The sequence below is a fragment of the Candidatus Schmidhempelia bombi str. Bimp genome (genome assembly GCF_000471645.3).
In the GTDB taxonomy this organism is placed as follows: Bacteria; Pseudomonadota; Gammaproteobacteria; order Enterobacterales; family Orbaceae; genus Utexia; species Utexia bombi.
In genome coordinates, this window is sequence record NZ_AWGA01000011.1 from 1 (window position 1) to 57,671 (window position 57,671).

Annotated in this window: 51 protein-coding genes, 1 other RNA gene and 2 pseudogenes (1 of these 54 running past the window's edge); 36 read left to right on the forward strand and 18 right to left on the reverse strand. The window is 34.7% G+C overall.

The genetic code is table 11. The features are described 5' to 3' along the window. Positions 1–365: 365 nt before the first annotated feature. On the reverse strand, positions 366–533 hold the full coding sequence (locus O970_RS10235) for a tail fiber assembly protein (RefSeq protein ID WP_081685217.1): 168 nt from the start codon (positions 531–533) through the stop codon (positions 366–368). A 322-nt stretch (positions 534–855) separates the two neighbouring features. Here O970_RS10235 and O970_RS00735 point away from each other — a divergent pair, with 322 nt between their 5' ends. Next, positions 856–1,476, forward strand: a complete 621-nt coding sequence (locus tag O970_RS00735; protein ID WP_024495278.1) for a TfoX/Sxy family DNA transformation protein — start codon at positions 856–858, stop codon at positions 1,474–1,476. A 71-nt stretch (positions 1,477–1,547) separates the two neighbouring features. Here the strand turns inward: O970_RS00735 and rhlB are convergent, their stop codons facing one another. Then, complete coding sequence (gene rhlB / locus O970_RS00740) at positions 1,548–2,783, reverse strand: ATP-dependent RNA helicase RhlB (RefSeq protein WP_024495279.1); 1,236 nt, start codon at positions 2,781–2,783, stop codon at positions 1,548–1,550. Between the two features lie 161 nt (positions 2,784–2,944). Here rhlB and trxA point away from each other — a divergent pair, with 161 nt between their 5' ends. The 5 genes from trxA (at position 2,945) to nrdG (ending at position 9,522) form a co-directional block, all read left to right on the forward strand. After that, positions 2,945–3,271, forward strand: a complete 327-nt coding sequence (trxA, locus tag O970_RS00745) for a thioredoxin TrxA (protein ID WP_024495280.1) — start codon at positions 2,945–2,947, stop codon at positions 3,269–3,271. A gap of 289 nt (positions 3,272–3,560) precedes the next feature. After that, complete coding sequence (rho, locus tag O970_RS00750) at positions 3,561–4,823, forward strand: transcription termination factor Rho (protein ID WP_024495281.1); 1,263 nt, start codon at positions 3,561–3,563, stop codon at positions 4,821–4,823. A 340-nt stretch (positions 4,824–5,163) separates the two neighbouring features. After that, positions 5,164–6,570, forward strand: coding sequence for an NADP-dependent phosphogluconate dehydrogenase (gene gndA / locus O970_RS00755; RefSeq protein WP_024495282.1), 1,407 nt, complete (start codon positions 5,164–5,166; stop codon positions 6,568–6,570). Positions 6,571–6,887: 317 nt separating this feature from the next. Next, positions 6,888–9,023 carry an anaerobic ribonucleoside-triphosphate reductase gene (gene nrdD / locus O970_RS00760; protein WP_024495283.1) on the forward strand — a complete coding sequence of 712 codons (2,136 nt, stop codon included), beginning with the start codon at positions 6,888–6,890 and terminating at the stop codon, positions 9,021–9,023. 34 nt (positions 9,024–9,057) lie between these two features. Beyond that, positions 9,058–9,522: an anaerobic ribonucleoside-triphosphate reductase-activating protein gene (gene nrdG / locus O970_RS00765; protein WP_024495284.1), complete on the forward strand. Its 465-nt coding sequence runs from the start codon at positions 9,058–9,060 to the stop codon at positions 9,520–9,522. 137 nt (positions 9,523–9,659) lie between these two features. Here nrdG and can read toward each other — a convergent pair whose 3' ends face one another. After that, positions 9,660–10,352, reverse strand: coding sequence for a carbonate dehydratase (gene can / locus O970_RS00770; RefSeq protein WP_024495285.1), 693 nt, complete (start codon positions 10,350–10,352; stop codon positions 9,660–9,662). Between the two features lie 36 nt (positions 10,353–10,388). Further along, on the reverse strand, positions 10,389–10,817 hold the full coding sequence (locus O970_RS00775) for an NUDIX hydrolase (RefSeq protein WP_024495286.1): 429 nt from the start codon (positions 10,815–10,817) through the stop codon (positions 10,389–10,391). 105 nt (positions 10,818–10,922) lie between these two features. On the opposite strand from O970_RS00775, the gene O970_RS00780 reads away from it, so the two are divergent. Both O970_RS00780 and O970_RS00785 read left to right on the forward strand, forming a co-directional pair. Further along, positions 10,923–11,855: an ABC transporter ATP-binding protein gene (locus O970_RS00780; protein ID WP_024495287.1), complete on the forward strand. Its 933-nt coding sequence runs from the start codon at positions 10,923–10,925 to the stop codon at positions 11,853–11,855. Next, the gene (locus O970_RS00785; RefSeq protein ID WP_024495288.1) at positions 11,848–12,618 is read left to right on the forward strand and encodes an ABC transporter permease; all 771 of its coding nucleotides are present in this window, start codon (positions 11,848–11,850) and stop codon (positions 12,616–12,618) included. The genes O970_RS00780 and O970_RS00785 overlap by 8 nt, the downstream gene beginning before the upstream one ends. A 261-nt stretch (positions 12,619–12,879) precedes the next feature. On the opposite strand, the gene pth is transcribed toward O970_RS00785, so the two are convergent. From pth to mnmC2, 3 genes are all read right to left on the reverse strand, one after another. Further along, the gene (pth, locus tag O970_RS00790) at positions 12,880–13,464 is read right to left on the reverse strand and encodes an aminoacyl-tRNA hydrolase (protein WP_024495289.1); all 585 of its coding nucleotides are present in this window, start codon (positions 13,462–13,464) and stop codon (positions 12,880–12,882) included. A gap of 54 nt (positions 13,465–13,518) precedes the next feature. Then, positions 13,519–14,466, reverse strand: coding sequence for a ribose-phosphate pyrophosphokinase (locus O970_RS00795; protein WP_105291825.1), 948 nt, complete (start codon positions 14,464–14,466; stop codon positions 13,519–13,521). A gap of 135 nt (positions 14,467–14,601) precedes the next feature. Further along, the gene (mnmC2, locus tag O970_RS00800) at positions 14,602–15,330 is read right to left on the reverse strand and encodes a tRNA (5-methylaminomethyl-2-thiouridine)(34)-methyltransferase MnmC2 (RefSeq protein ID WP_024495291.1); all 729 of its coding nucleotides are present in this window, start codon (positions 15,328–15,330) and stop codon (positions 14,602–14,604) included. A 201-nt stretch (positions 15,331–15,531) separates the two neighbouring features. On the opposite strand from mnmC2, the gene O970_RS00805 reads away from it, so the two are divergent. Together O970_RS00805 and cmoM are read left to right on the forward strand one after the other, a co-directional pair. After that, positions 15,532–16,269, forward strand: a complete 738-nt coding sequence (locus O970_RS00805; protein ID WP_024495292.1) for a 1-acylglycerol-3-phosphate O-acyltransferase — start codon at positions 15,532–15,534, stop codon at positions 16,267–16,269. A 2-nt stretch (positions 16,270–16,271) separates the two neighbouring features. Beyond that, complete coding sequence (cmoM, locus tag O970_RS00810) at positions 16,272–17,069, forward strand: tRNA uridine 5-oxyacetic acid(34) methyltransferase CmoM (protein ID WP_024495293.1); 798 nt, start codon at positions 16,272–16,274, stop codon at positions 17,067–17,069. Between the two features lie 130 nt (positions 17,070–17,199). On the opposite strand, the gene sstT is transcribed toward cmoM, so the two are convergent. Then, positions 17,200–18,447, reverse strand: coding sequence for a serine/threonine transporter SstT (sstT, locus tag O970_RS00815; protein ID WP_024495294.1), 1,248 nt, complete (start codon positions 18,445–18,447; stop codon positions 17,200–17,202). Positions 18,448–18,628: 181 nt separating this feature from the next. Between sstT and rfaD the strand changes: the two genes are divergently transcribed. From rfaD to rfaC, 3 genes are read left to right on the forward strand one after another with little or no spacing between them, the layout of a single operon-like run. Further along, complete coding sequence (rfaD, locus tag O970_RS00820) at positions 18,629–19,555, forward strand: ADP-glyceromanno-heptose 6-epimerase (RefSeq protein WP_024495295.1); 927 nt, start codon at positions 18,629–18,631, stop codon at positions 19,553–19,555. 56 nt (positions 19,556–19,611) lie between these two features. Beyond that, complete coding sequence (gene rfaF / locus O970_RS00825) at positions 19,612–20,679, forward strand: ADP-heptose--LPS heptosyltransferase RfaF (protein WP_024495296.1); 1,068 nt, start codon at positions 19,612–19,614, stop codon at positions 20,677–20,679. Continuing rightward, the gene (rfaC, locus tag O970_RS00830; protein WP_024495297.1) at positions 20,672–21,643 is read left to right on the forward strand and encodes a lipopolysaccharide heptosyltransferase RfaC; all 972 of its coding nucleotides are present in this window, start codon (positions 20,672–20,674) and stop codon (positions 21,641–21,643) included. Before rfaF ends, rfaC begins: the two co-directional genes overlap by 8 nt. A 62-nt stretch (positions 21,644–21,705) precedes the next feature. Here rfaC and O970_RS00835 read toward each other — a convergent pair whose 3' ends face one another. Beyond that, positions 21,706–22,299 carry a Maf family protein gene (locus tag O970_RS00835; protein WP_036562135.1) on the reverse strand — a complete coding sequence of 198 codons (594 nt, stop codon included), beginning with the start codon at positions 22,297–22,299 and terminating at the stop codon, positions 21,706–21,708. A gap of 134 nt (positions 22,300–22,433) precedes the next feature. Further along, a complete protein-coding gene (gene galE / locus O970_RS00840; RefSeq protein WP_024495299.1) occupies positions 22,434–23,453 on the reverse strand; it encodes a UDP-glucose 4-epimerase GalE in 1,020 nt (339 codons plus the stop codon). Positions 23,454–23,711: 258 nt separating this feature from the next. Here galE and ffs point away from each other — a divergent pair. Beyond that, an RNA gene (gene ffs / locus O970_RS00845) (signal recognition particle sRNA small type) lies at positions 23,712–23,807 on the forward strand. 211 nt (positions 23,808–24,018) lie between these two features. Here ffs and infA read toward each other — a convergent pair. The 6 genes from infA to O970_RS00875 all read right to left on the reverse strand — a co-directional run bounded on the left by infA (position 24,019) and on the right by O970_RS00875 (position 30,859). After that, positions 24,019–24,237, reverse strand: coding sequence for a translation initiation factor IF-1 (gene infA, locus O970_RS00850; protein ID WP_024495300.1), 219 nt, complete (start codon positions 24,235–24,237; stop codon positions 24,019–24,021). A 221-nt stretch (positions 24,238–24,458) separates the two neighbouring features. Further along, positions 24,459–25,106 carry a nicotinate-nucleotide adenylyltransferase gene (nadD, locus tag O970_RS00855; protein ID WP_024495301.1) on the reverse strand — a complete coding sequence of 216 codons (648 nt, stop codon included), beginning with the start codon at positions 25,104–25,106 and terminating at the stop codon, positions 24,459–24,461. A gap of 5 nt (positions 25,107–25,111) precedes the next feature. Next, positions 25,112–26,143, reverse strand: coding sequence for a DNA polymerase III subunit delta (holA, locus tag O970_RS00860; RefSeq protein WP_024495302.1), 1,032 nt, complete (start codon positions 26,141–26,143; stop codon positions 25,112–25,114). Positions 26,144–26,146: 3 nt separating this feature from the next. Next, entirely contained in the window at positions 26,147–26,662 is a 516-nt protein-coding gene (lptE, locus tag O970_RS00865; protein WP_051318567.1) for an LPS assembly lipoprotein LptE, read from the reverse strand. Positions 26,663–26,724: 62 nt separating this feature from the next. After that, complete coding sequence (gene leuS, locus O970_RS00870; RefSeq protein ID WP_024495304.1) at positions 26,725–29,307, reverse strand: leucine--tRNA ligase; 2,583 nt, start codon at positions 29,305–29,307, stop codon at positions 26,725–26,727. A 238-nt stretch (positions 29,308–29,545) separates the two neighbouring features. Further along, on the reverse strand, positions 29,546–30,859 hold the full coding sequence (locus tag O970_RS00875; protein ID WP_024495305.1) for an RCC1 domain-containing protein: 1,314 nt from the start codon (positions 30,857–30,859) through the stop codon (positions 29,546–29,548). 124 nt (positions 30,860–30,983) lie between these two features. Between O970_RS00875 and O970_RS00880 the strand changes: the two genes are divergently transcribed. The 15 genes from O970_RS00880 to mukB all read left to right on the forward strand — a co-directional run bounded on the left by O970_RS00880 (position 30,984) and on the right by mukB (position 50,303). Next, positions 30,984–31,430: an A24 family peptidase gene (locus O970_RS00880; RefSeq protein ID WP_130575703.1), complete on the forward strand. Its 447-nt coding sequence runs from the start codon at positions 30,984–30,986 to the stop codon at positions 31,428–31,430. A 161-nt stretch (positions 31,431–31,591) separates the two neighbouring features. Beyond that, positions 31,592–32,500 (forward strand): CpaB family protein, encoded by a 909-nt coding sequence (locus O970_RS00885; protein WP_024495307.1) that lies wholly within the window; start codon positions 31,592–31,594, stop codon positions 32,498–32,500. A 1-nt stretch (position 32,501) separates the two neighbouring features. Beyond that, positions 32,502–33,956, forward strand: coding sequence for a type II and III secretion system protein family protein (locus O970_RS00890; protein ID WP_105291826.1), 1,455 nt, complete (start codon positions 32,502–32,504; stop codon positions 33,954–33,956). A 19-nt stretch (positions 33,957–33,975) separates the two neighbouring features. Continuing rightward, positions 33,976–35,169: a CpaE/TadZ family protein gene (locus tag O970_RS00895; RefSeq protein ID WP_024495309.1), complete on the forward strand. Its 1,194-nt coding sequence runs from the start codon at positions 33,976–33,978 to the stop codon at positions 35,167–35,169. Between the two features lie 98 nt (positions 35,170–35,267). Continuing rightward, the gene (locus O970_RS00900; RefSeq protein WP_024495310.1) at positions 35,268–35,468 is read left to right on the forward strand and encodes a Flp family type IVb pilin; all 201 of its coding nucleotides are present in this window, start codon (positions 35,268–35,270) and stop codon (positions 35,466–35,468) included. Positions 35,469–35,586: 118 nt separating this feature from the next. After that, positions 35,587–36,072, forward strand: coding sequence for a TadE/TadG family type IV pilus assembly protein (locus tag O970_RS00905; protein WP_024495311.1), 486 nt, complete (start codon positions 35,587–35,589; stop codon positions 36,070–36,072). Positions 36,073–36,109: 37 nt separating this feature from the next. Next, positions 36,110–36,718 (forward strand): tight adherence pilus pseudopilin TadF, encoded by a 609-nt coding sequence (tadF, locus tag O970_RS00910; protein ID WP_238610563.1) that lies wholly within the window; start codon positions 36,110–36,112, stop codon positions 36,716–36,718. Positions 36,719–36,732: 14 nt separating this feature from the next. Continuing rightward, positions 36,733–38,652 carry a TadE/TadG family type IV pilus assembly protein gene (locus O970_RS00915; protein WP_081685221.1) on the forward strand — a complete coding sequence of 640 codons (1,920 nt, stop codon included), beginning with the start codon at positions 36,733–36,735 and terminating at the stop codon, positions 38,650–38,652. A 16-nt stretch (positions 38,653–38,668) separates the two neighbouring features. Next, a complete protein-coding gene (locus tag O970_RS00920; RefSeq protein WP_024495314.1) occupies positions 38,669–39,970 on the forward strand; it encodes a TadA family conjugal transfer-associated ATPase in 1,302 nt (433 codons plus the stop codon). A 7-nt stretch (positions 39,971–39,977) separates the two neighbouring features. After that, on the forward strand, positions 39,978–40,922 hold the full coding sequence (locus O970_RS00925; protein WP_081685222.1) for a type II secretion system F family protein: 945 nt from the start codon (positions 39,978–39,980) through the stop codon (positions 40,920–40,922). A gap of 10 nt (positions 40,923–40,932) precedes the next feature. After that, positions 40,933–41,796, forward strand: coding sequence for a type II secretion system F family protein (locus tag O970_RS00930; RefSeq protein ID WP_024495316.1), 864 nt, complete (start codon positions 40,933–40,935; stop codon positions 41,794–41,796). Between the two features lie 30 nt (positions 41,797–41,826). Continuing rightward, a complete protein-coding gene (locus O970_RS00935) occupies positions 41,827–43,293 on the forward strand; it encodes a tetratricopeptide repeat protein (protein WP_024495317.1) in 1,467 nt (488 codons plus the stop codon). A gap of 489 nt (positions 43,294–43,782) precedes the next feature. Further along, positions 43,783–45,105, forward strand: a complete 1,323-nt coding sequence (gene mukF / locus O970_RS00940) for a chromosome partition protein MukF (protein WP_024495318.1) — start codon at positions 43,783–43,785, stop codon at positions 45,103–45,105. 69 nt (positions 45,106–45,174) lie between these two features. Continuing rightward, positions 45,175–45,894 carry a chromosome partition protein MukE gene (gene mukE / locus O970_RS00945; protein ID WP_024495319.1) on the forward strand — a complete coding sequence of 240 codons (720 nt, stop codon included), beginning with the start codon at positions 45,175–45,177 and terminating at the stop codon, positions 45,892–45,894. A 2-nt stretch (positions 45,895–45,896) separates the two neighbouring features. Next, positions 45,897–50,303, forward strand: a complete 4,407-nt coding sequence (mukB, locus tag O970_RS00950; RefSeq protein WP_024495320.1) for a chromosome partition protein MukB — start codon at positions 45,897–45,899, stop codon at positions 50,301–50,303. 445 nt (positions 50,304–50,748) lie between these two features. On the opposite strand, the gene O970_RS00955 is transcribed toward mukB, so the two are convergent. Further along, positions 50,749–51,744, reverse strand: a complete 996-nt coding sequence (locus tag O970_RS00955; RefSeq protein ID WP_024495321.1) for a hypothetical protein — start codon at positions 51,742–51,744, stop codon at positions 50,749–50,751. Between the two features lie 402 nt (positions 51,745–52,146). Further along, positions 52,147–53,502, reverse strand: a complete 1,356-nt coding sequence (gene pssA / locus O970_RS00960) for a CDP-diacylglycerol--serine O-phosphatidyltransferase (protein WP_024495322.1) — start codon at positions 53,500–53,502, stop codon at positions 52,147–52,149. Positions 53,503–53,755: 253 nt separating this feature from the next. On the opposite strand from pssA, the gene O970_RS00965 reads away from it, so the two are divergent. The 7 genes and pseudogenes from O970_RS00965 to O970_RS00990 form a co-directional block, all read left to right on the forward strand. Beyond that, positions 53,756–54,193, forward strand: a complete 438-nt coding sequence (locus tag O970_RS00965; protein ID WP_024495323.1) for a GNAT family N-acetyltransferase — start codon at positions 53,756–53,758, stop codon at positions 54,191–54,193. Between the two features lie 15 nt (positions 54,194–54,208). Further along, positions 54,209–54,331: pseudogene (locus O970_RS10240) on the forward strand (helix-turn-helix domain-containing protein); the annotation flags it as partial. A 69-nt stretch (positions 54,332–54,400) separates the two neighbouring features. Further along, positions 54,401–54,475: pseudogene (locus O970_RS10245) on the forward strand (SHOCT domain-containing protein); the annotation flags it as partial. 405 nt (positions 54,476–54,880) lie between these two features. Next, positions 54,881–55,300 carry a hypothetical protein gene (locus tag O970_RS00975; RefSeq protein WP_024495325.1) on the forward strand — a complete coding sequence of 140 codons (420 nt, stop codon included), beginning with the start codon at positions 54,881–54,883 and terminating at the stop codon, positions 55,298–55,300. 78 nt (positions 55,301–55,378) lie between these two features. Further along, positions 55,379–55,897, forward strand: a complete 519-nt coding sequence (locus O970_RS00980) for a BRCT domain-containing protein (RefSeq protein ID WP_024495326.1) — start codon at positions 55,379–55,381, stop codon at positions 55,895–55,897. Between the two features lie 139 nt (positions 55,898–56,036). Further along, complete coding sequence (locus tag O970_RS00985) at positions 56,037–56,639, forward strand: hypothetical protein (RefSeq protein WP_024495327.1); 603 nt, start codon at positions 56,037–56,039, stop codon at positions 56,637–56,639. Positions 56,640–56,653: 14 nt separating this feature from the next. After that, a protein-coding gene (locus O970_RS00990; RefSeq protein ID WP_024495328.1) for a DUF262 domain-containing protein crosses the window boundary here: on the forward strand, positions 56,654–57,671 show its 5' portion. Its footprint extends 62 nt past the window's final position; the window shows 1,018 of its 1,080 coding nt (coding positions 1–1,018); it begins with the start codon at positions 56,654–56,656; its stop codon lies off the right edge, out of view.

Consider the following 57,671-nt stretch of genomic DNA (forward strand, 5'->3'; position numbering starts at 1 on the left):
ATGATATAGATGATTATTTTTTGGGTTTTTCAGGATTTCTTATCTCAATGTATTATGTACTTGTTATTGCTTATCGTCTTGAACATCCAAAACAATACCACAAACCTAAAAAGCGCAAACTTAAGTATAAAAAAAACCGGTTATAAACTCGTTTAAAATTTACGCAAAAAATCAAATTGTTATAAATTAGTAATTTAAATTTATAATCATAAGTTGATAGTCTGGAAAAAGAAAATAAAAGGCCTTTTGTGGTCCATTTTATTTTTAACTTACTTATTCAATGCCATGCAGAAAAGCTAAAATAAAATCATCATATAAATAACGGGTACAAAAATAGAAACAAAAAAGGGGAGGGTTCCCCTTTTTTACGGGTTATCAGAAAACACAATATTTTCACGATTTACGTCAACGCTTGTTAACAAGATTCTATGCTTCTTCCAGTTTTTTAGCTGTTGATCTTCATTTGATTCTTGCAGGTCAAGAACAATAATATATTGTAATATTGCTATTTTCTTATCAGCTTCATCTATCAATTATCATATTAAAATTACTATATTTCATTTGATAGGGATGGCTAGTTAGCTAAGTAATAACGCATTTATAATTTTATAATGCTTTGGTCATTGAGCATTGAAAAGCCACTTTTTTACCCGCGGACTATAAATAAACGACGTCTTTTAGTTGATTTTACTGATATAAAAACTTGTTATTCAAATTACTTATTTGGACTTACCTCGAAATTTTTCTATTTAAAGTCATGTAACCATTTTTTTATATTATATTTTAAGGTAAATTCTTATCTTTATACTTTTAAATTAGTCCTATGGTTAATATAATTCAGAGGAGTGACATAAGATGAGTATTATCGAGACAAAACAATTAACAAAAATCTTAATGGACAGGTATACCTTTTTAGGCGCGCTTACTTACCGTTCAATGTTTGGTGGTTTTGGATTGTTACTGGATAATGTTATGTTCGCATGGGTTTTTGATAGCAAACTTTATTTACGTGCAAATCAAACTTGTCTATCTGAATTTATCGCCTTGGAAATGCATCCTCTTAGCTTGCCGACAGGTGTGAGCTCAAAATTATTACACTATTATTGTGTGACTGAAGCGATCTGGGAAAATGAATCATTGCTCAATAGGTTAATCCAACTGGCTATTACCAATGCGATGAGTGATAAACAAAATAAATTACGACTAAAAGAAAGTCGTCTTAAGGATTTACCCAACATGACTTTATCACTTGAGCGATTATTAATGCAAATTGGGATTGCAAATATAAATCAATTATGTCAATTGGGGGCTGCCGAAGCTTTTTATCGACTTAAGCAGTATAATAAACACTTATCTATTAATGTGCTGTATATCCTAGCTTCTGCAATTAATGGTCATCATGTTGCGATATTATCAAGAGAGGAAAAAAATAAATTAAAGGAACAATTTACAAAAATAAGCCAGAACAATAATTAACCAACTATTTTAATTAAACACCAAAAGATGATTTCATATGCTGATGAAATCATCTTGATGGACTAACACGATTAACTAACTGTTTTCCGACGACGATGGTAAGAACGACGGTAAGTTCTGACGGCTGGTAGATTTTTTAATAAGGCATCCTTATCATACTGACTAACTGGGATGGTATGTCCTATATAGGTTTCAATTGCGGGTAAATTCATTGAGTATTGTTCACAAGCAAGGGAAAGCGAATGACCCTGTGTGCCGGCACGACCGGTACGACCAATACGGTGCACATAATCTTTATAATCATCAGGCAAATCATAATTAAATACATGGGTGACATCGGGGATATGAAGACCTCGTGCGGCAACATCGGTTGCAACCAAAATATCTAAATGACCCTGAGTAAACTCATCTAAAATTTGTAGTCGTTTTTTCTGTGCAATATCGCCTGTTAATAAACCAACACGATGATTATCGACCTTTAAATTCTGCCAGATTGCTTCACAAGTCACTTTAGTATTGGCAAAAATGATACAACGTTCTGGCCACTCTTCTTCAATCAATGTCTGTAGTAGTACCATCTTATCTTCGTTAGATGGGAAAAATAGTTCTTCTTTAATTTGATGACCCGTTTTCTGCTCAGGTTCAATTTCAATGTAAACGGGATCATTCATATGTTCAAACGCTAATTCTCGCACATTATGCGATAATGTCGCAGAAAACAGCATCGTTAAGCGTTGCGCTGGTGGTGTCATATGTTTGAAAATCCAACGTATATCGCGAATAAAACCTAAGTCAAACATGCGATCTGCTTCGTCAAGAACCGCCACCTGAATCGCGCCAAGATTGATATAGTTCTGTTTGGCATAATCAATTAATCGCCCTGTTGTTGCGATTAAAATATCCACGCCTGCTGATAACACCTTAAGCTGTTTGTCATAGCCATCACCGCCATATGCGACGCCCAATTTTAGACCCGTAGCCGCCGCCAAAGATTCCGCATCATTATAGATCTGGACCACTAATTCACGCGTTGGCGCAATAATAATCGCGCGTGGCTGATTAATTTGATGACTTGGTGATATAGGATGATTAAGTAAAAAATTAAATGTTGCCGTTAAAAATGCAATGGTTTTTCCTGTTCCTGTCTGCCCTTGGCCAGCAATATCTCTATTATTTAATGTATGGGGTAACGTTTGAGCTTGAATCGGTGTACATTGAGTAAAACCACGCATTTTAAGCGCTTGTATAATCGATGGATGCAGAGCAAGTTCAGAAAATTTTTTCTCAGTTAAATAGGCTTGTGTCATAAAGTTAATTACTATTCCATAGGGTTAACGCGCGTTTATTCTAAATTGGCAATTATCATAATTATTACTACACTCTATCAGAATAATTGATGGCGATGTACAAAAAATTCATTTAATATGAGCTCATATTAGCATGAAAGAGTAATCTTATGGGAGATTTTATGAGTAACTATATCGTTTCATTGACGGATCAAAGTTTCGATCAAGCAATTTCATCAGCAAAACAGCCTATCTTAGTCGATTTCTGGGCTGATTGGTGTGGTCCATGTAAAATGGTTGCGCCAATTTTGGACGAGTTAGCGCAGGAATATGCCGACAAAGTGATCATTGCCAAGTTAAACATTGATCAAAACCCACAAACCGCTCCTAAATTTGGTATCCGTGGCATTCCAACACTCTTGTTATTTAAACAAGGCAGCGTCGTCGCGACTCAAGTAGGTGCCTTATCAAAGTCTCAATTGAAAGCGTTCATTGATAGTCATTTATAATGGTGGTGTAGTATAACATGATGGAAATAACGATTATTTTTCATCATGTTATATGATTTAATTAATTTATTCATGATGGCTATTGTTTAGATGTGAATTATCCTACTAGACAATCGGTTTAAAAATAACTATACTAGTTATACCTTGTACAAGGCACCCTTTCTAATCATTTCATTCACTATCTGTATCGTTGTTAATGAAAATAACGCCTATTGTATAAGATATTGTATCTAACTTATTTGCAATCTAAATAATAACATTTCGAATTTATCCTCAAGAATCTTTAATTATGAATCTTACTGAATTAAAAAATAAGCCTGTCTCAGAATTAGTCATCTTAGGCGAAAAAACGATGGGGCTGGAAAACTTAGCCCGACTTAGAAAGCAAGATATTATTTTTTCTATTTTAAAGCAGCATGCGAAAAGTGGAGAAGATATTTTTGGTGATGGAGTATTAGAAATTCTGCAAGACGGATTTGGTTTTTTACGTTCATCTGATAGTTCATATCTTGCAGGTCCAGACGATATTTATGTTTCACCAAGCCAAATTCGTCGATTTAATCTACGTACTGGTGATACGATTGCTGGAAAAATTAGACCGCCAAAAGAAGGTGAACGTTATTTTGCGCTTCTTAAAGTCAATGAAGTAAATCATGACAAACCAGAAGATGCACGTAATAAAATTCTATTTGAAAACTTAACCCCATTGCACGCTAATTCACGACTAAGAATGGAACGGGGTAACGGTTCAACCGAAGATTTAACTGCTCGTGTCTTAGATCTTGCTTCACCGATAGGTAAAGGTCAGCGTGGATTAATTGTCGCGCCACCAAAAGCGGGTAAAACGATGCTATTGCAAAATATTGCCCAAAGTATTGCTTTTAACTATCCCGAATGTGAATTAATGGTATTGCTGATTGATGAACGTCCGGAAGAAGTGACCGAAATGCAACGTTTAGTCAAAGGGGAGGTAATTGCTTCCACATTTGATGAGCCTGCTTCTCGTCATGTTCAGGTCGCTGAAATGGTTATTGAGAAAGCAAAACGTCTGGTTGAGCATAAAAAAGACGTTATCATACTACTCGATTCCATTACTCGTTTAGCGCGTGCTTATAATACCGTGGTACCAGCTTCAGGTAAAATTTTAACGGGTGGTGTGGATGCCAATGCATTACATAGACCAAAACGTTTCTTTGGTGCGGCGCGTAATGTCGAAGAAGGGGGAAGCTTAACTATTATCGCAACGGCGTTAGTGGATACCGGTTCTAAAATGGATGAAGTGATCTATGAAGAATTTAAAGGTACCGGTAATATGGAACTTCAGTTATCACGTAAAATTGCTGAGAAACGAGTATTCCCAGCGATTGACTTTAATCGTTCAGGTACGCGTAAAGAAGAGTTAATGACGTCACCTGATGAATTACAAAAAATGTGGATTCTACGTAAGATTTTACATCCAATGGGTGAAATTGAAGCGATGGAATTCTTAATTAATAAATTAGCAATGACTAAAACGAATGAAGAATTTTTCGAAATGATGAAACGGTCTTAGTTAAGTTAAATTTAAAAATCCGGCTGAGTCCGGATTTTTTATTTCGGGTATATTTATCAAATACAATAAGCGCTTTAGTCAATGGGGGTTCGTATAACGATGTTGTTATCACTCAAATGAGCAACATGGCGCCAAGCTAAACGTCTTTTTCATCAACAGGTCATAAAAATTAACTATTGTTATAATAATGACATCTAACCATCTGAATTTATTATATTTATTTCTACTTGCTTGATTTTCCACTTTTTTTACATTTGAAGATGTAATATGATGAAAGCAGTTGTGTATTTTCGCCCAACACTTGAATAGCGCATAATGATTATATTAAGGAGCTTTTTTTATGTCGAAACAACAAATTGGTGTCATTGGTATGGCGGTTATGGGGCGCAACTTAGCCCTAAATATTGAAAGTCGTGGTTATACGGTCTCTATTTATAATAGATCAAAAGATAAAACCGATGATGTAATAGCTGAGCATCCAGATAAAAAATTAGTTCCTTATTATTCTATTAAAGATTTTGTTGATTCACTTGAAAAACCGCGTCGTGTATTAATCATGGTACAAGCGGGTAAAGGTACGGATGCCGTTATTGATGAACTTAAACCACTATTGGATAAAGGCGATATTATTATTGATGGTGGCAATGCTTATTTCCCTGATACTATTCGTCGTAATACAGCGTTATCTAATGAAGGTTATAACTTTATTGGTGCTGGGGTCTCAGGTGGTGAAGAGGGGGCGTTAAAAGGACCTTCCATCATGCCTGGAGGGCAAAAGGAAGCCTATGACTTAGTGGCGCCTATTTTTGAAAAAATTGCCGCCAACGTTGATGGTGAGCCTTGTGTGACTTATATCGGATCAGATGGTGCTGGGCATTATGTGAAAATGGTCCATAATGGGATTGAATACGGCGATATGCAACTCATTGCGGAAAGCTATTCGGTATTAAAACATATTGGTGGTTTAAACAATGATGAATTAGCACAAGTCTTTACTGAATGGAATAAAGGTGAGCTTGATAGTTATTTAATCGAAATTACCGCGGATATTTTCCGTAAAAAAGATCAAGAGACGGGGGGATACCTTGTCGATGTGATTTTAGATGCTGCGGGTAATAAAGGCACTGGAAAATGGACCAGTCAGAATGCATTAGATCTTGGCGAGCCATTGTCATTAATTACAGAATCCGTTTTTGCACGTTATATTTCAGCCATAAAGACACAACGTGTAGCCGCCTCCCATGTTCTAACGGGACCTAAGATTGAGTTTACTGGTGATAAAGCTGAATTAATCGAAAAAGTCCGTAAAGCACTTTATATGGGTAAAATTATTTCTTATGCACAAGGATTTGCACAATTAAAATCAGCCTCAGATCACTATAATTGGAAATTAAATTACGGTGAAATCGCCAAAATTTTCCGTGCGGGTTGTATTATTCGTGCCCAATTCTTACAGAAAATTATGGATGCTTATGAGCAAAATGATGAAGTGGTCAATTTACTCTTAACGCCTTATTTCAAACAGACGGTCGAAGCATATCAAGGTTCGTTACGTGATATCGTTACGTTAGCCGTCCAACATGGTATACCGGTACCAACTTTCTCGGCGGCAATTGCTTATTATGACAGCTATCGTGCTGCGGTGTTGCCAGCAAACCTAATTCAGGCCCAACGTGATTATTTTGGCGCACATACTTATCAACGTACCGATAAAGAAGGGGTATTCCATACTGATTGGATGGAATAAGATTTATTTGTCTACTATCTAATTTTTAAGCAAACGAATCAATATCACTTAAAATAATTAACCATGTTGATCTATTTTAGGTGATATTTTTTTGATCTGCTTTTTCCTTATAACACTATAAATAATAAACGTATTAGCAGTTTTTATATCCAATCTTTTCCTCTATTTTTAAATTTTTTGATTATTTTAGAAAAAATAAATAGATGAAATCTTAGTTAAAATTCTATATATTGTGCTCAAGCAAACTTATGACACTATATATAGTGTGTTATTGGTTTTTATCGATTTACTCATATTTTGTAATTAAAGGATCCGTTATGCCTGTTGTAATTAAAAGAGATGGATGTCAAACTGCCTTCGATCAAAATCGAATTCGAGATGCGGTGTTAAAAGCGGCGGTAGCAGCCAATGTCAACGATTCGGATTATTGTTCTTTAGTTGCAAACATAGTGGCGAAGCAGATTGCAGATTGTGAACGTGTCGATATCCATCAAATCCAAAATGCGGTTGAAAATCAGCTTATGATGGGACCTTATAAGGCATTAGCGCGTGCCTATATTGAGTATCGTCATGATCGTGATCGTATTCGTGAACAAAGTAGCCGTTTAAATCAGGAGATTAAAGGGTTAATTGAACAAAGTAATATGGCAATTTTGAACGAAAATGCTAATAAAGATAGTAAAGTTATTCCTACTCAGCGCGATTTATTAGCAGGTATCGTTGCTAAACATTATGCTAAGCAATATATCTTACCTAAAGAAATTTCTATTGCGCATGATCGTGGTGAAATTCATTATCATGATCTGGATTATGCTCCCTTTTTCCCTATGTTTAACTGCATGCTAATTGATTTAGATGGAATGCTAACCAAGGGTTTTAAAATGGGAAATGCTGAAATTGAACCGCCTAAATCAATTTCAACTGCCACCGCTGTAACCGCACAGATTATAGCCCAAGTAGCCAGCCATATTTATGGTGGCACCACCATTAATCGTATTGATGAAGTTCTGGCTAAATTTGTATCGAAAAGTTATGAAAAACATCGTCGTATAGCCGAAGAGTGGCAAATTCCTGATATCGAAAACTACGCTAAGTCACGTACTGAAAAAGAGTGTTATGATGCATTTCAATCGTTAGAATATGAAGTCAATACGCTACATACTGCGAATGGACAGACCCCTTTTGTTACATTTGGATTTGGTTTAGGCACCAGTTGGGAATCACGCTTAATTCAAGAATCGATCTTACGTGTGCGTATTGTTGGTTTAGGAAAAAATCATAAAACGGCAGTTTTTCCTAAATTAGTCTTTGCGATCAAAGATGGGGTTAATCATAAGCCAACAGATCAAAATTATACGATTAAACAATTAGCATTAGAGTGTGCCGCTAAACGAATGTATCCTGATATCCTTAATTATGATCAAGTGGTCAAGGTAACAGGATCATTTAAAACCCCAATGGGCTGTCGTAGTTTCTTAGGTGTTTATGAAGAAGATGGGCAGCAAATTCATGATGGGCGTAATAATTTAGGGGTAATTAGTTTAAATATTCCTCGTATTGCCATTGAAGCAAAAGGTGATGAGTCACGATTCTGGAAAATATTGGATCAACGTTTGGTCTTAGCGCGTAAAGCATTAATGACACGTATTGCGCGTCTAGAAAATGTTAAAGCACGAGTTGCACCTATCTTATATATGGAAGGCGCATGTGGCGTTCGATTAAACGAAGATGATAGTGTGGCACAAATTTTCAAAGATGGTCGAGCCTCTATTTCATTAGGTTATATTGGTATCCATGAAGCATTGCAAGCTCTTTATAGCGATAAGATTCATCCTTTCGATAGTGAGACATTGCGGGAAAAAGGCCTAGCTATTGTACAACGATTACGTGATGCGGTAGAACAATGGAAAGCGGAAACAGGTTACGGATTTAGTTTATATAGTACGCCAAGTGAAAATCTATGTGATCGTTTTTGCCGTTTAGATGTGCAGGAATTTGGGATTATTTCAGGTGTGAATGATAAAGGTTACTATACGAATAGTTTCCATCTGGATGTGGAGAAAAAAGTTGACCCTTATCAAAAATTAGAGTTTGAAAAAGCCTATCCTATGATCGCAAATGGTGGCTTCATCTGTTATGGTGAATACCCTAATATGCAGCATAATCTTAAAGCGTTAGAAGATGTATGGGATTATAGCTATAGCCGCGTTCCTTATTATGGGACGAATACCCCTATTGATGAGTGTTATGAATGTGGTTATAGTGGTGAATTTTCTTGTACTAGTAAAGGGTTCACTTGTCCAAGTTGTGGTAATCACGATTCCAGTAAAGTGTCGGTTACTCGTCGTGTATGTGGCTATTTGGGGAGCCCCGATGCTAGACCATTTAATGCGGGTAAACAGGAAGAAGTAAAACGTCGTGTTAAACACCTAGCTAGTGGCGAATTAGGCTAATGAACACACTGTGCTTTAATATAGGGATAATAAATTGAATTATCATAAATATTATCCTGTCGATGTGGTCAATGGACCAGGTACGCGTTGTACTCTATTTGTTGCTGGTTGTGAACATCAGTGCCGAGGCTGTTACAATAAAAGTACTTGGCCAGTTGATTCTGGTTTTCTTTTTACCCAAGCATTAGAAGATCAAATTATTGCTGATTTGCAAGATAAAGCGATCCGACGTCAAGGTTTATCCTTGTCTGGTGGTGATCCCTTACATCCAAGGAATATTGAGGCGATTTTAAAATTAGTCAAACGTGTTAAAGCAGAGTGTAATGATAAAGATATTTGGCTGTGGACGGGGTATGAATTAACGGACTTAAATGATGCACAGCGGGCGATTTTACCCTATATTGATGTGCTCATTGATGGTAAATTTGTTCAGGAGCTGGCTAATCCTAGTTTAGTTTGGCGAGGTAGCAGTAATCAAATTATCCATCGTTTTAAATAATCATAATCAACGCGATGTTTATTATTCTTTCTAGGAATAAAGGGTAATAAAGTGCTAACAATACATGGTATGTATTTTAAAATATCAGCATAAAAATAGAGTAAGGGAGAGACGTTTCCCCTTACTCTACTTATCTATCAAGCTTCCGTCATGACATTATTAACTGACTCATCTAACGAATTATAGGACTGTAATAGTGATGAAATCGCTTCTCGATAATGAATTTCTAAACTTTCCCGACTGCTTGAGCTAATTTTAAGATCGGTAATGCGGCCATTATTAATACCATAAACCCAACCATGTAAGTTTACATTTTGTCCACGTTTCCACGCGGATTGAATAATGGTGGAATGACCTAAATTATAAACCTGCTCAATGACATTAATTTCACATAAAAGATCCATCCGTTGTTCGGCTGGAAATTTACCTAAAATTGAACTATAACGAAACCATAAATCACGGATATGTAATAACCAATTATTAATTAGTCCTAAATCTGGATTTTCAACCGCAGCACGAATACCACCGCAACCAAGGTGACCACAAACAATAATATCTTCTACCCCTAATACATCGACTGCATACTGGACGACAGATAAACAGTTTAGATCAGTGTGAATCACTAAATTAGCCACGTTACGATGGACAAATAGTTCGCCTGGTTCTAAAAAGGTTAAGGTTTCCGCAGGTACTCGACTATCTGAGCAGCCAATCCATAAAAATTTGGGTTTTTGTGATTTTGCTAGGTCATTAAAGAAATTAGGATTCTCTAAACTAACTCGGTCAGACCAAGCGTGATTACTTTTAATAAGATCATAGATTTTTTTCATAATAATTATTTTTATATCCAGATAAATAAGTCTAAGCTAACAAACCTGATTAAAAAGCGTCTTTTTAATCAATGGAATAATAATCTCCGCTGTAAGAGGCGCAAGTTGCAACTGCTGTGACTGTTCAATTGTTATCCAGCATACTTCTTCTAGTTCGGCATTGGGCCTTATGTCGCTGGTTATAAGCGACAAGTGATAAAGGGAGGCAGAAACAAGATGATCGATTTCATTAGCAGCGGGGGCGGAATAATCGCCAAGATAATGTAACTGATTAGGCATGACTGTTACCTTTAATTCTTCTTTTAATTCACGGATCAAAGCCTCTAATGCTGTTTCATTGGCTTCTATTTTTCCACCTGCTTGCATAAAATACCTTGATCCTTTTTTACGCACCAATAAAAATTGCTGTTTATCATTGGTAATCACCGCAGCGGATACATGAATAGTTGCAATGGGTAAATTCATAAGTTATAGATACCTAATATTATAGGAATAAATAATGTGATAGCATATTATCTTAAATTAGCTTAAGGTTATAATGATTGCCATTACATATCAAGGATTATTTATATGTCTAATTCTGCGTTGCAAATAACTGATCTTTATAAACGCTATCCGAATGGTGTTGAAGCGTTAAAAGGCTTAAATCTAACAGTAGAACAAGGGGATTTTTATGCATTGTTAGGTCCTAATGGAGCGGGAAAATCGACCAGTATCGGAATTATTAGCTCATTAGTGACTAAAACATCGGGAAAAGTGACTATTTTTGGTTATGATTTGGATACGCAGCTTGTCCATGCTAAGCGGCAAATTGGCTTAGTTCCCCAAGAGTTTAATTTCAATCCTTTTGAAACTGTATTGCAGATTGTGGTTAATCAAGCCGGTTATTATGGTATTACTCGTCGTGAAGCTACGCATAGAGCAGAAAAATACCTAAGACGATTAGATCTTTGGGAAAAGCGTGATAGTCGTGCCAGAATGTTATCTGGCGGTATGAAACGCCGTTTAATGATCGCCAGAGCCCTTATTCATGAACCAAAATTACTTATTTTGGACGAGCCAACCGCAGGGGTAGATATTGAACTACGTCGTTCTATGTGGGATTTTTTACGTGATCTTAATCAACAAGGTATTACCATCATTTTAACCACCCATTATTTAGAAGAAGCGGAAATGCTTTGTCGACATATTGGTATTATTAACCATGGTGAGTTGATTGAAAACACATCAATGCGCAATTTACTCGCCAAAATGCAATCAGAAACCTTTATTTTTGATTTTATTCCCACTGATGAAAAACCACAATTAACGGGCTATAACGCCACTTTAGTTGATGTGGGGGTATTAGAGGTGGACGTAAAGCGTAACCAAGGCTTAAACCAATTATTCGAATTATTTGCCCAGCAAGGAATAAAAATATTGAGTATGCGTAATAAGGCTAATCGTTTAGAAGAGTTATTTGTTCATTTAGTTACCGATAATCAAGGAGCGACAAATGAATAATTTATATTGGGTTGCATTATGTAGTATTTGGCGTAAAGAAGTAACACGATTTCTGCGGATCTGGGTACAAACCTTAGTTCCACCTGTTATTACCATGTCACTCTACTTTATTATTTTTGGTAGTATGATGGGAAATCGAATTGGGCAGATGAATGGGGTAAGCTATATGCAATTCATTGTACCTGGGCTGATAATGATGTCAGTGATTACTAATGCCTATTCGAATGTTTGTTCATCATTTTTTAGCGCGAAATTTCAGCATAATATTGAAGAACTATTAGTTGCACCTGTCCCTACCCATATTATCATTCTCGGCTATGTGGGGGGCGGTATTGCTCGGGGGATTTTGATTGGTTGTATTGTGACGATAGTATCGTTATTTTTTGTTTCGTTTACGGTTCATTCTTGGTGGGTAATACTTTGTACTTTACTTATGACCGCAACGCTATTCTCTTTAGCTGGTTTACTTAATGCCCTATTTGCTAAAACATTTGATGATATAAGTTTAATTCCAACCTTTGTCTTAACCCCTTTAACTTATTTAGGCGGGGTATTTTACTCATTATCGCTATTACCGCCAGTTTGGCAATTAGTTTCAACTTTCAATCCGATTGTATATATGATTAGTGGGTTTAGGTACGGTTTTTTAGGTATTTATGATGTGTCGTTATGGATGACATACTTAATTTTGGCAATCTTTATTACACTATTTTACGCTTTTGCTTGGTATTTAATTGAGAAAGGTAAAGGATTACGTAACTAATGGTGTAGCGTGAGTAAGCACTAAAATAGAAATGATTTTGACCTCTATTTTTAATGGGATAGTATTCAATTAAAATCATTTATCCCGTTAACTTGTAAAGGATTAAGTGCATATAATCATTCGCTTATAGCTATGATATATGCGCTTAATTTTGTCTCTGATGGTAAGTGAATTAAGTATGATCAACACTTTTATAATGGAAAAACAACTATCAAATATCGGTACTATCGTATAAATCAATTAAACAAAATATAAGTCTATCTATCCTTTGAAGGCATGTAACTGATTCATAGCGGCATTCATATCTTGTTTCATTAACGTATAGGTACTGCGCACCGCTTCATCAATCACCGCGTCAATCTTTTGTTGTTCATTTTTAGGTGGTTTACCTAATACATACCCAGTAACTTTATTTTTATCACCAGGATGACCAATCCCAATTCTTAACCGATGAAAATTGGCATTATTACCTAGTTTACTTATGATATCTTTCAATCCATTATGTCCACCATGACTGCCAGCAAACTTAAATTTTGCTACCCCAGGAAGCAAATCAAGTTCATCATGGGCAACTAACATTTCTTCTGGTTTGATTTGATAGAAATTAGCCAGACTACTCACTGCTTTACCGCTTAGATTCATAAATGTGGTTGGAATTAATAAGCGGATATCTTGCCCTTCAATAGTGACTCGTGCCGTATAACCAAAAAATTTTGGCTCGTTTTTTAATGGCTGATTGAGACGCTGAGCGAGTAAATCAATATACCATGCCCCAGCATTATGTCGAGTAGCAGCATATTCACTGCCTGGGTTTGCCAGCCCTACAATTAATTTGATTGTTGTCATATGAAGTTCTATATAAAAATCAACGGTCTTATTAACCGTTGATTTTGTACTCGATTAATGTTCAAACATCGCTGAAATGGATTCTTCATTGCTAATGCGACGAATAGCCTCAGCTAACATACCTGAAAGAGTCAATGTTCTGACATTTTTTAATGCTTTCACTTGATCCGATAAAGGAATGGTATCACACACAACGATTTCATCAATTTGTGAGTTTTTAATATTTTCTACTGCTTTACCTGAAAAGATAGGGTGAGTTGCGTAGGCAAAAACACGTTTTGCTCCGCGTACTTTTAACGCGTCAGCGGCTTTACATAATGTGCCCGCAGTATCAATCATATCATCAACTAAAATACAATCACGATCAGCGACATCGCCAATAATATTCATGACTTCGGTTTCATTAGCACGAGGACGACGTTTATCTATAATTGCCATATCCGCATCATTGAGTAATTTGGCAATAGCGCGCGCTCGAACCACACCACCAATATCAGGGGATACGACAATAGGGCGCTCAAAGTTTCTGCGTAGCATATCTTCTAATAAGATAGGGCTACCAAAAACATTATCTACGGGTACATCAAAAAAGCCCTGAATTTGTTCTGCATGCAGGTCAACCGTTAATACGCGGTCTACACCTACTGTCGATAGAAAATCAGCAATAACCTTAGCAGTGATAGGTACACGCGCAGATCGAACACGACGATCTTGTCTTGCATAGCCAAAATAAGGAATGACGGCAGTGATACGACCGGCAGATGCCCGACGCATAGCATCGATCATAACGAGCAATTCCATCAAATTATCATTAGTAGGAGAACAGGTTGACTGGATGATAAAAACGTCTTCACCACGTACGTTTTCATTGATTTGTACACTTACTTCTCCGTCGCTAAAACGACCTACGGAAATATCACCGAGTGAAGTGTATAATCGGTTTGCGATATGTTTTGCCAGTTCAGGTGTTGCATTACCAGCAAAAAGCTTCATGTCAGGCACGAGATAAACCTCAAGCTTTGTTTAGTGGAAGATTACCGTAAAGTAATCGGTTAAATAAAGAGGAGATAATTATATAATCAAAATACTCAAATCCTCAATAAAATTATAGAAAAATGTTAATCATTCATCAACAAATTACATTTTATTTCCAATTAACATTTCACGTTTACGACCAAAACCTTTCTGTTTATTGACATTAAATCCCGCCGCTTGCAAATTGCGTCTAACGAAACCCGCAGCGGTGAAGGTGGCAAATGTCCCCATGGGTTGTGTTTGTTGAAAAAGTTGTTTAAATAGCGTTTCAGACCACATCGCCTGATTTTTTGCTGGAGCAAAACCATCAAAGAACCAACAATCAACCTTAAGATTCGCTTGTTGTAAAAATTGGCTATATTCACTGATATCGCCTAACCAGAGAGTTAATTTGCTGTTTTCAAATGTTAAATTGACGTTGCCTGCAATAGGAGCAGGCCATTGTTGTTGTAATTGGCGAGCTAACGCAGCTAATTCATGATAATAGGCGTGAATTTTCTCTACATCATTCGGGGTTAAAAGATAGTTTTCAACGCTAATAAAATGTAGCTGTTTAAGAGGATGATGGGGGTATTGTTGGCGAAATTGGTTAAAAAGTTGCCATGCTAATAAAAAATTGAGCCCTGACCCAAAACCCGTTTCACCAATAACAAATTGTGAATGTTGATGTTGTATAAACCGTTCAGGTAAATGATTGCTATCAATAAAGACAAAACGTGTTTCAGCACACGGATCTTCATTAGAAAAATAGACATCATCGAAAAGGGAAGATACAGGGGTCTGTTTATCATTCCAATTAATAATCGCAGTATTGATTAATTTATTTTGCATATTTGAACATATACCTATGGCTTTATACATTGAATAACAAGAAGCGATGCGTTATAGCATTAATTATAGCTATTTTCATTGTGTTAAAAATACTATTTATACTTTAGATTATTGACTAACACCGATATTAACAATAAGTATAGCATTTCTGTTCGCTTTATTCCTTGTTATAATAATGTTCTGTATACAGTGAGGTAAATTATGATTTTTATATTGCGTTTTATAGCGGTTATGTTATTCGGGGTTTTTATCTGCGTTTTTGGCGTTATATTTTGTCTATTTAATCCCCGTAATCCAAAAAATGTGGCAAGATTTTCTCACGTGTTTACATCTTTTTTATCGCCGTTATTTGGTATAAAAGTGATAACACGCGTTTACCCAGAGATTGAACAGGATAAAAATAGAAGTTGTATCTATATTGCTAATCATCAAGATAATTTTGATTTAGTCGTCGCTGGACATGTGGTTCAGCCAAATACGGTGACCGTAGGTAAAAAAAGTTTAGCGTGGATCCCTTTCTTTGGGCAACTTTATTATTTAAGCGGTAATATCTTAATTGATCGCGATAATAAAGCCAAAGCGCGCGATACTATCTCTCAGGTTGTTAATGTCATTAAGGAAAAACAGATCTCGATTTGGATGTTTCCTGAAGGGACACGAAGCCGTGGACGTGGATTATTACCCTTTAAAACCGGAGCATTTCGTGCGGCTATTGCTGCTGGCGTACCCATTGTGCCTATTTGTATATCGAGTACCCAGCATATTAAAATTAACCGTTGGAATAACGGTTATATGATTGTTGAAATGTTAGCACCTATTGAAACAACAGGTATGTCTAAGGATAATGCTCGTCAATTAATGGAACATTGTTACAGCTTGATGTCAGAAAAAATTAATGCACTGAATAGTGAAGTCGATGTGCTAAATCGGAAAAAGTGAGAATGATAGCTAAGTCACAAGCGATAAAAGCAGATCGTAATTTTGATGATATTGCGGGTAAATTTGCTAAAAATATTTATGGTACGACCAAAGGAAAAATTCGCGAAGCAATTGTATGGCAAGATTTGGAACAACTGTTAGCGACATTTCCTGTAGATAAAAAATTAACTATTTTAGATGCGGGAGGGGGACAAGGACAGCTGGCTTGTCGGTTAGCTGCACTTGGTCATCAAGTCACATTATGTGATATTTCTGGTGAAATGCTGGAGATTGCTCGTGAAAATGCTAGACAAAAGCAGATCAATTTACAGTTAGTGCAATGTCGAGTACAAGATCTCGAACAGCATATTGATAAACAACAATCCTTTGATGTGATTCTTTTTCATGCGGTATTGGAGTGGATTAATGAACCGATTACCGCATTATCCCTACTTAAGCAGTATTTATCCGTCAATGGTATATTGTCACTGATGTTCTATAACTATCACGCATTATTATTTAGGACCGTGACATTAGGTAATTTTGGTTATCTTCAAGCAGGCATGAACAAACGCAAAAAGAAAACATTATCCCCCGATTATCCACGTAAACCTGAAGAGGTCTATCAATGGTTAGATGAGCTGAATTTTACTATTATTGGTAAAACGGGGGTACGTGTATTTCATGATTTTATGGTCAATAAACAAAAACAGCAAACTGCGGTAGATGAGTTACTTGAGTTAGAGAAAACCTACTGCCGTCAAGAGCCGTATATCCATTTAGGACGATATATTCATGTAACAGCGCGCAATAATAGTTAAATGTTGAATGAAAAGAAACCATAATAAAATAAATTAATAATTATGGTTTCTTTGAACGATGAATAAATTATTTTAGCCTAGTAATAAAAATAACGTTTATTATTTAATCTATAATAAAAAATAATTCCCTTTAATGTTTTTCAGTGAAAAGAATAGAATAGCCTTCTTTCCTCGCTTGACCTTCACAGACGGCTGCGGTAAATACGACATCAGTGGATGAATTAACTGCAGTTTCTACAGAATCTTGAATAACACTGATGATAAACCCGATCCCCACCACAGACATTGAAATATGATCAGGAATACCAAACATACTACAAGCAACAGGAATTAACAGCAATGAACCTCCCGCCACGCCAGACGCACCACAAGCACAAATCGCCGCAACAAAGCAAAGTAATATAGTGGTTGGTAAATCAATTGGTATATTTAGCGTATGCACGGTAGCTAATGTTAAAATAGTAATCGTGATCGCTGCGCCACCTAGATTAACATTCGCTCCTAACGGTATTGATATTGAGTAAGTGCTTTCTGGAAGATTTAATTTCTTACACAGCGCTAAGTTAACGGGAATATTTGCCGCAGAGCTACGTGTAAAAAAGGCGGTAACCGCACTTTCGCGGATTGTTGCCCAGACTAATGGAAATGGATTAGCTCGCATTTTCCAATAGGCAAGTAAAGGATTAAAAACAAATAGAACAATTAGCATACAACTAATTAATACTATAATTAAATGACCATAGCGCCAAAGTTGTTCAAACCCAGTCTCAGCGATCGTTGATGCCACCAATCCTAAAATACCTAATGGTGCAAAACGAATAACGATACGCACAATAAAAGTCACACTGTCAGAGAAGTCATTGACGACTTTTTTTGTGGTATCAGTAGCATGACGTAAAGCGATACCAAAGCCAATACCCCAAACAATTAAACTAATATAGTTTGCTTCAACTAAGGCATTAATTGGATTATCAATCATTTTGAAGATGATAGTTGTAATTACCGCCAAAATACTTTTAGGCGGTTCAATTTCGAGTTGAGTGGTATCTAATAGTAACGTGGAAGGGAATAGAAAACTAGCAATAACAGCAATTAATGCCGCACCAAAAGTACTAATAAAATAGAGGGCAATGATCGGGCGCATATGACTGGTTTGCCCGTGACGATGATTGGAGATGGCCGCGACCACTAAAATAAATACTAGTATAGGTGCAACAGATTGTAGTGCTTTAATAAATAATTTCCCTAAAAACTCGGTAGAGAGTGCGATATTTGGAAAACTATATGCTAATAGTAACCCAAGTAATAGCGCGATCATGATCTGTGGAACCAGACCAATACGCGATAGTACCGAAATAAAACGTTTATATGTAGTCATGATATCGATTAAATAAAAGAGTAAAGGGAACAAAAGATATTAGTATCTGTTGTATCAAAGTTCAATATTTTTCTTTATTTAATCTTTACTTAATTGGGATATCGATAAACTAGACTCGAAAAATAAGTGGGAAACCGTTATTATACGAGTATAGAAATTTATTTTAACATAGGATGACAATATGATTGTTGTAACAGGTGGCGCGGGTTTTATTGGTAGCAATATTGTTAAAGGATTAAACGATAAAGGTTATAAAAATATTTTAGTTGTCGATGATATGACTGATGGGACTAAATTTGCCAATTTGGCGGATCTCGATATCGCTGATTATATGGATAAAGATGAGTTCATTAGTTATATCATTGCTGGCGATAATCTGGATATTGAAGTAATTTTTCATGAAGGTGCCTGTTCATCAACTACTGAGTGGGATGGTAAGTTTATGATGGAAAATAATTATCAGTATTCAAAAGATTTGCTGAATTATTGCCTTGAATTTACTATTCCGTTTTTATATGCGTCATCGGCTGCTACTTATGGTGGGCGTAGCGATAATTTTATTGAAGAAAGAGAATATGAAAAACCACTAAATGTTTATGGATATTCTAAATTTTTGTTCGATCAATATGTAAGACAAATTTTACCAGAAGCAAAATCTCAAGTGTGTGGATTCCGTTATTTTAATGTTTATGGGCCACGAGAAAATCATAAAGGCAGTATGGCAAGTGTTGCTTTTCATCTGGATGCAAAAATTAAACAAGGTCAACACCCAGAATTATTTGTAGGTAGCGATGAGTTTAAACGCGACTTTATTTATGTCAGCGATGTGGTTGATATGAACTTTTGGTTTTGGGAACAAGGTATCTCGGGCATTTTTAACTGTGGTACTGGACGCGCTGAATCTTTTCAAGCCGTCGCCAATGCCGTCGTCGAGTTTCACCCAGAGGCTCAGATCAGTTATATTCCTTTCCCAGAACACTTGAAAGGGCGTTATCAGACATATACACAAGCGGATTTAACCAAAGTTCGTTCAGTGGGTTGTCCAATTCATTTTAAAACGGTAAAAGAGGGGACAACGGAATATATGAAATGGCTAAATAAAAAGTAATTCATCGACACCATCATGACATGTTTAATTCAATCATTTAATTAAGGCAATAAAATATGAAAGTACTTGTGATTGGACCTTCATGGGTGGGGGATATGATGATGTCCCAGAGTTTGTATAGAACGCTAAAACAGCGTCAACCCGATATCGAGATAGATGTGATGGCGCCCGTTTGGTGTCGCCCACTGTTAAATAAGATGCCTGAGGTAAGTCATGCCATTGATATGCCTATTGGGCATGGTCAATTGGCCTTAGGGCAGCGCTATGCGATTGGTCAACAACTAAGAACGCAGGGGTATGATCAGGCAATTATCTTGCCTAACTCATTAAAATCAGCATTGATTCCCTTCTTTGCTCATATTCCTAAACGAACGGGATGGCTTGGGGAAATGCGCTATGGTTTGCTAAATGATTGGCGTAAATTGGATAAAAAAGGGTTTCCATTGATGGTTGAGCGTTATGTTGCCTTAGCTTATGAGTCGGTAGCCATCAGTCAAGCTAGTCAATTACCGCGTCCATTATTGTGGCCAAAATTGCAAGTATCAGAATGGGAAAGCTCGCAAACAGTCGCACAATTTAACTTACCAGCTAATTTGCCGATCATCGGCTTTTGTCCAGGTGCTGAATTTGGACCGGCTAAAAGGTGGCCAGACTATCATTATGCGGCATTGGCCGATAAGCTAATTGAGCAAGGGGCTTATATCGTTTTATTTGGCTCAGTAAAAGATCAGGCTGTAGGTGCAGCGATAATGGCTAAAATGCAACATCAAACGCAATGCACTAATTTGGCTGGATCAACGACACTGGAACAAGCAGTAAATTTGTTAGCCGCATGCCAAGCCGTAGTATCTAATGATTCTGGGTTAATGCATATTGCTGCTGCACTATCAACGCCTTTAGTTGCATTATATGGTCCAAGTAGCCCTGACTTTACTCCGCCACTATCAGATCGCGCGGAAATTATTCGGCTAATCACAGGATATTATAAAATTCGTAAAGGCGATAGTGAGGCTGGTTATCATCAAAGTCTTATTGATATTACACCTAATCAAGTGTTAGCGGTGTTGACATCATTGCTGGAACGATGTAAATCAGAATCCAATAAAGGATGTCACGATGAGTAAACGTGTATTAATCGTCAAAACGTCCTCAATGGGCGATGTATTACACACTTTGCCCGCATTGACCGATGCGAAACGAGCGATAGCAGATATAAAATTTGATTGGGTGGTAGAAGAGGCATTTGCTCAGATACCACAGTGGCATGATGCTGTTGATCAAGTGATTCCTGTTGCTATTCGACGTTGGCGAAAAAATTGGTTTAGGCGAGATATCCGCTGTGAGCGGCAACAATTTTATACTAAGTTACGTGAACGATCGTATGATTATGTGATTGACGCACAAGGCCTCATTAAGAGTGCTTTTTTAGTAACACGCAAAGCGCGTGGGATTAAGCATGGTTTTGATAGACATAGTATTAGAGAACCCATAGCGAGTCTCTTTTACGATGTAACCCATGCGGTGGCAAAACAGCAACATGCAGTGGAACGTATTCGGCAGTTGTTAGCTGCGGCATTGGGCTATCAATATACTGGTTATGGTGATTATCAGATTGCTGATCATTTTTTATCTCAATTAGCTAGTAATAACGATCAATATTTGGTTTTTTTGCATGCAACGACACGCGATAATAAACATTGGTCTGAGGCCTATTGGCGACAATTAATTCAATGTGTTGGTGAGCATGGTTTAACGATAAAATTACCATGGGGAGCACCACATGAACATGAACGCGCCATGCGATTAGCCCACGGGTTTAAACATGTTGAGGTATTACCTAAGCTAACCTTGTCAGAAGTTGCCGTCGTATTAGCTGGGTCAAAAGCGGTCATTTCGGTTGATACTGGTCTAAGCCATCTAACTGCGGCACTTGATCGTCCAAATATAACGCTCTATGGGCCAACCGATCCAGGATTAATTGGTGGCTATGGTCAGCATCAATATGTGTTAAAATCGGTGGATAATCAAATGAATTCAATTACTGCACAGGATGTACTAATACAATTGCAGCAACAGCAATTACTTTGATTTAGCGGCTTACTTAACCGAATAAAAGTGATAATGCTTAATCGTACATTATCACTTTTTATTTAGGTATGATTCGATTGTAATAATGGGTTGTATCCCATCTCAATCAATATTTTATTAAGACGGATAAGCGGTAAACCAATTAAGGTATTAATGTCTTCACCCGTTAATTTATCGAATAATGTAATCCCTAATTCGTCACATTTAAAACTACCGGCACAATATAATGGTTGTTCTTTCTCAATATAAGCGCAGATTTCTGCCAAACTTAAGTGACGAAAAGTAACTGAAAAAGGTTCATAAACGGTGATACTTTGCTGATTGCCTGTATGCATAACAGTTAGACCGGTATAAAAATGGATCGTCTTACCACTACAGGCTTGTAGCTGTTTAATCGCGTTCTCAACCGTATGAGGTTTACCTATAATCTGCTTATTGAGCACGCCAACTTGATCCGATCCAATAATAATACGATTGGCATACTGTTTAGCAACCGATTCCGCTTTAATGCGTGACAGACGTTGAACCAAGTTGATCGCCTCTTCATTTGGATATGGAGTTTCATCGCAATCAGGTGCTACGCAGTCAAAAGCGAGATTAAATTTTTTTAGGATCTTCTGTCGTGACACAGAAGTCGATGCAAGAATCAATTTCATTATCTAACTCTAGTTAATTATTTATTGGGTCAAGATATCACTAATAGGGTATCATAAATAATTCATTATCACCCTATGGCGAGCAAAGCAACGCGATTAGTAAAGGTGGATGATAACACTTAAAATTTCTATCCTTATTCTTCATCTGGATAGCCATGCGGATTTTTTTGCTGCCAGTTCCAACTATCTTGTACCATATCAGATAAAGTATGATGAGCTTGCCAATTCAGTTCCTGTTTTGCCTTCGTTACATCAGCCCAAAAAGCAGGTAAATCGCCTGGCCGTCGCGCTTCAATTTTATAAGGTATTACTCGCTGGCAAGCTTGATGGTAAGCCTGAATGACATCTAATACGCTTTTAGCAACGCCATTACCAAGATTATAAATATGTACGCCAGCTTGATCGTGTTTTTTTAAAGCGGCGACATGTCCAAGAGCTAAATCTTCTACATGTACATAATCACGGACACCTGTACCATCTTTGGTAGGATAATCATCACCAAAAACCGACACATATTCCCGTTTACCAATGGCTACTTGAGAAATATAAGGCATAAGATTATTAGGAATGCCTTGAGGATCCTCGCCAATTAATCCTGAAGGATGCGCGCCAACGGGGTTAAAATAACGCAATAAAACAACACTCCACTCAGGATCAGCTTTTTGCATATCGATCAAACATTGTTCTACCATAAATTTGCTCCAACCGTAGGGATTGGTAATATTCCCCGTTGGATAATGTTCGAAATATGGAACGGGATTTTTTTCGCCATAAACCGTTGCCGATGAGCTAAAAATAATAGTTTTTACTTGATGTTGCCGCATAATTTGGGCCAGCGCGATTGAACCTTGAACATTTACTTCATAATAATCAAGGGGGTTTTTGACAGATTCGCCAACGGCTTTTAAACCAGCAAAATGAATAACTGCTTGGATAGGATGTTGACTAAACAAGGTAGTTAAATAGACCGTATCTCGAATATCACCTTGATAGAATATTGGCATTTTTCCAGTGATAGTTGCGATACGATTTAATACTGATTTCTTACTGTTGTAAAGATTATCCAAAATAATGGGTGTGTAGCCTGCTTCAATAAGTTTTATGCAAGTATGGCTACCAATATAACCTAATCCGCCCGTTACTAAAATATTCATACTTAAACCTTATATAATCACTAATCTTTAGCGTAGTATAAAATGTTAACTGATGGGCGACAAGCTATGGAGATGAGTCTTAATAATAAACAAGCTAGTTTTAGTCAATCATTATTTTAATCTTTATTGTGCAATTATCTGGGTCTGTAAATATTTTTTTAATTAAAAATAGATAGTTAACTTGCATTTTATTGGTGTTTAGTGAATAATAGGCACTTCAATCAATATTATTGTTTGATTCCCTTTCAATGGGAACTCTATGGGTCCTCTTGCAACATTAGCTTGCGAACTCGGTCAGGTCCGGAAGGAAGCAGCCGTAGTAAGTGTCATGTGTGTAGGATGTGGCTGATAGAGTTTCCCGCCAAAATCGTTCCATACTAAAAATTTAACTCAGTTATAATTAATCAATGGTTTAAAAACAATATTACAGCATGAATAGCAAGTAATATAAAACGTCTACGCTAACATGGTATTATTGGTTATGATTAAAAATCGAAAAAGAAACGGTGGCGAAACTTAGTTTCCTAAATTTCGCCTATAGCGAGTTACACTATCTTAGATGTTATTATCGGCTGCGGAATATAATTCTTGCTTTAGATAAATCATAAGGTGTCATTTCAACGGTAACTTTGTCACCAGTCAGGATGCGGATGTAGTTTTTACGCATTTTACCTGAAATGTGAGCCGTAACTACGTGTCCATTTTCTAGTTCAACACGGAACATTGTGTTAGGTAAAGTTTCTAAAATGGTACCTTGCATTTCAATATTGTCTTCTTTAGCCATTGAGTCCTCTAAAGTGTAATGTTAAATAAAGGGATAACAGCGCGAATAATGCCCAAAAAAACAACTGATGTAAAGGGCTTTATTGCCTATTGCGTGAAAAAAACCAATAAACAATGAAAGTTGTTAACTTTTTAATCATTTGTAGCCTTGTTACAAAATCTGGGATAGTTATCTCCTAAGCTTATTTATGGATGATCTATAAATCGATTACGAATATCCCTTTAACGATAAAGATTATGCTGTTCAATATATTGCCACACCAATTCTGGCAATAGTGACGCACAATTTTTTCCTTGTGCTATTTTACTTCTGATCTCAGTAGAAGAACAATCTGTAATTGGCGTATTGGACAGATAAATATAACCTGATGGTTTAGCGTGAATATGGGTGATATCATCGGTTATATGTTGTTGTAACCACCATTTCACGCTTTCAGGATAAGGTATATTGGAGGGAGATGAACGTCGACAAATTAATAAGTGGCAATAGTTCAATATCTCTTGCCAGCGGTGCCATTTATTTAATGTATATAATGCATCTTCACCAATGATAAATACTAGCGTATTGGTCTGTTTATGTTCCGCTCGCCACTCAATTAATGTATCAATCGTGTAAGAAGAAGTGGTTCGAGCTAATTCTCGGGTATCAATGCTAAACAGTGGTAAGTGTTGTATAGCAAGTTTTAACATTTCCAGGCGTTGTAAAGCAGTAGCCCGCGGTTGTGGTTTATGTGGTGGAATGTTATTGGGAAGCAGTTGTATGCTATCTAATCCTACTTCTGTGGCTAATGCGGTTGCAACCTGTAAATGTCCGCAGTGAATAGGATCGAATGTTCCCCCAAATAATGCAGTTATTTTGGATTGGTTCATCGTTATCAATAAGGTAAAGGTTTATTAAGCAGTAATAGCGAAAGTGATTCCAGCTTTAGCCAACTATTCGTGCCGTAATCCTGTTTTAAACTTATTTCGATTTGTGCTAGTTCATATAACGCGGTATAAAACTGTTCAAGTGTTAAACGATTTAATATTTGGGTAAAAAAAGGGCGGCGATTTTGCCATACCTTATAGTCATCAAATGCGTGTTTTAAGGCATTAATTTGCTGTTGTTTTTTTAAATTGATTAATAAAATAAGTTCTTTTTGTAACGTTCTTAATAAAATTAAAGGTTCCATATCATTTGCTTTTAATTGTTGTAAGATATGAATGGTACGTTTTACTTTACCCGTTAGAATAGCATCTACCCAATGATAAGGTGAGAATATGGCAACATCATTAATGATATGTTCAATTTGATTAAATGAAATATCGCCATTTGGGTACAGTAATTTTATTTGTTCTAAAATTTGTGATAAAGCGAGTAGATTACCTTCATAATAATAACCTAATCTTTCTATAACTGACTGGCTAAGCTCAATGCTTAGTTGTTTCGCTTGCTGCTTAAGCCAATGAAGTAATGATTCACTATTGAGTGGTTGACAGTTTACCCATAACGTTTGATCACTGATCGCCTTTAACCAAGCACTATTTTCTTGTGCTTTGGTTACTTTATTGATAGAAATAATTAATGCAATATCTTGATGAAGCTGTGATGTTAATCCAACCAGCTTACTCGCAATATTGCTAGACATACTATTATCACCAAATTGTAATATTAATAATGTTTTAGATGAAAAAAGGCTCAATGATTGGCTATGGTCATAGATGATGTTCCAATCCGTTTGGGCATCAATAGAAAATATAAATTGCTGTTCAAAGCCTAAATCAGTCAGATAGAGTTGTATTTGTTTTTGTACTTGATATTGTTGGTAACTTTCAGTGCCCACCAATAAATAGTAGGGGATAAACTTCTGTTGTTTAATCAGATCATTTAACCGATAGGTAAATTGTTGGGCACTAATTTTTATCACTTACTATTTTCTCTTATTAACGATATCAACGGCTTTAAGTTTACGAACAAGTTGTGCAGCAGCTTGCTGATACATCTCTTTGGTTAACAGATTTTGCTCAGTATCTTTGGCTAGTGCTGCTGATGGGTTATCAAAGAAAGAACGGAAGATCTTAACCGTAATAGGATAGATATCCTGATTAGCAATGATCACTTGTGCATTCACATTTAAAATTAATTGATATTCAGCGGCTTTACCATCTTGATAAATGGAGACGGTATCTTTACTAAGATTGTAATCCATCAAGCGTAATGAGGGGACGGATTGCTCATCTTGATGTTCAAGTAGTGTTACTCCGTTACTAAGTAAAGTATTTTTAACCTCTCTAGATAAAAAACTATACGGTTCCATACTGTAAAAAGTCATCTTTTTGAACTTTTCTGGCATTTCGGTTTTATTTTGTAGATGAAAACCACAGCCAGTTAACATAAATGCCATAAATAGAAGTAAGCACTGACATTTTTTAATGAAGAAAGCCATTTTATTCCTACTTAATTTTAATAAAAATGAGGGATAATATCTTAATTATCCCTATAAATAGATTAACTAACCACAATATTTAATAGTTTACCAGCAACATAAATAACTTTACGGATAGTCACTCCTTCTAAGTATTTTCTTACCATCGATTCCTGTTTAGCTAATGCGACGACAGTATCTTGATTGGCATCTGCTGCAACGGTTAATTTTGTTCTGACTTTGCCATTAATTTGGACAACGATTAGTTTTTCATCTTCAACCATTGCCGATTCATCAGCAATAGGCCAGCTTGCATTATCAATATCATCTTGATGACCTAATGCTTTCCACATGCTAAAACACGCGTGTGGAATAATCGGATAAAGTAAACGAACAAGACTTTGTAATGCCTCATCCATTAAAGCACGATCTTGCTCTGAATCTTGAGGTGCTTTCTGTAGACGATTCATAAATTCCATTACTGCAGCGATTGCGGTATTAAATGTTTGGCGGCGACCAATATCATCGGTAACTTTAGCAATCGTTTTATGCAATTCTCGACGTAATATTTTTTGCTGATTATCTAATTGGTTAAGATCAAGCTGAGTTATTTTTCCTTTCTGTGTATGTTCATACACTAGACGCCATAAACGTTTAATAAAGCGATTCGCGCCCTCAACGCCTGACTCTTGCCATTCTAATGTCATTTCGGCTGGAGAAGCGAACATCATAAACAGTCTTACTGTATCAGCGCCGTATTTCTCTACCATCTCTTGCGGATCAATACCGTTGTTTTTGGACTTAGACATTTTACTCATGCCAGCATAAACAAGTTCTCTACCTGTTTTATCAAATGCTTTGATTATTCGACCTTTATCATCTCTTTCTACTGAGACATCGGTTGGGGAGACCCAAATACGACCGCCTGTTTCATTAGTATAATAAAAGGCATCAGCCAGCACCATACCTTGACATAATAAGCGTTTAGCTGGCTCGTCAGAATCAACTAATCCTGCGTCGCGTAATAATTTATGATAAAAACGGAAATAGAGTAAATGCATAATCGCATGTTCTATACCGCCAACATATTGATCAACGGGTAGCCAATAATTTGCTGCGTTTTGATCTAACATGCCCGATTCATAGTGAGGACAGGTATAACGTGCATAATACCAAGATGACTCCATAAATGTGTCAAACGTATCCGTCTCACGCGTTGCAGGCACACCGTCAATAGTAGTGATTGCCCATTCTGGATCAGCTTTAATTGGGCTAGTGATACCATCCATTTCAACATTTTCTGGAAGAATAACGGGTAGTTGATCTTCTGGGGTTGGCATAACTGTACCATCAGCAAGTGTAACCATTGGAATTGGTGCACCCCAATAACGTTGGCGAGAAACACCCCAATCACGTAAACGATAATTGACCTTACGTTGTCCTATACCTAATGAGATTAATTTATCGGCAATTGCATTAAATGCTTGTTCAAACTCTAATCCATCAAATTCACCAGAATTAAATAGTTTACCCTTTTCGGTATAAGCTTGTTGTGATAAGTCTGCTGCTTTCTGATTGTGATCTAAAATAACCGCTTTAATTGGTAACTGATATTTGGTCGCAAATTCATAATCACGTTGGTCATGGGCCGGTACAGCCATCACCGCACCGGTACCATATTCCATTAAGACGAAATTGGCGATCCAAACTGGAATGCGTTCATTGGTTAAAGGATGGATTGCATAAAAACCAGTAGCGATTCCTTTTTTCTCCATCGTCGCCATATCCGCTTCTGCGGTTTTGGTATTTTTACATTCAGTAACAAATGTGGAAATAGCTGGATTATTTTCGGCAGCGAATAACGCTAAGGGATGCTCAGCTGCCACGGCAACATAACTTACCCCCATAAAAGTATCGGGGCGCGTAGTATATACACGTAATTTATCAGAATAATTTTCAACTGTAAAATCGATTTCTACTCCTTCAGATCGTCCAATCCAATTACGTTGCATGGTTTTTACTTGTTCCGGCCAACCTTCCAATTGATCCAGATCCTTTAATAATTGATCAGCATAGGCCGTGATTTTAATAAACCATTGTGGAATTTCTTTACGTTCGACAGGAGAATCACAGCGCCAACAACATCCATCAATAACTTGTTCATTCGCTAATACGGTTTGATCATTTGGACACCAGTTAACCGCAGACGTTTTTTTATAAACTAAACCTTTTTCATAGAGTTTAGTAAAGAACCACTGTTCCCAGCGATAATAATCAGGTTTACATGTTGTCACTTCACGATCCCAGTCGTAACCAAAACCTAATAATTGTAATTGCTTTTTCATGTAAGCAATGTTTTCGTATGTCCATTTTGCTGGTGCTGTTTTATTTTTTACTGCTGCGCCTTCCGCAGGTAAACCAAATGCGTCCCAGCCAATAGGCTGTAATACATTTTTCCCCAGTAAGCGTTGATAACGAGCGATGACATCAGTAATGGTGTAATTACGTACATGTCCCATATGTAAGCGCCCAGAAGGATAAGGTAACATTGCTAAACAATAATATTTTTCCTTATCTGGATTTTCGGTTACATGAAATGTTTTATTTTTAAGCCAATAAGTTTGTACCTGAGCTTCTATCTCATCAGGGCGATATTGTTCTTGCATAACGACGAGTTATCCTATAATTAAATAGTTTGGGAAAGGTTAAATATAATTTATTAATTGTATGGGTTATTGAATAAAATTGGAATAAATGTTTTTATTATTTCGATTGAATAAAATAAAAAATAAGGACATAACCTAGTAATATAAAAAATGGCACTATAGAATAAAACGATAAAATTTTGAATAATAATGAATCTGATTCAACGCATAAATCAGATTCATTATAGATAATAATTGATTATTTTTTCTTGGACTCAAAAGCTTTAATAGCATCTTCAACATAATACATTCTAGCACCAGGCCATGCCTGATTCATCGGTGTTCGATTATCCAATTTATTCGCGGCACCATAACCTACGCCGAACATTCTGCCTTTGTTGGTATGATAGTAGAAATGTTCTTTTCCTCCGTCTATTTTTACTATTCTTTCCCCTGGTTCAAGATTAGGTTTTCTTTCTGTTGGCGTATATCCATAAATTGTTGGGAATGCTGAAAATAGGGTTTGTCCCCAAGTATATAGTTTGCCACTGTTGCCGATAGCGACAGTTCCTACATAACGGACATAAATCGACTGGATAGGTTCAGGGACAGGAATTTGACGTGGGATTCCGGAGAGGCTTTCATAAATCGTCGTTATGTTTAGACCAATTGAAGCACCTCGTCCTATCCCATAAACTTTACCATTTTCGAGTAAAACTGTCGTATAAGCTTGACCTCCATTAATATATTTAATCTGGTTTCCATTAAAAATATTGTGTGTATTTAGTAATTCTGGTGGATTAACATAATCATGACCTTTACAGAGCTCATCATCAAAGATTTGTGCTCCAGTTTGTTGATCATGACGGGCATAACCGTAAGCGCAATCTTCATTATCTCCCCAGGCATAAATATTACCAGAGTAACCAACGGCATAACCGCTTTCATAACCACCACCAATTAAACGTATTTTTTCAGGAAGAATGACTTTTCTGATTATTTTGCGAAGATCGTCTTGTCCAGAACCATCACCTCGTTGCCCATAATACTGGGAGCCCATAGTATAAACGTCGCCATTTTTAGTTAACATATAACTCATGTACTCTCCGGCACCTATTTGTATCACGTTATCCATGATCTTTTCAGGCGTAGTGATATAGGCAGCATTTGTTGGTGACGCTTGGCCAAAAAGATTATTACCCCATCCCCAAACGGTGTTATCTTCTGCTAGGGCAATAAAATGATAGGCCCCGCCTTTTACGTCAATAATTTTTAAATCATCATTGACAAATTTCATCACTGGCGTTGGCGGGGTTTGGACTCCTACGCCTACTTCTCCATTACCTTGTAATCCATCTCCTCTATATCCCCACAGATAAACGATTCCTTTTGATGAAATCGTTAATCCTGTATCTAATGAAACAGTTGGAGAGATATAGGTAGACCCATCATAAGGTTTAACTTTTGCATAGAGTAATGCATCATTACTTATAATGGTTTCTTCGGCATATGCCGATAAATTTATTAGGTACGAAAATAGCAATAATATTGAGGTAATTAAGATTTTTGCCATATTACACATCCTATTCATAATCGAGAAAATAAAGAAAAACTAGGCTTAAAAAATAAAAATTTTATTTAATTAGTAAATGTTCTCTTAACAATTTATATTTTTCACGCTATTATACCGCATTAATTTGTATTTAAAAGATATGAAAATGTTCAATCTACCAATTTTCTTTTTTTTAACAATACCTATACTTGCTTATTCATGCTATACCGATATAAAATTTCGTAAAATTTACAATGCTAACGTGGTTTTTTTGCTCGGGTTTGTACTAATTAGTGCTTGTTTTTATCGTTGTATGCCTAATTGGCAATATGCTTTAATCATATTTTTTTGCGGTTTGTTTTTGTTTTATATCGGTGGCATTGGTGCCGGTGATATTAAACTTTTGTCTGTTTTATCGTTGACAATTCCTGATGCATATATTGTTGATTTTCTTTTACTGATAGGGCTTTGTGGATTACCATTAATTTTAGTTATTTTAATTAATTATCATTATTGTGGTGGTAAAAATAAGTCTTTGCCTTATGGCGTAGCGATTTGTACTGGTTATGTTGCGCTTCATTTTTTGGTTTAATTGAATGAATGATGAGCACATATTTATATTATATTTTATAAATAAAAAAGAAATATTGTGTTAAATATACTTTTTTGGTATTTTGTCCAGAACGGTAGACATTAATATTTTTAACAAATATTTACTTAAAAATTTGTTATGTAAAAATAGAGTCATTTTAAATGAATAAAAAGTTAACCATATTATATGTAATCATGATATTAGTGGGTATCATTATGCTATTTGTTATTGGTAGCCAATCGCCATCATCAAATGGTGAGAATGCCCCTAGTGGACAAAAAACGGCTCTACCCGAAAAAATTAAGGAGCATATTACCGTCGTAGAGGCTTTACATGATTTATCTGCAGGTTCAATATTAACTGCGGCTGATTATCAGGCTAAAACAATAGAAGTTTATGAAGATAGTGATGATAGGGGAAAATATTCGTTGACGTTTCCTGATATCAATGAATATGGAGTTAGTTTGTCTATAAAAAAGGGATCATATATTCCTATGGAAGCATTGATACCGCCATCAGCATCAAATGAGTATGTAAAAATGTTATTGCAAGAAGGAATGCTCGTTTATCCATTCCAGCTAACCAAGACAGATAAGTATTTAATTGATAATATGAAATCTGGGGATATGATCGATATTTACTTGATTTATGGTGCTGGTGGAGGAAATTATGGACAAAGAACCGTTGAGCTTATTTCGCCAAGTAATAATTTCTTAAAGACTAGAATGAAACCAATTATTATCAATCGCCGTCTATTAAGCATTCAGCCACCTGGTGGCGCTGAAAATTTCGTGAGTGGTGAAGAGATAGAAGGTACAGTTTTATTTATTGAACTTTCACAATCTGAAGTTAAATTGGTTAAAAGTTTAGAAGGTAATGCAAAATTATTTTTGTTTCCAAGTATAGGTGGTGCTGATATCGGTAATGCAAGTGAGATTTTAGTTGACGATGAAGCTGTCTGGCCGGTAACAGATGCCCAAATTTTTAGCACTGATTCTTTTAATCCGCCTCCTACGGCTAGTGGAGATATGGATGCGCCGTATGGTATTAAAGAATTGAGAGGAAATTGATGTGAATATTTATGCTGTAATAAAACGCTCAATAACTACAATAAGTCGGTTTTACAGCCTGCTATTTTATTTAGGAATAACATTATGTTTAACCAGTTATTCTGCATCAGCTGCTGTATTTTATTTAAAACCAGGACAATCTAAAACTATTAAATCAAATGAAGCGATTGGTACTGTATTTGTCTCAGACCCTGAAATTGCTGATTATCGGGTTGTTGGCGATAGCACGGTTGTATTGTATGCAAAAAAACGAGGTTATTCAGAACTCACTATTTATGGATTAAATGAACAAATATTGATGATGCACTCTTTTGAGGTGGATCCAATTGTTCCTGATTTACATTATCGGATAAAAAAAGAATTTCCCGATAGTAATATTCGTGTCAGTAGTATTGTTGGCAGTGGTATTAATGGTGGTAAAACAAGTTATTTGTTATCAGGAACCGCACCCGATGATGTAACTAGGGATCGGATTTACACTCTAGTAGGTAGTGCTGTCGGGGTTGAACCGATCGATGAAACAGTAAAATATGAATATTATGGTGGTTCAGAAGATGTCCGTTTTATGCGCACTCGTAAGTATCACAATATTGTTGACCGCATCCAAATAACTAAAAATAATCAAGTTAATGTTAAATTAACCTTAGTTGAAGTAAGCAAAGAGTTTACTGACAATTTGGGTATTGAATGGCAAAATCTAACTTTAAAGAGTATGGTTAGTGGTGGGGCCGATCTTTCTAGTATTGGTACATTTAATTTGCTTGGGCTAAAACACGGTTTCGATATTAATAATATTGCAACAGTGATAAGAGCCGTTCAGAATGATAAATTAGCTAAAATTTTGGCAGAGCCTAACTTAACAGTATTGTCTGGTGAAACAGCTTCATTTTTGGTTGGTGGTGAAATCCCTATTGTGTCTCGTGGTGCTCAAGATGATAGTCCAAGCATTACTTATAAAGAATATGGTATAAAACTGAATGTCGGTGCTAAGATTTTCAATGATACGATACGTTTAATTATTGATAATGAATTTAGTTCAGTGTCAGGAAAATATTCATTTAGCGATTATGATATACCAACATTAAATACGCGCCGGGTAAAATCAACGATTGAACTCAAAGATGGAGACAGTTTTATTATTAGTGGATTAATCAGTGAACAAGATGTCGAAAGTTTAGTGAAAATTCCTTTTATTGGCGATGTTCCTATCTTAGGTGCTTTAGCGCGAAGTACGTCTACATCGAGAAATAAAACAGAATTGATTGTATTTGCAACGGTAAACTTAGTTAATCCTTCTGATTCTTTTCAAGATGCGTATATTCCAAGTTTTGAAAGAACGGATTTTAGAAACTTATTTTTCAACTATAAGAATAATCATGACAAACAAGGTAGTCGAGAATTTCCTTTTACTAATGAAAGTACAGAATTTCTTGGTCGTGTAGGTTTCTTGGAATAAATATAAGGTTGTTTAATAAATGAAGCTATTTGGTGACACAAATTCAGATTCTGATGATAAAAAGGGTGATCTTGATAAGGAACGTATTGAAGGAAAAATCTCGCGCTATAAAGTTGCGATTGTTTCAACCAATGCGCCTTTAGTTGAGAAAATTCGTTCTATACTTGTACTATACAATATTGTAAGAATACAAGTTTTTGATGTTGATTTTTCTGATTTAAGAGAAAAAGTCAAATTGGATGAATTTGATGTTGTTTTAATTGACATAGGCAGAAATACGGATGTTGAATTTATTAGTGCTTATTTAACCCAATATATTCCTGTTGATTGTATTGCATATGTAGTAGGTAATAATGATTCTATTTCTTTTGCCTATGAGTTAGAAAAGAAAGGTATCAAATATTTATTAAATAATATACAGCTGGATAATTTACCTATGCTATTATGGGAAGGTAAAAATAAGGAAAGCAAACGCCAAGGAAATATTATTACTTTTTTAGGTTGTAAAGGCGGTGTCGGTACTTCTTATCTCGCTTATAATACCGTAAGAGGAATTTATTCATTATCAAAAATTCCAATGTTATTTGTACAAGGTGCCAGTGGCAGTTCAGATATAGATTTTATTGTAGAGGAGCCTGTAGAAAAAGATGGTTCAATTGTTCAATTAAAAAATAATATCAGTGTCCGCATTGAACCAGTGGAAACAGCTTGGAATTATAAAGATGATAGTACATCTAAATTTAATTTAATTGTATTTGATCATAATTTGAATAATAATTTATCAGTGTCACAAATGAATAATGTCTTTTTGTCATCTAACTCTGTTATCTTGGTGATTAATCGTGACCCTTATTCGATAAAAGTAGCTAAGTCTATTATTGAAGAACGGGGAAGAATTATTGCTAGAGATGAAAGCATTGCTGATAAACGTTTTTTCATTTGTTTAAATGACAATCATCCTTTCAATAAGAAAGAGATGTTAAGTGATGAAGATATTGAAGAGTTTCTTGAAAGGAAAATAGATCTTAAGCAAAGATATCACCCATCACCAAAACGATTAAAAGATGGAGATACATCTAAAGATATTAGAACTATTGCGACGTTGCTTATTGGTATTGATGGGCATAGTTCGCGTCATTCGGAACAAGTAGATCATAAAGATAAAAGGAATCTATTAAGTTTTATAAAGTTAAGAAAAGATAAAGATGAATAGATTCTTATATAAATTTTGAGATACCATTCTCAAAGTCATTGTAGATAATAATATTTTTCTACAATTTTTATTAAGAAATAAAACAATGGAGTTTAATTATGAAAAATTTAGTTTCTAAAGTTAAAAACTTTTTTAGAAGAGAAGATGGTGTAACGGCAATTGAATACGCAGTTGTTGTTGCTGGTGTTGCCGTTGTTGTTATTGCTATCTTTGGTGCAGATGACGGTCCAGTAAAAAAAGCTCTGAAGGGCGTATTTGATCAGTTACAAACCAAATTAGACACTCTTTGGGCTAATTAATTAGCATTTTAAAATTAGTTTTATTCTGCTAATAAATAGAACGGGGATAGCATTAAAGCTATGTTTCCGTTCTATTTTTCATCTATTTTATAGAAGAATGGCTATATAAGGTGATAAGATGTTTAAAAAGTTTATTAAAAATCAAAAAGGCATGATTATATCCATCGAATTTGCCATCATTGTTCCTATATTCATATTGCTATTCTTGATGTTTATTGAGTTATCGCGTTTATTATATATTTCCACTGTTTTAGATTCGATAACTATTGATGGCAGTTATTACACTTCTAAAACTAATGATTTAGATAATAAGCAAGATTTGGAAGAAATATTTTATAATAAAGTAACTAGAGAACAGCGGTTATGGTCTTTAGTGGCTTCGGTTGATGATTTGCAAGTCGATGTTGCGTATTGTTCTTTGGTTAATGATGCTATAGATTATCTGAATAAAAATAGTAGTAACTGTTATCGTTCTCCGTTTAGTAATGCCTTAGTCGTTTTTTCTGTAAGTTATAAATACCATCCAATGTTGACTGATAATGCATTAGTGCAAAAATTGAAAACAACGTTATCTAGGCATGTGGTTGTTTTTAAAGAGTATTAATTAATATAAATTAAAAATATTACTGAGAAATAAAATGATGAATTTAAAAAAATCACGTTTTCTGAAAAATGAGAAAGGTGCGTTAAGTATTGAATTTGCGGGTGTTTTTATTGGATTTATTTTAATTATATTTCTTGTCTATGATGTTTACACGACAATTGCATTACAAAATAAATTAGATCGCTCGACTTATTCTGCTTCAACTATTTTTCGTCAGCGTCCACTTTTTTTCTCAGGAGAAAGATATATTGAACAGATTGATCAACAACAAGTCGATCAACTACAAAATTTGCTTAATAGTATGATGGATAATGAGCAAATACAATTAAGGGTTGATTTACTGACAGTTAAAAGTAATCAAAATATGCCTAACAACATAATCTCCGCTCAGAAAACGGTGACCACAGTGTGCAGCTCTTCTGGATGTAATTCGGCTTACTTTTCAAATTTACCTGATTTATCTAGCTACCATAATTTAATTGTATATTCGAAATTAGAACGTTGGATACCACTATATCGTGTATCTGCCTGTATGCCTAATAATGGTAGTTTATATACAAGAATGTCGAATAGCATAAATAATATTAACGAATTGTGCTCTTCAAGCATAGTTATTTCACGTTGTAAAGGTAATTGCTCCTATTAAGGAGGAGGCTTTAGATGAAAAGGTTTCCAATTATAATGCTTTCTTATATTGTATCATTCATTAAAAATGAGAGAGGCGCATTTTTAATCTTTTTCGCGCTAGCTGTGCCTAGTTTATTAGCTTTCGGTTCTATTTCTATCGATTTTGTTCAGGCGATGAATACAAGATCTCGCCTTGCCCAAGCGGCAGATGAAGCGGCCTTAACCATTTCTGCTATAAATAATCAAAATATTGGTGATGGCAAACAGATTAATATGGAAATAGCGAATAACTATTTCAATTATTATGTTCGAAATCAAGGAAAGTTAACGAACATTGATGTGACTTATGATAAAGAAAACAGAACATATTTTGTAACATCAAATTATGATGCTAAAACATTGTTATCAGCTTTAGTTCCTGGTAGGCAAGATCATATAAAAGTGGGAAATGATAGGGCTAGTTCTGGTTTTGTCAGAAAAGATGTTGCATTAAAATCAGCAGATATTACGTTTGTTTTAGATTTTTCTTCATCGACGACATGTAAGATAAATAGCGAATGTAATTTGTGGACATCACTAAGTAGTGCAAGCGACGTACGTATTAATGCTCTAAAAACAGTGATGAATCGAATGATTAATAAATATGTGGATCGCTCTAATGTATTTTTTGCCATTGTGCCTTTTGATCTTGGCGTACCGATCAAACCTGAACAAGCAATTAATATTTCCCATTTATCTAAGAAAAATGAAGCTGGTGGTGAACAGATTGGTTGTTCAGTACCTTATACATTGAAATATCCTTACAATAAAATTGATTTTTCTTTTTGGGCAAATAAATATTTAGATTTCGAATTTAAAGACTCTATTCAATACGAAAAGAAATATTACAATCGTACATTTTATAATATGGATTATTATCGATATTTATATTATGCAAGAGTGGTTGGGCCAGCTATAGGATTACAAACTAATTCATCATTGGTTTCTAGCGGTATATGTAACTTTAATCGTAATGGACAAACACCTAATATCTTATATGGACAATATAGTTATTCATGTGAGTTAGATAAAAATCAGAGTATTTTTCGTAATGTAAATCAAGAAAAAATTAAACAACAATATAATTTCGTGATTGATTTGATGAATCTCATGTACGATGAAGATAATACTCGCTCAGGTGATTTTTCAATAGCTAATGGTGGTTCTGTTGATTTTGAGGCTACATTAAGAAATATTTTTAATAAACAAAATATTATTGAATTTTATCAACCTGTTGCTCCAAATATATTAGGACATCGTCCTTTTACTGGGATGTGTCAATCAGCACAAGCAGGACCACAATCATTGCTTCGTGATACGGATGAGCAAGAGACTGAAGCTGAACCATTATACGAGCGAGCATCAAAGTTAATTAGAAATGCAAAAAATCAAACTTATTTAATTCCATTTGTATCTAATAAAAGAGCCAAGATGGATATGATAAATGCTATTCAGACAATGATGCCTGGCGGTGGTACTGATGAAATGAGCGGTTTATTGCGAGCAGCCCCAATTGCGGCTCAAGGTGGTGGTAATATTCAGAAGAAGATTATTATTCTATCGGATGGAAATAATAATGTGGTAAGGAATTTACCAGCCAGATACGTTGATCAAAATGAGTTAACGCCTTCTCTTACTAAAGTATTTCTAAAATTAGGAGTTTGTCAAATAATTCGTGATGAATTGGATCGAATTGTACGTTTAAACAATGGCGGTGACTTAATTAAACCGAGTGAGATTCATTATGTTTCATTAGATCCAAAAAGAGATACTTATAAAATGTGGTTAGAGTATTGTATGAACAATGATAAAAAGTTTATACATCAAGCTAGCACTATTGATGAATTATTGGATATTGTCCAAGAAATTATAGTTGAATCAGAAACTGGTTACTTTGAACAAAAAAATAAATAAAAAAGGTAGATTTTGAATGGTTAATGAATTAGATAATCAAATTCCTCATGAGTGGACATTAGCCCGCGAAGTGGTTTTTGAAGAACTTGATTTAGATAAGGTTGATGAAATCAAACAAAATAGAAGTGAGCTATATCGGGAAGTCTTTAGTATTTTGCGTGGAGCGGTTACTTCTCGTGGAGTTTATCTTTCTTCTGAGGAGTCAGCGCTTGTCTGTGATATGTTATGTGATGAGATAACAGGTTATGGTCCTTTGCGTGAATTAATGGAAGATAGTTCTGTGAGCGATATATTAGTTAATGGCCCAACAAATATATTTGTCGAACGAGGTGGTCGCCTACAGAAAACCAATAAATTCTTTATTAATAATCTACAGTTAACAGAAATTGCTCGCCGTTTATGTAATAGAATTGGTAAAAATATTGATGATGCTCATCCTTTAGTTGATGCGCGTATGCCAGATGGAAGCCGTTTGAATGTTGTTATTCCACCAGTGGCGATTGATGGTACGTCGATGTCTATTCGTAAATTCGGTAAAGGGAAAATCGGATTAGGCGATTTAGTTAAATTCAAGAGTATGGATGAAGCAATGGCAAATTTTTTAGTCATCGCCTCACGATGCCGAATGAATATTATTGTTTCAGGTGGTACAGGTTCAGGTAAAACAACCTTATTAAATGCCTTATCCTCTTTTGCTGATAAAGATGAACGAATAGTAACGATTGAGGATGCGGCTGAGCTTAGATTGCAACAACCTCATGTTGTGCGTCTCGAAACGCGAGGTGGTGGTGAGGATGGACGTGGACGAGTAACCATTCGTGATTTATTAGTTAACTCTTTACGTATGCGACCTGATAGAATTATTGTAGGGGAGTGTCGTGGTGAAGAAGCGTTTGAAATGTTGCAAGCGATGAATACAGGGCATGATGGTTCAATGTCAACGCTGCATGCGAATACGCCCCGCGATGCTTTAGCTCGTATGGAAAGTATGGTGATGATGGCCCAGTCAGCAATTCCATTAACGGCTATCAGACGTTATATTACTTCGGCAGTAAATATCATTGTTCAAGCAGCAAGACTTCCAGATGGCTCTAGAAAAACGATGTATATCTCAGAAGTTGTTGGGATGGAAGGCGATCAGATCATAGTGCATGATATATTCAGATTCGAAGTTGAGGACGAGCGCGATGAAAATGGAAAAATAAAAGGTCAGTTTATTTGTAATGGTCTTTTAAAGCGATCTAAGGTATATGAAAATGCTAGTTATTATAAGATGACTGATGCATTAACTCAATTATTTAGCGAACATTTAAATTAAAAAAATTATGGCAAATATAATCACAATAATCTTTCCTATTATGCTGATTCTTATTGGTTTTTTGAACCTAATGGTTCAAAGAAGTAAGTATGATAGGTTGAGTATTTTTAATAAAGTAGAACGACAAGTCGTAGATTCTTATATTGTTCAATTAAATAATAAAAAGAAAAAAAATGATTATTCAACGACTATATTTGAACGCATTGCGCTAAAAGTAATTGAAGTTTATGGTGTCGTGTTTGGATTTGTCGATAGTTCTACACGATTAAAAAATATTGGGATTTGTTTAGTCTGTATAGGTGCTGGTATTTATGCTAATATTAAATTCCTACAATTTCCAACGATATTAGTTATAATTGCATCATTTTCTTTAGCCGTTATTGCTATTTATCTCTATTTAATAAAAAAATTAAAAGCTGATTTTGATGGCAATTTTCCTGAAGCATTGAATTTGATTGTTGGGATTGTTTCATCAGGAAGTTCTTTATCACAAGGACTTTATGAAGCAGGCGAAAAAATTAACGGGATTGTCGGCGAAGTTTTCAGAGAAATCTCTCGACGCTTAGATATTGGTGATGATACTGACCGCGTGTTAATGGATTCATATAAAAAGTTACCCTTTAAGGAATACTATTTTTTTACTCTTGTCCTTATTGTTAATATGCAAGGTGGTGGTGAAATAAAAGAAATCATGTATAGATTATCTAAGATGATTAACAGTAGTAAAGTGCTAGAACGAACCCGTGATGGTAAAACTGCAGAGTTAAGGATGACAGTAAAAATTCTTTCTTGTATGCCATTTGGATTTATCGGTATGTTGTATGCTATTTCAGAAGAGAACTTCTATTTTTTAATCAATGACACAACAGGTAGAATTATTTTATATTATGTTATAACCAGTGTATTTATTGGACGATCAATTATTCGTGGTATGATAAGCAAAATCGTATAGTGAGAATATTATGTTAAATTTGATTGCTTATATAATTAGTTTTGCGTTGATCTTTTTAGCTGCTTTTCATTTAAAAGAAATGTATCGAGTCTACAAAAAAAAGCAAAAGGTGAATGCATTATTAAATCCAACAACGGATATGACAAATAGATTAAAACAAAAAGATATAAAGAAAGAAAGTTCGTTTGAAAAAATGGTGACCAAAGATAATAATGTTGCCTATTTTTGGAAGCAGCTAGAAAATAATCATTTATGGAAAGTTGCTGCCGTTATAACGATATTTTTTGTTTTCATTGTCGTTAATAGTATTTTTAATTTAATTGATTTAGATCAGCAAATAATCTTAATAATTTTATTTGTTGCACTGGTTGTTGTTATTTTTGTACCAGGACGAGTTAGAACATCCATTATAAATAAAAAAATTAGAAAATTAGCGAATGATGTGCCTTTATTAGTCGATATGTTGGCTGTTATGATCCAATCTGGAATGACTGTTGAGGGGGGATTAAGGTTTGTTAAAGATAAATTTTCCCCAATCAATCCTGATATGGCTTCTGTTCTTGATCGAGCTTGTCTAAAAATGGACATAAACGGTATTAATAGCGCTTTAACATTGATTTATGAAGAGGTTCCCTGCCGTGAAGTAAAGATGTTATGCTCTACTTTACAACAAAGTGTTAACTACGGGAGTTCTATTTATAATACATTACTCTCCCTATCAGGAGAGATAAGAGAAACCCAAATTTTAGAAACTGAAGAAAAAATAGCCGCAGCTTCAGCTAAAATGACGTTACCTATGATGTTATTTATACTTTTACCGATATTGGTAGTTGTTGTTGGTCCTATTGCAGTAAAATTAATAAGAATGTTTTAAATTGGCACTATTTATTAGATGAAGAATAATATGAAAAAATTAACGTTGATGGTTTTATGTTCAGCTATCATTTTGTCAGGCTGTCAAAATAACTCTTTGAAAGCTCGAAAAGATGAAGAGCAAAAAATTTATATTTTAGAAAATACGCGTAATTATGGTGGACTTGTTGAGATTTATAGAGATCGGTTAAAACAGCAAGATTCTGAAGAAACACGCTTAAAATTAGCTAATCTTTACTATGTAATGGGAAATTATAATTCTTCAATTTTTTATTTAAAACCCATCGTTAACTCATCGAAATTACCTAAAGTTGCGTTGCTTTATGCGAAAAATTTGATGAATAAAGCAAATCCTAATAATGATAAAGAGCCTGCAACGCGTGAATCTAGCCAATTTGAGAGCAGGAAACTAACCGAGAAGCAACAATTATTGCAAGCTCGACGTTATGTTGAAAAAGCCATAACATTGGATAAAAACGATGGTGAAGCTTATAATGTATTAGGTATTATTCAAGTGCGGTTACAACAACTTGATAATGCTGAGTTATCATTTAATAAGGCAAGATCGTTATTTTATGATGACATAAAAGTGCTCAATAATCTGGGCATGATTGCTATTTTGCAAAAAGATTATCGCAAAGCTTATGATTATCTAATACAGTTATATTCTAATGGAAATAGAGAATCAGTATTAATTAATAATCTATTTTTTAGTGTAGTTAAATTGGGCGATTATCATTTAGCTAGAAAATTATGTATTGAGCATAAATTATCGGATATGCCAGATATATTAATTAATGAACTTAAATATGCCGAACCAAAAGATATCGTTAATGTCAATTTTGTTGAGCCATCTGTTGAAAAAATTAAGGCAGATTATTATGATGATTTAATTGAAGGTAATAAAATTAAGAGCGTAAATGAGACGCAAGTTGTTATCCAAAATGATCCTGTATCGCCAGTTATTAATAATGGGGCTAATGATGATTGGAGCAATGCCATTAATTTATCACCTATGCGTCCGCTATCAGCAGGTAATGATAAACAAAATACGTTAAAGTCATTGCAAAATAATAATACCCCAAAGAGTCAACCTTATGGAGTTAAACCTACAGTACCGGCACCTAAAATACAACCACCAGTTAGTATGCCACAAAAAAGTCGTATTATTGATATGCGAGTTGGTGAGCATAGAGATTATAGCCGGTTAGTGATTGAGATGTCATCTAAAGGTCGTTATTCATTACAGAAAGTGAATGATCAATATTATACTATAACTATTCGAGATGCGGCATTGGATAGTCAATTAGTTAAACTTATTACTGAACGTATTAATAAAAGCGGTCGTAATTTCCTATTTGTTAAAGTTAATCATGAAGCAGGCAAAGGCGTAATTATTAATTTAATGACCAAAAATGTCATTAATGTAAAAGAATCTTATTTAGCACCACAGGATAATTACAAACATTGCTTTGTGTTCGATTTCTTTAACCGATAATGAGATGTAGCGTTTACTGGATGGTTGATTTTAATTTAGTATTTTGTTCTGGAGTTAGTCATATAGTCGTTATGGCTAACTCTTAGAGTAAATAGATAAAATTGAAATCATCAAATTAATTTGGATAGCAAATAATGACATGACTTAATATTTAAACTGTTTGTTAGAGATAGATATCTATATTTTTTCATTATGATGTAATAATATGATATACGTAGCGAGTTGATAATGTTATTTAGTTAACTTCTATTTATCCTAACAATCATTGTTGTTTCTTACTTCACCAATCCCCATGATCCGAATCATATTATTACCATTAATTATTTTTTGTTATGTCTAAAATAATAAGATTAACCATTAATAACTAATTTATTATATAATCCTTCATATTTTTTATGTAAACGCTTAATAGCTTAATGTTGTATCCGAGAGTGAATAAAGCTGCGTAATAGTTATATAAATTATTAGATTACAAATTAAGGATTATGTATGACCAATTTTTCTCAATCTATTCCAGAATTGGTTTCTTGGGCGAGGAAAAATGATTTTTCCATCACTTTATCAACCGAGCGTTTGGCTTTTTTATTGGCTATTGCGACCTTAAATGGTGAACGATTCGATGGTGAAATCAGTGAATCGGAATTAGTGGATGCATTCCATCATGTCAGTATGGTTTTTGAACAGAGTCAAGATACACTAGCAGCTAGAGCTAATAATGCAATTAATGATTTAGTTAAACAAAAACTGATTACCCGCTTTGCCAGTGAACTCACTGATGGTCTGTCCATATATCGTCTAACACCGCTTGGTATAGGGATCACCGATTACTATATTCGACAACGTGAGTTCTCGACCCTGCGTCTTTCTTTACAATTATCAATGGTTGCTTATGAACTAAAACGCACTGCTGATGCGGCTATTGAGGGAGGAGATGAGCTACATTGGCATCGGAATGTATTTGCACCCTTAAAATATTCTGTTGCTGAAATTTTTGAAAGCATTGATATGACGCAACGTATCATGGATGAACAGCAGATCGAAGTAAAAGAAAATATTACTCAGCTATTAAGTCAAGATTGGCAGTCTGCAATTACTAATTGTGAAATGCTACTATCGGAAACCTCCATCACCTTACGTGAATTACAAGATACGCTCGATGCTGCTGGTGATAAATTGCAAGCGAGTTTATTGTTAATACAAGATGCAACCATGTACGATGCTGACTTAGTAAAAATCAATAATATCGTCTTAGATTTACAAAATAAATTAGATCGTATAATTAGTTGGGGACAACAAGCGATTGATTTATGGATAGGTTATGATCGCCATGTTCATAAATTTATTCGTACTGCTATCGATTTAGATAAAAATAGAGTTTTTTCTCAGCGTTTACGCCGTTCAATTCAAACTTATTTTAACCATCCTTGGGTTCTAACGTATAGTAATGCGGATCGCCTTTTTGATATGCGAGATGAAGAGTTACTACTTCATGATACTGTTGTTACTGGTGAATTACCGCCAGAATTAGAGTTTGAAGAGATAATCGAAATCCAAGAACATATCATTGCTCATATTGAACAATGTTTACTCGCATTTAAAGCTGAGAACAAACCTCTTGATATTAGCCAAGAACTGTCTATCTATCTTTCTCAATTTCCAAAAGTGCAACATTTTGATGTGTCCCGTTTATTTATTGAACAAGCAATACGTTTAGGTATTTCGAGTGCGGATTTGGCAGGCTTGCCTACGCAGTGGCAACCCATTAATGATTATGGTGCTAAAGTACAAGCACATATTATTAATTTATACTGAACATAAATTTGAAAAGGATGCTAACCGTTACTTGGTCAGCAGCACACTACGCGATTAAAGATGAATACAATGACGAATCAAATTAATACAGATAAATATTTACCGCCAAAAATGGCACAAGCGATTGCTAACCCTATTTTCCCAGCTCTGGATAGTGCATTGCGCAGTGGGCGACATATTACTATTGATGATCTGGATAATCATGCATTTTTAATCGATTTTCATACCGAACTTGAACACTTTTATCAACGTTATAATGTTGAATTAATTCGTGCACCTGAAGGTTTCTTTTATTTGAGACCTCGCTCTACTACCCTAATTCCTCGTTCTGTCTTATCTGAATTAGATATGTTAGTTGGTAAAGTGCTCTGTTATTTATATTTAAGCCCTGAACGTTTAGCTCATGAAGGTATATTTACATTGAATGAGCTTTATGATGAGCTAATGACATTAGCGGATGAAACAAAATTATTAAAATTGGTGAATCAACGTTCCAGCGGCTCTGATTTAGATAAACAAAAACTTCATGAAAAAGTAAAAACCAGCCTTAATCGATTACGTCGTTTGGGGATGATATTTTTTATTGGAAATGACAATAATAAGTTTCGTATTTCAGAATCTATCTTTCGATTTGGCGCTGATGTGCGTAGTAGCGATGATGCACAACAAGCCCAATTAAATTTAATTAGAGATGGTGAAGCAATACAAGTAACCCGTCAAGCACAATCGAATACTGATCAGCAACAAGAACAACATGATGAAAATGTTGATGAGGACAATGAGGAATAATTATGACTGAGTATGGAAAATATCACTCATTAACATTAATTAATTGGAATGGCTTTTTTGCGCGCACCTTTGAACTTAATGAATTAGTCACCACATTATCTGGGGGCAATGGTGCGGGTAAATCAACAACAATGGCCGCATTTGTTACTGCACTTATTCCAGATTTAACGTTGCTACATTTTAGGAATACGACTGAAGCTGGAGCGACAACCGGTTCCCGAGACAAAGGATTACATGGTAAATTACGCCCTGGCGTTTGTTATTCTTTGCTGGAAGTGATTAACACACGTCATCAACGTATTCTTTGTGGTGTGCGTTTACAACAAATCGCCGGTCGTGATAAAAAAGTTGATATTAAGCCTTTTATTATTCAAGGTTTACCGACGCATATTGCACCAACAGAAATGGTGACAGAACGTTTAACAGAACGACAAGCCCGCATTCGTTCTTTAAATGAATTAAAAGATCATATTGAATCATTAGATGGTGTACAGTTTAAACAATTTAATTCTATTACTGATTATCATTCAGTCATGTTTGATTTAGGTGTGCTACCAAAGCGATTACGTTCCTCATCTGATCGAAGTAAATACTATCGTCTGATCGAGGCTTCATTATATGGTGGTATATCAAGCGCTATTACTCGTTCTTTGCGCGATTATTTGTTACCAGAAAACAGCGGCGTGCGTAAAGCTTTTCAGGATATGGAAGCGGCATTGCGTGAAAATCGTATGACGCTTGAGGCGATACGTATAACGCAATCTGATCGTGATTTATTTAAACAACTTATTTCAGAAGCAACCAATTACGTAGCCGCAGACTATATGCGCCATGCTAATGAACGTCGAATCCATATTGACAATGTGTTACAACTTCGCCGAGAAGTCTTTTCGACCAAACAACAATTAACCAATGAACAATATCATCATGTTGAAATGGCGAAAGAGTTACAAGAGAGAACATTAACTCAAACCGACTTAGAAGTGGATTATCAAGCGGCGAATGATCATTTTAATTTAGTACAGGCCGCATTACGCCAGCGGGAAAAGATAGAACGTTATCAAGCTGATATTGATGAATTAACTTATAGACTTGAAGAACAAAATGAGGTAGTTGCCGAATCAGAAGAGTATGCTTTATCGTTGCAACAACAAGTTGATGAGTATGAGCAAGAAGTCGATAATATCAAAACCCAACTAGCGGATTATCAGCAAGCATTAGATATACAACAAACGCGTGCTATTCAGTACCAACAAGCGGTACAAATGTTAGAAAATGCCAAAAAAGTCTGTCAATTACCTGAGTTAACGTTAGACAATGTTGAACAGCAACATAATCTATTGACTAAACATGAAGCTGAGATTACTCAACAAGTATTACAGCTTGAACAAAGACTCAGTGTTGCCGATGCCGCTATAAATCAATTTGAACAAGCTTATCAGTTAGTGGCTAAATTAGCTGGTGATGTTACCCGTAATGCCGCATGGCAAACAGCTAAATCTATTTTAAACCGTTGGCCATTGCACTGCTATCAAGCACAACAGGCGGACGCTTTACAACGTCAATTAGCCGAATTAGAACATCGATGTTATGAACAGCAACAAGCTCAACACAATTTTACTTTATTCTGTAAACGAATCGGACGACAAATTAATGTCGAACAACTCGATGAAGTAAAACATGAATTAGAAATGCAGTTGGAAAACGTAACCCAGTTAACGGAAAATACCAGCGAAGAAAGAATTAATCTCAGACAAGAACTAAACCAAATTCAACAAACCATTGAAGCATTGACTAAACAAGCACCGCTGTGGTTAAAAGCGCAAGATCGACTGATTGGGTTTAGAGAGCAATCAGGTCAACCATTAGCGAGTAGCCAGCAAGTTACCAGTTATATGCAGCAGTTGTTAGAACAGGAACGAATACTAACAACAGAAAAAGATAAGGTATCAAATCAACGTCAATCTCTTGAGAAAAAAATTGAACAGCTTAGCCAACCAAACGGGACCGATGATGAGCGTTTAAGCTCGTTAGCAGAATATTTTAATGGTGTGCTACTTTCGGAAATATATGACGATATTACGATTGATGAAGCTCCTTATTTCTCAGCCGTTTATGGTCCGGCACGCCAAGCAATTGTGGTAAATGATTTAACGGCAATTCGAGAGAAACTAGAGACACTTGATGATTGCCCAGAAGATATTTATTTCATTGAAGGGAACCCCTCTTCCTTTGATGATGGTATGTTCAATTGTGAAGAATTAACTAATGCGGTATTAGTTAAAGCCGGCGATCGTCAATGGCGCTATTCACGTTTTCCTGCCGTTCCACTGTTTGGGCGTGCGGCACGAGAAACACAACTTGAAGTGTTATCATTAGAACGAGATGAGTTAGCCGAAAGTTATGCTAAACTCTCTTTTGATCTACAAAAAGTACAACGTTTACAACACAACTTGGGGCTATTTATTGGTGAATATCTAGCTACTGCTTTTCAGCCCGATCCAGAAGTTCAGATTCAACAACTAAACGCTCGTCGTAATGATATTGAGCGACAATTATTTGAACATCAAGCACAATTACAACAATTACAACAACAATTAACATCGTCAAAAACGCAGTTAAATCAATTAAACCAATTAACGTCTTATCAACATTTATTATCTGATGATGATTTAGCTGAGCGTATTGATGAATTACGTGAACAATTACAAAAATCGCAAGACTCTGTCAGCTACGTAAAAAGTAATCAAACATATATCCATCAACTAGAGCCTTTGGTTGCGGTATTACAAAGTGATCCAGAACAGAATGATGAATTACATCAACAATATCAGCAAATTAAATTAACGCAACAGCAAACTAAAAACCAGCTATTTGCATTATCAGAAGTCACTTCTCGCCGTGCACATTTTAGTTATGCTGATTCAGCCGATATATTAAATGAAAATAATGATTTAAATGAGCAGTTACGTCATCGTTTAGAGATTGTTGAAACCGAACGTAATGCCGTACGTGAAAAATTACGGCATTATCAGACACAAGCTAATCAGAATCAACAACTATTAGCATCATTAAAAAGTGCTTTTGATACTAAACATGATGTTTTAAATGAGCTTAAACATGAAATCCGCGATAGTGGTATTAATATTGACTCGGTCTCTGAAGAACATGCCCGTCTACGTCGCGATGAATTGCAACAAAAGGTAGTAACTAACCGCAGTCAATGCAACCAGCTTGAAAAACAGTTATTATTATGTGAGGCAACGATGGAACAGTGCCAAAAAACTCTTCGTAAAGTTGAACGTGACTATCAAACATTACGAGAACAAGTCGTGCAAGCCAAAGCGGGTTGGTGTATTGTTTTACGGCTAGTCAAAGAAAATAATGTTGAAAGACGATTACATCGCCGAGAATTAGCTTATTTAAGTGCGGACGAACTTCGTTCCATGTCAGATAAAGCACTAGGATCATTACGTTTAGCCGTTGCTGATAATGAACATTTACGTGATATTTTACGGTTATCAGAAAATTCGAAACACCCAGAACGTAAAATCCATTTTTATATTGCAATGTATAAACATTTACGTGAACGAATTCGTCAGGACATTCTTAAAACCGATGATCCTATTGAGGCAATCGAACAAATGGAGATTGAATTATCCCGTTTAACGAATGAACTCACAACGCGCGAACAAAAATTAGCAATTAGCTCGAAAAGCGTAGCCAATATTATTCGTAAAACAATTCAACGAGAGCAAAATCGTATCCGTATGTTAAATCATGGGTTACAATCGGTTGCATTTGGACAAGTGAATGGAGTTCGGTTAAATGTAAATATACGCGAAAGCCATGCAACTTTATTATCCATTTTATCAGAACAACAAGAACAGCATCAGGATCTATTTACTAATCAGCGTATTACTTTCTCAGAAGCATTAGCCAAATTATATCAACGCCTTAATCCACATATTGATATGGGACAACGAACACCACAAACGGTTGGTGAAGCGTTATTGGACTATCGTAATTACCTTGAACTTGATATTGAAGTAAATCGTGGTGCTGATGGATGGTTACGTGCTGAAAGTGGGGCGTTATCAACAGGTGAAGCGATTGGTACCGGTATGTCCATTTTATTAATGGTAATTCAAAGTTGGGAAGAAGAATCTAAGCGTTTACGTAGTAAAGACATTTTACCATGTCGTTTATTATTCTTAGACGAAGCGGCACGCTTAGACAGTAAATCGATATCTACCTTATTTGAATTGTGCGAACGTTTAGATATGCAGCTTATTATTGCTGCACCAGAAAATATCAGCCCTGAAAAAGGAACAACCTATAAGTTAGTGCGTAAAGTATTAAATAACCAAGAACATGTTCATGTTGTTGGTTTAAAAGGTTTTGCTTGATTTATTTTATAACAATTAATAAAAAGGATCTGTGTAAGGTCCTTTTTATTGAGTATTCTGATATTTCTACACTAAATCTTTTTTATATTTATAATAGGGCGTTTTCTCTTTTTTGTTAACCTATTTTAAAGGATAGGATCAACATATGATACCAATAAAAATTTTTTTTATTGGTAGCGATAAATGGTTGGGTTACTAGCGTTAATTAATCGTAGCTTATTGCCGATGAAACTATAATATCTTTTTTTAACCCTCTTCATTTTTAACTGTCATCTTCTATCAAATAAGCATAACCTAATGCCAATAACTTTATTAGTTAGTAAATTTGTTATATCACAACACATTGCTCAACCACCCAATCCATAAACTTTCACTAAATAATAGTCAGAAAAATTTGCATTTGTTATTGCTGTATTAGATTGAAAAAGGAATTAGTATCATTTCTTTATTTCCAAATAGGTGAAAACAAGAAAGGTTCAATCGTGTCGTTATCACACTTAAGAAAAGCGATACGCTTGCCATTTTTTTTCACTAAAATACCTGCATTTGTTGAGTCAGTATTAACTTCATATTGCCATATATCTTTATTAAAAATTAGCGGAGTAATTAATATTTCACCTTTGTTAATGTCCTTATTTAATTCCAACTCTATTTTATTTCTACTACCATATCGGTATAGCAAATCACTTTTATTAAAGAAATTATAACAAATAGATAGCTGTTTATTATTTATTTGACAGCCAAAAGCATCCATTTCAATAGTTTTTTCGTTGTATGTACATAAAGAACGATTTTTGAAAAATAATTTTTGTCTATAATAATTAACTATATCTGGATAGACCAATAGTCTAGATAACCATTTTTTAATTTCATTTTTGGTGATATGTTGTTCAATTTTATCAAGTAAAATAAATAATAAACTTTCATAATAATTCATCGCATATTCACCAAAAATATATTGTTTATTTGCTACTAATATTTTTTTTATCAATTCATTGGTTCTATTGTTTTTATCCTCAATATAAGGATCACCAATAATATTTCCCATTTGTTGCTGAAAAGTCACTTTTCCTAATAAAACTAAAGTATCATCAATAAGAGTTAAATACGTAATGGTCAAAGGCGAATTTCCTGTTGTTGCTTCAATAAAACCAAATACGCCTAATTGAGAATAAAACATTTTTCCACCAAAATAGCCATTACCACTAACTTTATTTGAATAAGTATAAAATTGGTTATTCATTTTAATATTTAATAATTGATAGCCATCAAAACGCATTAATTCATTTGTTGGATATTTACAGTATTCATATTTTAAATCAATGCTACTTCCTGCAAATGTTTCTATTCTTCTTTCTTCATAATCATCCCTAATACATTCAGTGTTATGCGCAAATGCACAATTTATAAATAGCGAAAAGTAAATAATTATTTTTTTCATTTTTATTCTCCATTTTATTTATAATTTCTCATAAATTTAATTCTTACGCTTTTATGTTTTGATTAGTTAGCAGATAAATAACTAATTAATTAAAATATTGGATGGGTCAGTACCAGATTTTTTATTTAGTTGGTTATAGAATAGGTCTTTAGTGCAAAGGTTATTGTGTAAAATCAATAAGACAGAATAATGTTAAGCTATTATATTTTGGGTTATTAAACTCATAAAGATAGCTGAACGAGCTTATCAAAATAAGATTTAAGCGCAATAAAAAGGGTGTCAATGTTAGTCTTTATGATTAACCGTTAATATCTGTTTTATCCTTTAATAAGAATAAATAATTAAGTTAATATTTTTATTTAAATAGAATCAATGACTTAATTGTCATTGATTCTATTTAAGTTAAAGAAGATTTTTAATAATTTTATCTATTTTAATACGTCTCAAATGCTTGATTAATTTATGTACTGGTTTTGGATAGAATTGACTTGCCTGTATTTGTTGATAATGTGTGATGACAAAAGTATGTTCGCGAATGGTAGATAATTCTTGTGTGAATTTTCCAGTCAGTTCATATTTCGGATCATGAATTAAAATGGCACTTTCTAAATCTAAATTCCAAGCGCGAGGATTAAGATTATTACCTGTAATCATTATCCAATCATTATCAACCCAAATACCTTTCAGATGGTAAGAGTTATTAGCATGTTTCCATAATCTAACGGTCAATAGTCCCTTATCTACATAGGTTTGTAAACGGGTAATAAATTTACGTAAATTAATTTCATAAAGATAAGGCAATCCGCCAATAAAGTTAAATGGTTCATCTTCTGGAATAAAGAAATCATTTGCGGTTTTATCACCAACAATAATTTCGACCTGTTTTCCTTTTTTTAGCAGACGAATAATATCTTTTATTAAAATATTGGGTAAATTAAAATAAGGTGTACATAGTACCACTTTGTTTTGTGTACTGTTAATCAAATGGTGAATAGTTTGATTAAGCAGATTACGTTTTCCTAAACCAATGATAGGCGTAACAGCAAGTTCATTATTTGTGGCAGAAGGTGCAAATTGATAAGTCGTTTGTGATAACTGCTGTCTAAGTAATTTTATATCGGGTTTTATTGCTTTTCGTGATGGTTGCTGTGGCTGATTTAAATTTTGAGTGGCATGGGAAGCGATAAGTTGCTCTTCTACCAGATTGACCATACTATCAGCAAGAGTAGCATTTTTGATGATATGGTAACGATCATAACGGTACTTATCTAATTGATGTAAATAGACATTGTTAATACTAGCCCCAGTATAAATGACACTATCATCAATAATACTACCTTTAAGGTGTAAAACACCTAACACTTCGCGTCGGTTAATAGGCACGCCATATATACCGATATCCAGATCGGGATATTGAGATTTCATATCAACATAAAAATTAGCATTAGTTTGAGCTTTACCCTCACCGATTCGACCTCGTTGTGCCCTATGCCAATCCACAATTACATTAACTTTAAGTGCAGGATTCGCTTTTTTAGCTTGATATAATGCCTTTAATATTTCTTGTCCAGCCTCATCACGCTCTAGATACAGACCGATTAAATAAATACGGTTTTTAGCTTGTCGAATCATATCTAGTAAGGTGGTACGGTATGCTTCTGCTGATAATAAGATTTGATAATCGTTAGCATGCAAAGCAATTTTAGGTAATTCATTAATAGGTTTGTAATGATCGAGTTTTAAAAACGGTATATGCATAAAATAATTAATGCTTGTTGTTAAATATGTTTATAGAATAACATATTTTATAGGTAAGAGTAATCTATTAACCTAAATCTAGACGAGTAATAACAGCATTATAAGCATGGCTTTATGTCAGATATAGAGTGTGAATTTTTTGTTATGATACATATCATGACAAATGATACAAGAAAATAGCATTAATAATGATGAACTAGTCAATTTTTTGCTAAATGATGGAATACGATAAAGAGTGCAAAGAGGAAATAACATGGAAATTAAATCTGCTATCGGGCAACAATCTCCGTTAATTGATGACGCTTTAAATTTACGTCAGCACGTTTTTATTAATGAACAGGGTTTTGACCCTTTGATTGAAGTTGATGAATATGATGATGTGGCTTTGCATATCGTCGCTTATATTGATAACCAGCCGGTAGGCGTTGCGCGGTTAATTTTTCAAGAGAATAATAAAGCAAAAATAGGGCGGGTTGCCGTGTTAAAGGCCTATCGTGCCTTAGGGGTTGGTAAACAGTTAATGGAGTATTTAATTAACTACGCTCAAAATCACCATTTATCTGAGCTATGTTTATCTTCACAACTGCATGCTAAGCATTTTTATGCAAAGTTGGGTTTTCAAGCTCAAGGTGACGTTTATTTAGAAGAAGAGGCTGAACATATATGGATGGTGTTACCTATTTCTTCATAGTTATAAGTACATCTATTGGATATATCTTCCGCAAGTCTTGTTCAACGGTATAAAAGAGATCAGTTTCCATCAGATATTGTTGTGCGTTGTATGGCTGAGACAGGGGCTACATTAGAATGGCTAGCTAATGGTGACGGTGAATTTTTACCAAGTGAGCCAAAGCAAAAAGAAACTGTTCTAACTGATGAAATAATAGAAAAGTTGGAGAGACTGGGGAGCCTAAAAGAAAAGGGCTTAATAACCGATCAAGAGTTTAATGAATTAAAAGCAAAGCTGATTTAAGAAAAATTAAAGAATAAGAGATAAAAATATGAAAAAATTATATAAAATAGTTCTATCGCTTATAATCTGCTTGTTATTTTCTTCAATGAGTTATGCCAGTCAAAACTGTTGATAAAAGGACGTGTGAAAATAGTGATTTTGTATCATTATTCCAAGATAACGATCTTCAGTTTGTTTATCGGTATACATTTAATGATAAGAAAAAGATGTATGTATCTTTTTACATTGACGATGTTTGTAATTAAAAATCCAAAATCAAAAAAGAAAAGGATTCTATCTGATGAATGAATAGAAAAGTTGGAGCGACTGGAAATCTTAAAAGAAAAGGGCTTAATAACCGATCGAGAGTTTAATGAATTAAAGGCGAAGTTGATTTATTCACTAATAATTAAAGGAAACAACATCATGAAAAAAACATTTAAACAAGTTTTATTGGTAGTAAGTTGTATGGTGATCCCATTTGGTAGTTATGCTAATACTAATCAAGATTTAGCAGCCAAAAATCTTGCCGAAGGTGCAAAAAGAAACCTATTAAGTATTTACGGAAAATTCCCAATAAAATTAGATAACGTATCACAACTTACCGATATAACATCAAGTAAACAAAATATCATTTATGACTACAATGTTACAATGGAAAGTGGTTTATTAACTTCTGAAATTCTTGCTGAGGCACTAAAAGAGAGTCAAAAAGATAGCGTTTGCTCAGTCCCTGTTTTTGTTCAAACATTTAAAGAAAATGATTTACGATTCTTATACCGTTATCAATTTTCAGATAAAAAGATCATTCCTGTTACTTTATCTATTGATGATATGTGTGATTAAAATAATTTTAAGAAGATTATTTTGATTAAAAGTTAAATATTGAATGTTATAAATTATAAATAATTAAGTGGGGTAAGGATGGAAGGAAAATTAATATTTGCATATATCAGCGCAAATAAAGAATTTTTAATTCATGTTGTCCATTATATTCGGCAAGATGATAAATATATTCAAGGCATAAATATAATAGATGGTAAAAGTGGGCAATTTAGAACGTATCGTAAGGATCGAATAATTGCTAAATTTAATACCGAAAGTGAAGCCAAATTATATTCACTTGCCGATAATCTAGATCATGCTATTAATGTTTGGGCAACAACTAATCCACGCTTACAAAGTTCATCAACCTCTTTTAATATATTTGATATTCACTTCACAGGCTTTAGACAAGCTGATAAAGAACGTTTAATCAAATTGGCAGAAGAAAAAGAATTAACTGTCCGCCAAAGCGTAACCTTAAACCTGCAATTACTCTGTGTTGGTTATAACGCAAGCATCAAAAAAATTGAAAAATCCCAAAAAATGGGAATCAACATCATGAATGAAAGCGACTTCTTAAACTTTTTAGAAACAGGTGAGATATTGTTAGGGGAGTGATTAAAGAAGTTTTGTCTAATAATCGGTGGAAAATTTAAATAACAGGCAAACTTAAAAGAAAAGGGTGCCATAACTGATCAAGTGTTTAATGTATTAAAGGCTAAATTGATTTGAGAAACAAGAATGGGAAATAAATTGAATGAAGGTTTATTCTGATTGTTTGAAAAATGATATAGATAAATTATCACCTCAAGAAATAGCTGAAAAAATTTATCTTATTTATAATTCTTATGTTTTTAGGGGGAAAGAAGATCTGCAATATGCCATTTATAAACTTATAAGTGATAAATTCAATATTCCCATAACCTCAATTCAGTTATGCGGTTCAGGTAAGACAGGCTATAGTTACTATAAGTCAGAACCATTTGACCCAATAGAGTCTGATCTGGATATAGCTATAATTAGTTCGAGTTTGTTTAATTTTTATCTGGAAAAATCTTTACTAGACTCAGAAGGACTACAAAATACTTATTTTAAAAAACGTAATAATAAAAAGTCATACATGTCTTATTTATCTAAGGGGTGGCTACGACCTGATTTTATGCCAGATATACCTTTGAAGACAGATTGGTTTACTTTTTTTGGCTCTATGTCGAATAATTATACCATGCACTTTGCAAAAATAAATGCAGGTATTTTTTTATCTGAAATGATGTTTAATTATCAACAGAAATCAATTGTTGATTTTTATAGAAAAACGAAACAGTTTACTTTGGATGCAGATTTAGCAATAAATAATTAGTGAATGAGGAAAATATGAATAGCCTTCAATATAAAGTTAGATCAGTTAGCCTGTTAAATTACATAAATGAAGTTATGGCGGATAGATATATTTTAGATGCATATTTTCAAAGAAATTTAGTTTGGCGAGATGTGCATAATAGAGATTTTATTGAAACAATTCTTTTAGGGTTTCCATTTCCCCAAATTTTCATATCTAAAGGGAAAATTGATGTTGAAAAAATGGCAACAATATCATGCATTGTAGATGGACAGCAAAGAACAAATGCCATTTTAAAATTCATTAGAAATGAATTCGCTGTGAAAAATAAATATTTTAATGAATTATCTCCGGACGAAAAAAATGATTTTTTTAAATATGAAATAGCATTGATAGAGTTAGACCTGGAAAATGATGATCCTAAAGTTAAGGACATTTTTCAACGGATTAATAGAACATCGAATTCATTAACAACTATAGAAAAATTAGCTTCAGAATATTCTACATCAGAGTTTCTATTAGTTGCCAGATTATTATGTAGTTCAATAGATATAAATAGAAAGTTGATTGACGATGAAGGAGGGGAATATTCTGATTTTAAAGAGGATCCGAATATACCTGAATCTTTTTATACTTGGGCAAATACAAAAAAAGTAAAAGCGTTTCAACGATTGATTAACAATAAAAAGATATATACAGCTATGGACATACAAAGAAAAGTTCATTTGATGCATGTGCTTAATTTAATGTCTACTTATCTATATTCATTTTTTAATCGTAATGAAAGAAGTTTTCTAGCATTAGAGGAGCTTAATGTTAACTTTGATAAAAAAGATGAACTTGTTAATAAATTTGAGGAAACAGCAAATATTATATTAAAAATAAAACTCGATAATTTTTGGTTTAGAAAAGCAAATATTTTTTCATTGATAATAGCATTAGCAACTACTAATCTTAACGGTATAGTTGTTGAAAAATTGGAAGAAAATTTAAATAATTTTGCTTTGAAGCCTAATGATGAATATAAATTGGCAGCAACTGAGGCTGTTAATA

Excerpts from the sequence above, each read along its gene's own strand:
- O970_RS00735 (WP_024495278.1), top strand. The coding sequence starts at position 856 with ATGAGTATTATCGAGACAAAACAATTAACAAAAATCTTAATGGACAGG.
- rhlB (WP_024495279.1), bottom strand. The coding sequence starts at position 2,783 with ATGACACAAGCCTATTTAACTGAGAAAAAATTTTCTGAACTTGCTCTG.
- trxA (WP_024495280.1), top strand. The coding sequence starts at position 2,945 with ATGAGTAACTATATCGTTTCATTGACGGATCAAAGTTTCGATCAAGCA.
- rho (WP_024495281.1), top strand. The coding sequence starts at position 3,561 with ATGAATCTTACTGAATTAAAAAATAAGCCTGTCTCAGAATTAGTCATC.
- gndA (WP_024495282.1), top strand. The coding sequence starts at position 5,164 with ATGTCGAAACAACAAATTGGTGTCATTGGTATGGCGGTTATGGGGCGC.
- nrdD (WP_024495283.1), top strand. The coding sequence starts at position 6,888 with ATGCCTGTTGTAATTAAAAGAGATGGATGTCAAACTGCCTTCGATCAA.
- can (WP_024495285.1), bottom strand. The coding sequence starts at position 10,352 with ATGAAAAAAATCTATGATCTTATTAAAAGTAATCACGCTTGGTCTGAC.
- O970_RS00775 (WP_024495286.1), bottom strand. The coding sequence starts at position 10,817 with ATGAATTTACCCATTGCAACTATTCATGTATCCGCTGCGGTGATTACC.
- O970_RS00780 (WP_024495287.1), top strand. The coding sequence starts at position 10,923 with ATGTCTAATTCTGCGTTGCAAATAACTGATCTTTATAAACGCTATCCG.
- O970_RS00785 (WP_024495288.1), top strand. The coding sequence starts at position 11,848 with ATGAATAATTTATATTGGGTTGCATTATGTAGTATTTGGCGTAAAGAA.
- pth (WP_024495289.1), bottom strand. The coding sequence starts at position 13,464 with ATGACAACAATCAAATTAATTGTAGGGCTGGCAAACCCAGGCAGTGAA.
- mnmC2 (WP_024495291.1), bottom strand. The coding sequence starts at position 15,330 with ATGCAAAATAAATTAATCAATACTGCGATTATTAATTGGAATGATAAA.
- O970_RS00805 (WP_024495292.1), top strand. The coding sequence starts at position 15,532 with ATGATTTTTATATTGCGTTTTATAGCGGTTATGTTATTCGGGGTTTTT.
- cmoM (WP_024495293.1), top strand. The coding sequence starts at position 16,272 with ATGATAGCTAAGTCACAAGCGATAAAAGCAGATCGTAATTTTGATGAT.
- sstT (WP_024495294.1), bottom strand. The coding sequence starts at position 18,447 with ATGACTACATATAAACGTTTTATTTCGGTACTATCGCGTATTGGTCTG.
- rfaD (WP_024495295.1), top strand. The coding sequence starts at position 18,629 with ATGATTGTTGTAACAGGTGGCGCGGGTTTTATTGGTAGCAATATTGTT.
- rfaF (WP_024495296.1), top strand. The coding sequence starts at position 19,612 with ATGAAAGTACTTGTGATTGGACCTTCATGGGTGGGGGATATGATGATG.
- rfaC (WP_024495297.1), top strand. The coding sequence starts at position 20,672 with ATGAGTAAACGTGTATTAATCGTCAAAACGTCCTCAATGGGCGATGTA.
- O970_RS00835 (WP_036562135.1), bottom strand. The coding sequence starts at position 22,299 with ATGAAATTGATTCTTGCATCGACTTCTGTGTCACGACAGAAGATCCTA.
- galE (WP_024495299.1), bottom strand. The coding sequence starts at position 23,453 with ATGAATATTTTAGTAACGGGCGGATTAGGTTATATTGGTAGCCATACT.
- infA (WP_024495300.1), bottom strand. The coding sequence starts at position 24,237 with ATGGCTAAAGAAGACAATATTGAAATGCAAGGTACCATTTTAGAAACT.
- nadD (WP_024495301.1), bottom strand. The coding sequence starts at position 25,106 with ATGAACCAATCCAAAATAACTGCATTATTTGGGGGAACATTCGATCCT.
- lptE (WP_051318567.1), bottom strand. The coding sequence starts at position 26,662 with ATGGCTTTCTTCATTAAAAAATGTCAGTGCTTACTTCTATTTATGGCA.
- leuS (WP_024495304.1), bottom strand. The coding sequence starts at position 29,307 with ATGCAAGAACAATATCGCCCTGATGAGATAGAAGCTCAGGTACAAACT.
- O970_RS00875 (WP_024495305.1), bottom strand. The coding sequence starts at position 30,859 with ATGGCAAAAATCTTAATTACCTCAATATTATTGCTATTTTCGTACCTA.
- O970_RS00885 (WP_024495307.1), top strand. The coding sequence starts at position 31,592 with ATGAATAAAAAGTTAACCATATTATATGTAATCATGATATTAGTGGGT.
- O970_RS00895 (WP_024495309.1), top strand. The coding sequence starts at position 33,976 with ATGAAGCTATTTGGTGACACAAATTCAGATTCTGATGATAAAAAGGGT.
- O970_RS00900 (WP_024495310.1), top strand. The coding sequence starts at position 35,268 with ATGAAAAATTTAGTTTCTAAAGTTAAAAACTTTTTTAGAAGAGAAGAT.
- O970_RS00905 (WP_024495311.1), top strand. The coding sequence starts at position 35,587 with ATGTTTAAAAAGTTTATTAAAAATCAAAAAGGCATGATTATATCCATC.
- tadF (WP_238610563.1), top strand. The coding sequence starts at position 36,110 with ATGAATTTAAAAAAATCACGTTTTCTGAAAAATGAGAAAGGTGCGTTA.
- O970_RS00915 (WP_081685221.1), top strand. The coding sequence starts at position 36,733 with ATGAAAAGGTTTCCAATTATAATGCTTTCTTATATTGTATCATTCATT.
- O970_RS00920 (WP_024495314.1), top strand. The coding sequence starts at position 38,669 with ATGGTTAATGAATTAGATAATCAAATTCCTCATGAGTGGACATTAGCC.
- O970_RS00925 (WP_081685222.1), top strand. The coding sequence starts at position 39,978 with ATGGCAAATATAATCACAATAATCTTTCCTATTATGCTGATTCTTATT.
- O970_RS00930 (WP_024495316.1), top strand. The coding sequence starts at position 40,933 with ATGTTAAATTTGATTGCTTATATAATTAGTTTTGCGTTGATCTTTTTA.
- O970_RS00935 (WP_024495317.1), top strand. The coding sequence starts at position 41,827 with ATGAAAAAATTAACGTTGATGGTTTTATGTTCAGCTATCATTTTGTCA.
- mukF (WP_024495318.1), top strand. The coding sequence starts at position 43,783 with ATGACCAATTTTTCTCAATCTATTCCAGAATTGGTTTCTTGGGCGAGG.
- mukE (WP_024495319.1), top strand. The coding sequence starts at position 45,175 with ATGACGAATCAAATTAATACAGATAAATATTTACCGCCAAAAATGGCA.
- mukB (WP_024495320.1), top strand. The coding sequence starts at position 45,897 with ATGACTGAGTATGGAAAATATCACTCATTAACATTAATTAATTGGAAT.
- O970_RS00955 (WP_024495321.1), bottom strand. The coding sequence starts at position 51,744 with ATGAAAAAAATAATTATTTACTTTTCGCTATTTATAAATTGTGCATTT.
- pssA (WP_024495322.1), bottom strand. The coding sequence starts at position 53,502 with ATGCATATACCGTTTTTAAAACTCGATCATTACAAACCTATTAATGAA.
- O970_RS00965 (WP_024495323.1), top strand. The coding sequence starts at position 53,756 with ATGGAAATTAAATCTGCTATCGGGCAACAATCTCCGTTAATTGATGAC.
- O970_RS00975 (WP_024495325.1), top strand. The coding sequence starts at position 54,881 with ATGAAAAAAACATTTAAACAAGTTTTATTGGTAGTAAGTTGTATGGTG.
- O970_RS00980 (WP_024495326.1), top strand. The coding sequence starts at position 55,379 with ATGGAAGGAAAATTAATATTTGCATATATCAGCGCAAATAAAGAATTT.
- O970_RS00985 (WP_024495327.1), top strand. The coding sequence starts at position 56,037 with ATGAAGGTTTATTCTGATTGTTTGAAAAATGATATAGATAAATTATCA.